Origin of the sequence: Bacillus sp. ATD (assembly GCF_050585765.1) — a bacterium.
In the GTDB taxonomy this organism is placed as follows: domain Bacteria; phylum Bacillota; class Bacilli; order Bacillales; family Bacillaceae; genus Bacillus; species Bacillus stercoris.
In genome coordinates this window covers 747,535-805,205 of record NZ_JBOBQH010000001.1, presented here as the reverse complement: position 1 = coordinate 805,205, position 57,671 = coordinate 747,535, and the positions used below count along the sequence as shown (strand labels likewise).

Genomic DNA, 57,671 nt, shown 5'->3' with positions numbered 1-57,671 from the left:
ATCATTTACGGACTTGTCGGAATCGCCGGCTTAATCAACCTCGGTCTGCTATTTAAGCCAAACGAGGAAAGATCACGTGAAGAAGCAGCAAATCCTGAAATGCGATAGGATATCAATCACGCTGAAATAGGATTTTGCATGAAATCAAAAGCACCGAACATTCCTGTCCGGTGCTTTTTTTCATGCTTATTTTTTGATAAGGTCTTTGCGGTTGGACATTTCGATCCACTCTTCAAGCTTATCTTTTAATGTGTTGAAACCTTGTGGTGTAGAAGCTTCTTCGCTTACTTGAGCAGCTTTAGGTTTTCTTGGTTTGCTTTCTTTTTTCTCAGGCGCAGCTTGTGTCGCACGAATTGAAAGGCTGATTTTGCCTTTTTCTTCATCAACAGCAAGTACCTTTACTTGTACTTCGTCGCCAACTGAAAGGTGCTCGTTGATATCTTTTACGAAACCGTGAGTCACTTCAGAAATGTGTACTAAACCTTGAGTTTCTTCATCTAATGCAACAAACGCACCATACGCTTGTAATCCTGTAACTTTACCAGTGTAAACACTGCCCACTTCAAATTTTGCTGCCATTCATAACAACTCCTAAGTTAAATTAAATATCTGTTTATACGCAATTTAAAATTATATCACACATGTCTTATTTTCGCAAAGAAATCTTTTTTATAAAAAATCAGGTTTGTGCACGGCAAAAAGGGGGTAAACTGAAAATACCAAAGGCTTTCTAGTATTCCCCCCTTTTATTGGATGCGAACAAAAGGTTCGTATCTTTTTTTTATGTTGTTTTGTGCAGGAAGCGTTTCATTCTGACTAACGCTTCTTGAAGCTGTTCAATCGAGGTTGCGTATGAACAGCGGATATATCCTTCACCGCTCGGGCCAAACACACTTCCCGGAACAACTGCCACTTTTTCCTGCGTCAGAAGCTCTTCTGCAAACTGTTCTGAACTCATTCCCGTGCTTTTAATGGATGGAAAAGCATAGAAAGCGCCGCCCGGGTGATGGCAGCTGAGACCGATTTCATTGAGAGATTCTACAAACAGATTCCGTCTTCTTCGATAGCTTTTTTTCATTTTTTCTACGTCTTCCATGCCGTTCTTCAGGCCTTCAAGGGCGGCAAACTGCGCCATTGCGGGCGCGCACATCATCGCATATTGATGAATTTTAAGCATTGCATCCCGAAGCATGGATGGTGCTGCAGCAAAACCAAGCCTCCAGCCCGTCATCGCAAATGCTTTTGAAAAGCCTGAAATGACTACCGTCCGTTCCTTCATTCCCGGTAATGCCGCTATACTTGTAAATTCCTCATCATATGTCAGCTCCGCGTAGATCTCGTCGGCTAAGACAATGACATCATGTTTTTTGGCAAACTCAGCAATCGCATTCAGCTCTTCCTTCGAATAAACCGAACCTGTCGGATTCGATGGTGAGCAGATGAGAATGGCCTTTGTTTTTTCAGTGACTGCCGCTTCAAAATCAGCGGCCGTTGCTTTAAACCCTTTGTCTGCTGTTGTATGAACATGAACCGGGATACCGCCTGCCAAAGAAACAAGCGCATCGTATGCCACAAAACATGGCTCAGGTATGATGACTTCCTCACCTGGATTCACAAGGGCACGGATCGCAATATCCAAAGCCTGACTTGCCCCTACTGTCACAATCAGCTCATTATCTGGCGAGTAGCTAAGGTCAAACCTGTTGCTCAAATAACGGCTGATTTCCTCTCGCAATGAGTATAAACCGGCATTGGCCGTGTATGACGTATATCCTTGTTCAAGAGAGAGAATGCTTGCTTCACGGACATTCCACGCGGTAACAAAATCAGGCTCTCCAACACCTAAAGAAATGACGCCTTCCATCGTTGCCGCCAAATCAAAGAATTTGCGGATGCCTGATGGTTTTATTTGTTGTACATAGTCTGATAAATACGAAGTCATTTACGGGGACACCACGATTCTTTTGTCGTCGTCTCCTGTTTCAAACACTTTGCCGTCATGCTTGTATTTTTTCAGGATAAAATGGGTTGTCGTAGATACAACGGAATCAAGCGTTGACAGTTTATCTGAAACAAAACGCGCTACGTCAGACATCGAATTGCCGCGAATTACGACAGACAAATCGTACACGCCTGACATCAGGTAAACTGATTCAACCTCTTGGAATCGGTAAATTCGTTCCGCCACTTCATCAAAACCGACTCCCCGCTTCGGCGTTACTTTGACGTCAATCATGGCCGTAACGCCCTCATGTCCGTCAACTTTTCGCCAGTCAATCATAGCGGAATAATCGATAATAACCTTTTCTTTCTCCAGTTTGTCAATAATCGTTTTTACTTCATTTACAGGGATGCCCGCCATCTTCGCAATGGTTTCTAAATCGGCGCGGCTGTTTTCGTCTAAAATTTCTAATATTTCTGTTTCTTTTTCTGTCAACTTCATTTGATTCACACCTTTGCAATGTCAAGAAATCTCATGACATTATATCACGTTTTTTGACGAATGCTAACAAAAAACGAGGAGAAACTTCCGCTAGAATTGACAATTTCAGGGCACAATACAAACATCAAAAAAAGGGAGTGACACAGAATGGAGGCGGTTTCACCAATAAGGCGGTTTACGGTCGATGGAGTCAATGTGTACTACGAACATTATCAAAATCCTGGCAGGCAAACGCTGGTCTGCGTACACGGTTTTTTATCGTCTGCTTTCAGCTTCAGAAAAGTAATCCCTCTCCTTCGGGACAAGTACGATATCATCGCGCTTGATTTGCCTCCTTTCGGCCAATCTGAAAAATCAAGAACGTTTATCTATACCTATCAAAACCTCGCAAAGCTTGTCATTGGGATTTTGGAGCACTTGCAAGTGAAGCAAGCTGTGCTTATAGGGCATTCTATGGGCGGACAAATATCATTGTCTGCTGCTCTCCAAAAACCGGAGCTTTTTTCAAAGGTTGTGCTGCTTTGCAGTTCAGGATATTTAAAACGCTCACACCCAACGATCATTTTCGGGACCCATATTCCGTATTTTCATCTATATATCAAGCGCTGGCTCTCGAAAGAAGGCGTGATGAAAAATTTATTAAATGTTGTGCATGACAAATCGCTGATTGATGAGGAGATGATTGACGGCTATGGCAGACCATTTCAGGACGAGCAGATTTTCAAAGCCATGACAAGGTTTATCCGCCACAGAGAAGGAGATTTAGAACCCGAACAATTGAAGAGAATGAACAAGCCTGCATTATTGATTTGGGGCGAGGAGGATCGAATTGTCCCAATGGAGATCGGTAAACGGCTGCACGCGGATTTGCCTAATTCCGTGCTATACTCATTTAGCCAAACCGGACATCTGGTGCCTGAAGAACGGCCTGAGCTTGTTTCCGAACACATTGCTGATTTTATCAAATAGAAAAAAACCGGTGCTGAACCGGTTTTTTAAAGTGTGCAGGAGCTGCTGTTTTTAATGTATAAAAGCTGGCCAGCCACTTCCCGGCAGCTGTCGATCGGCAGCGTTTGTTCAAAAGAAGTTTCAAATATATGCTGAATGCGTTTCGCCAGCAGGGCGGGGTCGTCTTCATCATAGACCGCCTGCACGACATCAACTGCCTCCGTTTCGTAAAACTCTTCACCATATTTAAACGGGTCCCATTTGGCAATGATCTTGATCATTTCCCCCACCGCTTGACTTTCTTCCATATTCATCACCGCTTATAATAAAATTTGCAGTTCTATCTTATCATAGTGAAGCTTAGAAAAATAAACTACATGAGGAGGTAACAGAATGAACTTTGATAAACGAGAAGAACGCCTTGGCACCCAATCGGTCAAATGGGACAAAACAGGCGAATTATTCGGCGTGACAGACGCACTCCCGATGTGGGTGGCGGATATGGATTTTCGCGCGCCGGAAGCGATAACTGAAGCATTAAAAGAGCGCCTTGAACACGGAATTTTCGGTTATACGGCTCCGGATCAAAAAACGAAGGATGCGGTGTGCGCATGGATGCAAAACAGGCACGGCTGGAAGGTGAATCCGGAAAGCATCACATTCAGCCCGGGCATTGTAACGGCTTTGAGCATGGCGGTACAAGCTTTCACGGAGCCTGGCGATCAAGTCGTTGTACAGCCTCCAGTTTATACGCCTTTTTACCATATGGTTGAGAAAAACGGCCGGCACATTTTACATAATCCTTTGCTAGAAAAAGACGGCTCATATGCAATGGATTTTGAAGATTTGGAAACGAAGCTTAGTGACCCAAGCGTTACATTGTTTATTTTATGCAATCCTCATAACCCTTCAGGTCGTTCATGGGGCCGTGAAGATTTGCTGAAGCTGGGCGAATTGTGTCTTAAGCATGGCGTCACAGTTGTATCCGATGAAATCCATTCCGATTTAATGCTGTACGGACACAAACACACGCCGTTCGCTTCGCTCTCTGACGATTTCGCTGATCTTTCCGTGACATGTGTTGCGCCAAGCAAAACATTCAATATCGCCGGATTGCAGGCTTCGGCAATCATGATTCCCGATCGCCTGAAGCGCGCCAAGTTTTCTGCAAGCCTGCAGCGCAATGGTTTAGGCGGATTAAACGCGTTTGCCGTCACTGCAATCGAAGCCGCATACTCAAAAGGCGGGCCGTGGCTTGATGAATTGATCTCTTACCTTGAGAAAAACATGACCGAAGCGGAAGCCTTTTTGAGCTCCGAGATGCCGAAGGTCAAAATGATGAAACCGGATGCATCATACCTGATCTGGCTCGACTTTAGCGCTTACGGCTTGTCCGACACAGACCTTCAGCAAAGAATGCTAAAAAAGGGAAAGGTTATTCTAGAGCCCGGGACGAAATACGGGCCTGGCGGAGAAGGATTTATGCGCCTAAACGCGGGATGTTCTCTCGCAACCCTGCAGGACGGCCTGCGCCGCATCAAAACCGCATTATCATAAATATAGCTCTGAAACGCCTTTACGTCTTCATTCGTAAAGGCGTTCTTAATAAAGGAATTTTATATTTTACTTCTAATATTTAGTGTTATAATAGATTCATATTTTATACGAAAGGATTTCACACGAATGGAAATTCTAAAAGACTATCTCCTGCATATCTGCTTTATTTTGTTTCCTATTCTTCTTTACCAAGTGTTTTGGCTTGGAAAACCTGCGATTCTTGTGCCAAAAATAAACAGCGGTTTGGTCACGCTCTTCGCCTGCGGCGCCTCCGTTTTATGCATTCTTTTCCCGATTCATGAAATGGACTACATACAATACGGCCTTCAGATGATTCCCGTTATCATTTGTTTATTTTACATTAGCACCGCTTCCGGACTCACAGTCGCCGCATCTGTCCTATGTTTTGAACTGCTTTTTTACGAACCTTCCGCAATATTTGTTTTCACTTTGCTGCCTTTTCTTATCATTATCCCAATCCTATTTCAGAAAAAATGGCCATTTATGTCCAAAGCGAAAAAACTACTGCTGTCTTTATTGATCAGCTGCTTGGAGGTTTTCCTATTTTTCGCCTCCAGCTGGATTCTTTCCGCCTTAAATATTTTAAATTTTCAAAAATCAGGAATTTTCGTTTACGAGGCGGTAGTCTCAGGGCTTTTCCGCTCCAGTGTTCTTCTATTAAGCATCTATATTATCGAAAGCATCGCCGAAAATATCGCCTTGCGCTCACAGCTTATCCATTCTGAAAAAATGACGATTGTGAGCGAACTGGCAGCGAGCGTCGCTCATGAGGTCAGGAATCCTTTGACAGTTGTCCGCGGGTTTATCCAGCTGCTTTTTAATGACGAAACCCTGCAAAACAAGTCGAGTGCGGATTACAAACAGCTTGTACTGTCAGAGCTTGACCGGGCACAAGGCATTATCACAAACTATCTCGATATGGCGAAACAGCAATTATATGAAAAAGAGGTTTTTGATTTATCTGCCCTTATTAAAGAGACAAGCAACCTTATGGTGTCGTATGCCAATTACAAGTCAGTAACCGTCGAGGCTGAAACAGAACCGGACCTTTTGATATACGGGGACGCAACAAAGCTAAAGCAAGCTGTCATCAACCTGATGAAAAACAGTATTGAAGCGGTTCCTCACGGGAAGGGGATGATCCGCATATCGGCCAAAAGAAACGGCCATACGATCATGATTAACATCACAGATAATGGGGTCGGGATGACAGACCATCAAATGCAAAAACTCGGCGAACCTTATTATTCCTTAAAAACAAACGGAACGGGACTCGGCCTTACCGTAACCTTTTCCATTATTGAACATCATCACGGGACCATTTCATTTAACAGCAGCTTTCAAAAAGGCACTACGGTGACAATTAAGCTTCCCGCTGATCTTCCTCACTAGCAAATCGCTTGGAACTTTAATAGAATAAATGCGAGGTGATGACAGATGAGCACGTTTGAGACAGGCTCTATTGTTAAAGGATTTTACAAAACAGGTGTATACATAGGAGAAATTACGGCTTGCAGGCCGCAGCATTATTTAGTGAAAGTAAAAGCGGTTCTTACCCACCCCGCCCAAGGAGACCTTCATCATCCAAAACAGGCGGATGTGCCGTTTTTTCATGAGAGAAAAGCGCTCGCAAATGGTGAACAGACCAATATCCCCCACCATATGGTGAAGCCATATGATGGTGAAGTGCCGGATTATACAAAATCTCTGCGGGAGGCGACAGCACAGCTGAGAGCCAAATTGAATGAGGATGGTTCGGAGTGGGCAAAGCGCTCCCTACATAATCTGGACACTTTAGAAAAAGAATATTTCAATCGGCCATAACCCAGTCTGACAAAAGATTGGGTTTTTTACGTCGCGCGCTTGAACAGTTCGGTTAAATCGATTCTTTCGCCAATTGTGGGCGGTTTTGGCTTTTCGAGATACTGCTTATCCTGCTCAACAAGCTTAAAAAGTTTATATGCTGTGAGAGCATCATCAAGCGCTTTATGATGGGTGCCGGTTCCGGAATCTCCATACTCTTCAGCAGCTTTCCATAAACCCGTCAATGTTCGGTCTCCAAAAAAGTTTTTGTATTCAAGCGATAAATCTCTCATTTCTCCCTTAAACGGGAATGGGATATGGTTAAACATACAGTTTTGCTTCAGCACTTTCATATCCATGTTTCCCCACGTAATAATTGTGCTGTTTTTCTCAGGATCAAGCTCGTTTAGTTTACGGATGAGATCCTCGAATCTTATTCCTTCGTCTACCTGTTTTTGGGTGATTTTTAAAAATGTCTTGCAGCGTTTCGTAAGCTTCGGGAACTTTTTCGGTCTCACATAGCTAGAAAACGTCTCAACTACTTCATCATCAATCGACTTTACAATTCCGGCTTCAATGATTTCCGGGAAGAAGTTTTGCGGACTGTACTTTCCGTCGGGCATTGTAAATTCGAAGTCAATAATGAGTAAGCTGTTTGTCGTCACCTTTTTGCACCTGCCTTTCCTCCGATCAGAAAATGCTATCTTTATAGTATATCAATTCCCCTTCTCGACATTTCTTCATTTTCTAAAAATAATGAATTTTCCCAGCCGCTTTGTTTCTTTTAAATTGTGAATCGTTTCTTTATAATTAGTAAGGAACCCGAAATAATAAGAAGGTGATGTTATTTCTACCCGCAAGAAAAACTTTGTCATTGTATGGCTGGCGAACTTTTTTGTTTCCGCTAGCACTACGATGATCGTTCCTTTTCTCTCCTTATACATTGAGTCGCTCAGCTCTTTTTCAAACGGCTTTGTGCAAAGATGGAGCGGCTATGTGTTCGGCATTACATTTCTCATGGCGTTTTTGGTATCCCCGTTTTGGGGACGGTTCGGAGACAAACGCGGATACAAGAAAATCCTTATGGCAACCGGAACAGGCATTGCCCTCAGCATTTTCTTAATGGGCTTTGTTACATCGGTGTACCAATTGTTTTTTCTGCGTATGGCAATGGGTCTTGTAACCGGATTCATCCCGACATCTCTTGCGATGATTTCGGCACAGACTCCGAAGAGCTCAGCCGGCAAAACACTTGGCACGCTGCAAATGGGGCAAGTGTCCGGAAGCTTGTTCGGCCCGCTTTTGGGAGGCATGCTTGCTGATCGTTTCGGCTTTACGTATACCTTTTTTATCACATCCTTTGTAATTTTCTCATCTGTTCTTCTCGTATTATTTGGCGTCAAAGAAAAACCTCTTGCAGAGAAAACAGCCAAACGTACGTCTTACTCGAGAAAAGAAGTGCTCTCCTATATTTTTCACCAGCCGGCGCTGTGGGTCATGATGCTGTTAACCATGCTGATCCAAACTGGCAATTTCAGTATCCAGCCGCTGCTCGCTTTATATGTAAATGAGCTGCACGGGCCTGTCAATCTTGCCTTTTTCTCCGGCATGGCATTTTCAGCAACGGGACTCGGAAGTTTGCTTCTGGCTAGAAAATGGGGTGATCTTGGCGACCGCTACGGCCACCGCCGCATTTTAATCGGACTTTTGCTCGCCGCTTCTTTCTTTTTTATTCCGCAGGCGCTCGCGTCCTCACTCAGCGTTCTCCTTGTTTTCAGATTTTTGTTCGGAATGGCGATGGGCGGTTTGCTGCCATGCATCACGGCAGCGATCCGCGTTCAGGCCCCCGGCAGCATTCAAGGAGAAGTACTCGGCTACAATGTCAGCTTTCGCTTTTTAGGAAACGTGCTCGGGCCTCTTCTCGGCGGAATCATATCGAGCCATTTTACGATTTCGGCCACCTTTTATGTCACAGCGTTTCTCTTTTTCGCCGGCGCCTGTATGCTTTGGATCATGCCGAAACTCCAGAAGGATTCCTACGCCAAAGCAAGCTGATTCCGATAAAAAACTGAGGAATCTTCTAAATTTAACCTTCTCGTAATCTCAAAAGAATGGTACGATATGGCTAGAATTTAGGAGAAAAGAGAGTGACCATGTTACGAAAAATAATCGGATGGATTTTGCTCCTTTGCATAATCCCATTGTTTGCATTTACAGTTATCGCTTCCGGAAAAGAAGTCAAACAAATGAAGTCCCTGGATCAGGTGCTTGATAAAAATATTAATCTGAAAGATATCAGCCTTGTTCAGAACAGCTACATGTATGACAGGGACGGCTCCCTTGTCTCGGAAATCGTCAGCGACCACGAAAACCGCGTGCTCGTTCCATTTGACAAGATTCCCGAGGAAGTCAAACAGATTTTCTTAACGTCTGAGGACAAACATTTTTACGAGCATAAAGGCTTTGACTTTATGGGAATGGTGCGGGCAACTGCTTCTAACGTAAAAGACAAGAAAATTGACCAGGGTGCCAGCACCATTACACAGCAGCTTTCAAGAAACTTGTATTTGAGCCACGAACGCTCCTTCAGCCGCAAGCTGACAGAGCTCGCGTATTCCTATCAGCTTGAGAAAAAGTATACGAAAAATGAAATTCTTGAAGCTTACTTAAATACTATTTATTTCAACAATGGTGTTTACGGCGTCGGTTCAGCGGCTCAATTCTATTTCAGCAAACCGTTGAAATCTCTCACAGTGGGAGAAATGGCTTTTATCTGTGCTATACCTAATAACCCTACATTATATGATCCTCTCAAGCATTTTGACTACACGAAAAGCCGTCAAGAACGTTTGCTTAAAGGGCTAAAAGATGCCGGGGTCATTACAGACAAAGAGCTGAAAAAAGCCGTCAAACAAAAAATCAAACTGGATGTTGAAAAAAGAGAAGACAAATATCCTGACTACGTTTCCTACGTTAACGATGAATTCACTCAGCTGGTGTCTGAATCAGAAGGCTTTGATAAACGCCTTCAAAAAGCGTCAGGAAAACAAAAAGAAAAAATCGAGAATGAGCTGTCCGCAAGAGTCAGCACTCTGATGAAAGACGGCGTGAAAATTTATACTGCACTTAATCCGTACATGCAAAATCAAGTTGTGGCACAAATGAATTCTAAGCTCCCGTATGCGGGCGTGCAGGGCGGAGCGGCTGTGATTAATCACCAGACGCATCAAATCATTGCTCTGTCCGGCGGGAAAAACTATCAAAAATATGATTTTAACCGTGCCTACCAGGCATACAGACAGCCGGGTTCATCCATTAAGCCGCTTCTTGATTACGGCCCTTATATTGAACAGACCGGAGCGACAGCAAGCAGCACCATTGATGCCAGCAAGTTTTGCAGCAAAGATTACTGTCCGCAAAACTACAATAACCGCACGTACGGCACAGTAACGCTTGATACGGCGTTTAAAAATTCTTATAATACACCGGCCATTAGAATGCTCGACCGCGTCGGCATCCAAAAGGCATTCAGTTATATTGAGCCGTATCATTTTGCCAAACTTGTCAACAGCGATTATCTTCTTCCGGCGGCGCTTGGCGGATTTACAAACGGCATGACGCCTCTTGAGATGACAAAGGCTTATACGACATTTGGCAACAGCGGAAGCTATACGCCGAGCCATGCGATTACAAAGGTGACAGACCTTAAAGGAAAAACGCTTTATAAATGGAATGATAAAGCGACTCAAATATTCAGCGTACGCACGAACATGCAGCTGAAAAAACTGATGTCTTCCGTTGTGAAAAGCGGAACAGGGAAAAAAGCATATTTCAATGCGCCTTACATCGGCGGTAAAACCGGTACGTCAAATGATTATCACGATATGTGGTTTGTCGGCCTGACAGATACGTATACAATGGGGGTTTGGGTCGGAAAGGATACACCGACCAGCGTTGAATATCTTCACAGCATCAGCCCTCAGCTTTCCATCTGGAAAGGAACGCTGCAAGCGGCATATTAAAGGATCGGAGGGGATCTCAGGTGACTTCAGAACAAATTCCAAATCGCGTTTTGCTGTTTGACGGCGTCTGCAATTTATGCAATGGCGCCGTGCAATTTATCATCAAACGCGATCCGGACGGATTGATTTCTTTCACATCGCTGCAGTCGGAAACAGGACAAAGCCTGCTGAAAAAAAGCGGGCTTCCGACTGATCGGTTTGACAGCTTTGTCTTTATTGAAGATGGCCAAGTGTACACAAAATCAACTGCAGCCATTAAGGTTTTCAGGCATCTGCGAGGCCCATGGCGGCTCTTCGTCCTGTTTTTCGCCGTGCCGAAGCCTGTCAGAGATATGGTCTATTCTTTCATTGCCAAAAACCGCTATAAGTGGTTTGGCAAAAAAAATGAATGTATGCTCCCCTCCCCTTCTATTAAAAAAAGATTTTTACCATAAAAAAATGGCTAGGAAGCTAGCCATCACAGAGTGTCGACAAAATCCTAAAACGGCTTCGTTTTAGGATTTTGTCATCTTATCAGCGTGAGCGGAGCAGATTGGATGTGATGATTGAGGATTCCAGACGCCGTTTCATTGCGTATAGAGTCTTGATGCTTAGGACTGACCGCGAATGCAAGGGTTTGCCGATACGCAAAAATGGCTAGCTTACACAGGTAAGCTAGCCATTATGCTATTATAAAGCTTGATAAATATGAACAGAATACCGATAACAAAGGTAAACCAAAACAGCAGTTCCAATAGAATGAATCCAACTAATGACATGAGAGAAAGCGTCGAATAAATCCGGTATACGGTAAACACAAAGTAAGCGAGCGTGACGACCGCAAACCAGATCACAATCCAAATGACATTTTGCAAGAGCACAAAGGATAAAATCCCGCCGCCCAAATAAATCATGGAACCCATTCTGAGTTTTTTCAGGTTGTTCCCTTCCGGATCATTAGCAAAAAACAGCAATGACAGCTCAGTCACGGTATTTGCTATCAATTTCAGAGCGGACAGAACCATAAAATATAAAAGTGCAAAGGCAGCAAATAACGCAAGCCTGATCCCTTTCTCTGAAAAATAATCGAGCATTCCATCGTACATTCCAAATGAAGACAGCATCTTCAACGCATAAAGTGAAGTTGAGATGGATAAGGACGAACTAAAAAGCAGGATCGCAATCAGCGGAAAATATCCTGTCAAATAAGTATTTTTCATATAAAAAAGTCCCTTTCTATAATCTACCTCATTTATTATGGAGGACTTAAAACACATTGACAAGATAAATTATTCCATTTTTTCTCCTTTTTACGAATTACGGTCCCAAATCTTCACAAAGCAGCATTTTGAGAGTAAAGTAGTACGCAGGAATCATAAAACGTAAGGAAGTTTTATATGAAAAAAACATTAAAACTGCAAACCAGACTCACCATATTTGTTTGTATCGTTGTATTAATCGCATTGCTCATTACATTTTTCACAGTCGGTGCCCAAACGACCAAACGGATTAGAGACCAGGAAAAGGCCACTGCGCTGCAGACTGCTGAAATGGTAGCAGAAGCGCCGATGACAGCCGCTGCTTTAGAAAGCGGAAAAAAACAAAAGGAACTGCAGAGCTACACAAAGCGGGTTCAGAAAATCACCGGCACGGAATTTGTTGTCGTCATGGATATGAACGGTATTCGCAAAACCCATCCTGACCCGAGCAAAATCGGAAAAAAATTCAGGGGCGGCGATGAATCCGAGGTTTTAAATGGGCATGTCCATATCAGCACAGCCTCTGGTACGCTCGGGAAATCGCAGAGAGCGTTCGTCCCTGTCTACGCGGAGAATGGAAAACAGGTCGGTGCAGTCGCGGTCGGCATCACCGTAAATGAAATTGATGAAGTGATCAGCCATAGCTTACGGCCGCTTTACTTCATTATCTGCGTCAGCATCTTCGTCGGTGTAATCGGAGCTGTTATCGTCGCCCGTACGGTAAAAAATATCATGTACGGACTTGAACCTTATGAAATTGCGACTCTCCTTGAAGAACGGAGCGCGATGCTGGAATCGACGAAGGAAGGAATACTCGCTGTCGATGAACACGGCAAAATCAAACTTGCCAACGCGGAAGCAAAGCGCCTATTCGTCAAAATGGGCATCAACACAAATCCCATTGATCAGGATGTAGATGACATATTGCCGAAAAGCCGCTTGAAAAAGGTTATTGAGACAAAAAAACCCCTTCAAGACAGAGACGTCCGCATTAACGGGTTGGAGCTTGTGTTTAATGAAGTTCCTATCCAGCTGAAAGGACAAACTGTCGGAGCGATTGCGACATTCCGAGACAAGACCGAGGTAAAACATTTAGCTGAACAGCTATCAGGTGTTAAAATGTATGCAAACGCACTGAGAGCGCAGTCTCACGAATTTATGAACAAACTGCATGTGATATTAGGTCTCGTCCAGCTGAAAGAGTATGATGATCTTGGAGATTATATTAAAGATATAGCCATACAGCAAAAATCAGAAACAAGTGAAATTATAAATGATGTCAAAAGCTCCGTACTGGCCGGTTTTCTGCTCGGAAAGCAAAGCTTCATACGTGAGCAGGGTGCAAATCTTGATATTGAATGCAACGGTGTCATCCCGAACGCGGCAGACCCATCTGTCATCCATGAACTCATTACAATTATCGGAAATCTCATCAACAATGGCCTGGACGCCGTTGCCGATATGCCGAAAAAACAAATCACCATGTCCATGCGCTTTCATAACAGCATACTGGACATTGAAATTACCGATACTGGAGCAGGCATGTCAGAAGAAGACCAAGCCAAAGTATTTGAACAAGGCTATTCAACAAAGGGCAAAAACCGGGGATTCGGCCTTTATTTCACACAGCAAAGCATCGAAAATTTAAAGGGCCAAATGATCCTCACAAGCGAAAAGAATGAAGGAACGACATTCAGTATTCGCATCCCGTACGAACCGAAGGAGGAAAATCATGATTAATGTACTAATAGTTGAAGATGACCCCATGGTGGGTGAATTAAATAAACGATACTTAAGCCAAATAGATGGCTTTCAGCTGAAAGGCATCGCTTCTTCCTTTCAAAGCGCGTTGCATATCTTAGGCGAGCATCATATCGACCTCATTTTGCTTGATATTTATATGCCGGGGAAAAACGGGCTGGAACTGCTGACGGAATTGAGAGCCCAAAATGAAGCGGTTGATGTGATTGTCATCTCAGCGGCCAGCGAGCTTGACGTGATCAAAAAAACACTTCGTTACGGAGCTGTCGATTATTTAATCAAACCGTTTGAATTTGAACGTTTCCAAACGGCTCTGTCTGATTACAGACGAAAACAAAAGGTGTATTCAACCCATCGCAACATGAGTCAAAAAGAACTGGACGCCGAGCTTTTTCAAAAGAAAGAAGCAACAGAAAAAGTACAGCTTCCTAAAGGCCTGACAAAAAGCACGCTGAAGCTGATCTGGTCCAGTATCCAGTCATTTGAAAATGAATCTTTTACGACAGAGGACTTAGCAAAGCACACAGAAATCTCTCAAGTATCCATACGAAAATACTTAAAATTTCTTGAAGATATACAGGTCCTGAATGTAGAAATGGCGTACGGAACGATTGGAAGACCAGTGTTTCAGTACAACGTAAACAACAGTAACCTTAACGGAATAAAACAATATCTATAAAAAAACGCACTGCTTGCTCCGAGCAGTGCGTTTTTTTGTCATATCTCTTGCCAAGACGCTTGATTGTATTGTTGGTAAGTTATACAAAAATAATAAAGGTTTTTCTATTTTTGAGCAAATAATTCTAAAAATATATACTTTTAAAAAAATTGTGCAAATTTCTATTTATTTCTTATAAGTTAAATGATAAATTATGATTGGTTAGTTGATCCCGAAAAACTAAGTCATAAGTCTTACTTCAGAAAAAGATGTCACGGTTTTCCGCCCGGAACGCCTTCCGCATCCTTCTCTTCCCCGCCTTTCGAAGGAAATACTCACACCACGCCTATTCAGGGAAGAATAGAACTGTCTCAGCGCATTCCATTTGTTATTATCAGAAAATTTTATCTATTCTAAGAAATTGTTCAGGACAGCCCATCACATGACTGGCCGGATCAGCTTTGAACCAAATTTTTCTGGGGGGTTATATCTTGAATAAACGAAAAATCGGATTGGCGATGTCCCTTGTGGTCGCAGCAGGCACCATATTAGGAGCATGCGGAAACAGTGAAAAAAGCAGCGGCTCCGGCGAAGGCAAAAACAAATTTAGTGTAGCGATGGTTACTGACGTAGGCGGAGTGGATGACAAATCCTTCAACCAATCGGCCTGGGAAGGCATCCAAGCCTTCGGGAAAGAAAACGGTCTGAAAAAAGGAAAAAACGGTTATGACTACCTTCAATCCAAATCTGATGCAGACTATACAACGAACTTAAATAAATTGGCACGTGAAAATTTTGACTTGATTTACGGCGTCGGCTACTTAATGGAGGATTCAATCAGTGAAATTGCTGATCAGCGCAAAAATACAAACTTTGCGATTATAGATGCTGTTGTCGATAAAGACAACGTCGCAAGTATTACGTTTAAAGAACAGGAAGGCTCCTTTCTCGTCGGAGTGGCCGCAGCCCTATCAAGCAAATCAGGAAAAATCGGCTTTGTAGGCGGCATGGAATCAGAGTTAATCAAAAAATTCGAGGTCGGCTTCCGTGCCGGTGTGAAGGCTGTAAGCCCTAAAGCCATTGTGGAAGTGAAATATGCAGGGGGTTTCGATAAAGCCGATGTCGGCAAAGCAACCGCCGAAAGCATGTATAAATCAGGTGTAGATGTTATTTATCACTCAGCAGGAGCCACCGGCACAGGTGTCTTTACTGAAGCGAAAAACCTGAAAAAAGAAGATCCAAAACGCAATGTCTGGGTCATCGGTGTTGATAAAGACCAATATGCAGAAGGCCAGGTAGAAGGAACTGATGATAATGTCACCCTCACTTCCATGGTTAAAAAAGTAGATACAGCGGTTGAAGATTTAACGAAAAAAGCGAGCGACGGAAAGTTCCCGGGTGGCAAAACACTTACCTACGGGCTTGATCAAGACGGAGTCGGCATTTCTCCATCTAAACAAAATCTATCGGATGATGTGATCAAAGAGGTCGATAAATGGAAGAAAAAAATCATCGATGGGTTGGAAGTCCCGGCAACTGAGAAAGAGCTGAAAACCTTCAAAGCTGAATAAGAATTGCAGGGATAAGGAGGTCGAGCCCTTATCCCTTGTTTTTCTTTTATTTTGAATAAAGGAGCGGTCAATCAATGGAATATGTCATTGAAATGCTCAATATCCGCAAAGAGTTTCCTGGTATCGTCGCCAATGACAATATCAATCTTCAAGTCAAAAAAGGTGAAATACACGCGCTGCTCGGTGAAAACGGAGCGGGGAAATCAACATTGATGAATGTCCTTTTCGGGCTATATCAGCCGGAGCGGGGTGACATTCGGGTGCGCGGCGAGAAGGTGCACATCAACAGTCCGAACAAAGCGAATGACCTTGGTATTGGAATGGTGCACCAGCACTTTATGCTTGTTGACACCTTTACAGTTGCTGAAAATATTATTCTCGGGAAAGAGCCAAAAAAGTTTGGCAGAATTGACCGGAAGCGTGCAGTCCAAGAGGTACAGGACATTTCCGATCGATACGGCCTGCAGATCCATCCAGAAGCAAAAGTAGCTGACATATCAGTCGGTATGCAGCAGCGCGCAGAAATATTAAAAACCCTCTACCGCGGTGCCGACATTCTCATTTTTGATGAACCGACGGCTGTTTTGACGCCTCATGAAATCAAGGAACTGATGCAAATTATGAAGAACCTGGTCAATGAAGGGAAGTCTATCATCTTAATCACCCATAAGCTGAAAGAGATTATGGAGATTTGTAACCGCGTTACGATTATCCGCAAAGGAAAAGGCATCAAAACCCTTGATGTCCGTGATACAAACCAAGACGAACTCGCCAGTCTAATGGTTGGCCGCGAGATATCGTTCAAAACCGAAAAGAAAGCTGCTCAGCCGGGAGTGGAAGTGCTTGCGATTGACGGCATCACTGTAAAGGATACCCGCGGATTTGAGATGGTCAGGAATTTGTCGCTTTCTGTCAAAGCTGGAGAAATACTCGGCATAGCCGGCGTCGACGGAAACGGGCAATCGGAGCTGATTGAAGCGATAACAGGACTCCGCAAAACAGATTCAGGAACCATCACCTTAAACGGAAAACAGATCCAAAACCTGACGCCAAGAAAAATCACTGAATCCGGAATCGGGCATATTCCTCAGGATCGCCATAAACACGGTCTCGTCCTTGATTTTCCAATCGGAGAGAATATCGTGCTGCAAAGCTATTACAAAAAGCCGTATTCAGCATTGGGCGTTTTACATAAAGGCGAAATGTACAAAAAAGCGCGCAGCCTGATCAGCGAGTACGATGTCAGAACGCCGGATGAATACACACACGCGCGGGCATTGTCAGGCGGAAACCAGCAGAAAGCGATTATCGGGCGGGAAGTAGACCGAAATCCTGATTTATTAATCGCCGCCCAGCCGACTCGAGGCCTTGATGTCGGAGCCATTGAATTTGTCCATAAAAAGCTCATTGAACAGCGTGATGCCGGGAAAGCCGTTCTTCTCCTCTCGTTTGAGCTTGAAGAAATTATGAATCTCAGTGACAGAATCGCCGTTATTTTTGAAGGACGCATTATCGCCAGTGTCAATCCGCAGGACACCACCGAACAGGAGCTAGGTCTCTTGATGGCAGGAAGCACGCAAAAGGAAGCGGGGAAAGCAAATGGTTAAACGACTCTCTCATTTACTCGTGCCGCTCATCGCAATCATTCTCGGTCTTGCAGCCGGAGCGCTGATTATGCTTGCGAGCGGCTACAGTGTGATCAGCGGATATTCAGCTTTGTGGAATGGGATATTCGGAGAAATCTATTATGTCGGTGAAACCATCCGGCAAATTACGCCTTATATCTTATCCGGATTGGCTGTCGCCTTTGCATTCAGAACCGGACTCTTTAATATCGGTGTGGAGGGCCAGCTGCTCGTCGGCTGGACAGCAGCTGTTTGGGTCGGTACGGCGTTTGACGGACCAGCATATATCCACTTGCCGCTCGCACTGCTTACAGCGGCAGCTGCAGGAGGATTATGGGGTTTTATTCCCGGCGTTTTGAAAGCGCGCTTCTATGTTCATGAAGTCATTGTCACCATTATGATGAATTATATCGCACTGCATATGACCAATTACATCATTTCAAACGTCTTGACAGATCATCAAGATAAGACGGGAAAAATTCAAGAATCCGCCTCCCTCCGCTCTCCGATTCTTGAACAGATCACCGATTACTCACGGCTGCATTTTGGAATCATCGTTGCCCTTCTCGCAGCAGTTATCATGTGGTTTATCATCAACAAAACAACAAAGGGATTTGAGCTCCGGGCCGTCGGGTTTAACCAGCACGCTTCCCAGTATGCCGGCATGAGCGTGCGAAAGAATATCATGACCTCCATGCTTATCTCCGGTGCTTTTGCAGGACTTGCCGGAGCTATGGAAGGCCTGGGAACATTCGAATACGCAGCAGTGAAAGGCGCATTTACCGGCGTAGGCTTTGATGGTATCGCGGTCGCTCTTCTCGGGGGAAACACAGCCATCGGCGTTGTACTGGCAGCATGCCTGCTTGGCGGGCTGAAAATCGGCGCGTTAAATATGCCGATTGAATCAGGCGTCCCATCAGAGGTTGTCGACATTGTGATTGCCATTATTATTCTGTTTGTGGCTTCAAGCTATGCGATTCGTTTTGTCATGGGCAAATTGAAGAAAAAGGGGGCGAATTAAGTGGACTTTGTGCAGATTTTATCTATCATTGTCCCAGCCACACTCGTTTATGCGGCCCCGCTTATTTTAACTGCTCTCGGCGGCGTGTTCTCCGAGAGATCAGGTGTTGTGAATATCGGTCTAGAAGGCCTCATGATTATCGGGGCGTTCACCAGCGTGTTATTTAATTTATTTTTAGGCCAGGAATTAGGTGCCTCCGCACCATGGCTTTCACTCCTCGCCGCCATGGCAGCAGGCGTACTGTTCTCACTGATTCACGCGGCAGCGGCGATTTCATTTCGCGCCGACCAGACAGTCAGCGGTGTCGCCATTAACATGCTGGCGCTTGGGGCAACTTTATTTATCGTCAAGCTGATCTACGGCAAAGCGCAGACAGACAAAATCCCAGAGCCTTTTTATAAGACAAAAATTCCTGGCTTGGGCGATATCCCTGTTTTGGGAAAGATCTTCTTTTCGGATGTTTATTATACGTCTATTCTTGCAATAGCACTTGCCTTTCTTTCTTGGTTTATCTTGTTTAAAACGCCGTTCGGCCTCCGTATCCGTTCTGTCGGAGAGCATCCGATGGCAGCCGATACGATGGGAATCAACGTATATAAAATGCGCTATATCGGCGTGATGATCAGCGGATTGTTTGGAGGTCTCGGCGGCGGCGTATATGCTTCTACGATTGCGCTTGATTTTACGCACTCTACCATCTCCGGACAAGGCTTTATCGCACTGGCAGCGCTTGTATTTGGAAAATGGCATCCGATTGGAGCGCTGGGGGCCGCCCTGTTTTTCGGATTCGCCCAAAGCTTAAGCATCATTGGATCGCTGCTCCCTCTTTTTAAAGACATACCAAATGTGTATATGCTGATGGCCCCTTATGTCTTAACAATCCTCGCTTTAACCGGCTTTATCGGGCGGGCAGATGCGCCAAAAGCCAATGGTGTGCCTTATATTAAAGGAAAAAGATAAAACATTCTCCCCTGGGAAGATGCTTCTCAGGGTTTTTTCTAATTCAAAAGACCCCCTTAATTTAATTGTTTATTGGTTTTTTAACTTAAAAAAATATGAAGTGTTAACGCTTTCTTGTAGACTGTAACAAACAATACATGGGGGTGTATGACATGGGAGCAATTCCAAAAACGGGGACAATTTCACCTGAGCAAAAAGACCCACAGGGGAAAAACCTGTTTCAAAAAATCTGGGCTTGGGAAATCGGTGTGATTCCTCTGCCATTATACACAGTATTAGCTGTTATTATTATTCTTGCAGCCTATTACAATGAGCTGCCGGCAAATATGCTTGGCGGGTTTGCCATCATCATGATTCTTGGTGTATTTCTTGGAGACATAGGCCAACGTATACCGATATTGAAGGATATTGGCGGCCCTGCTATCTTATCTTTATTTGTTCCTTCATTTTTAGTCTTTTACAATGTACTGAATTCAACATCTTTAGACGCTGTAACCAACTTGATGAAAACGTCTAATTTCCTTTATTTCTATATCGCTTGCCTTGTAGTGGGAAGTATCCTCGGTATGAATCGAATTGTTTTAATACAGGGGTTTATCAGAATGTTCGTTCCACTGGTTGCAGGAACGATCGCGGCCGTTGCAGCCGGCATTCTTGTCGGATTTATTTTTGGCTACAGTGCTTATGATTCCTTTTTCTTTGTGGTTGTCCCGATTATTGCCGGGGGAATAGGTGAAGGAATTTTGCCGCTTTCAATCGCCTATTCACAAATACTGGGCTCATCCGCTGATGTGTTTGTGTCTCAGCTGGTCCCAGCCGCTATTATAGGAAACGTTTTTGCTATCATATGTGCAGCCTTAATGAAAAAGCTTGGCGATAAGCGTCCAGATCTTAATGGGAACGGACGCCTCGTAAAATCTAAAAAAGCAAATGAGATTTTTAATCAAAAAGAAGCCGAAGCAAAAATTGATTTCAAACTCATGGGAGCTGGAGTTCTGCTCGCGTGTACATTCTTTATTTTCGGCGGGTTATTGGAGAAGTTCATCTTCATTCCAGGCGCGATCTTAATGATTATTTCAGCTGCGGCTGTCAAGTATGCGAATATTCTTCCGAAAAAAATGGAAGAAGGCGCTTACCAGCTTTATAAGTTTATTTCTTCAAGCTTTACATGGCCGCTCATGGTCGGTCTCGGCATCCTCTTTATTCCGTTGGATGACGTGGCGTCTGTGATTTCTATTCCGTTTGTCATCATTTGTATATCAGTTGTAATCGCGATGATTAGTTCTGGATATTTTGTGGGCAAGCTGATGAACATGTACCCGGTTGAATCCGCAATCGTTACCTGCTGCCACAGCGGTCTCGGCGGAACGGGTGATGTTGCCATTTTATCAGCATCAGGAAGAATGGGCCTTATGCCGTTTGCCCAAATTTCAACACGTCTCGGCGGTGCAGGCACAGTGATTTGCGCGACAGTGCTGCTTCGTTTTTTCACTTCATAAACAGAAAGAGTTCCGTTTTATACGGAACTCTTTTTTATCTATTTACAATCCGAATATACTCTCGCGGACCAAACGGCAGATCCTTTGATTCCGTCTCACTCATTCTGGCTGACAGGTGATGCTCCAGTAAATACAGCTCCCACTCATCACGAGCAGCCACACCGCTGCGCCCGTCATATTGATTCAACATGAATGCCCCTGTAAATACTGAGCAGAATAAACCTGAGCACATCACTATTTTTCTCTTCACATGACCAGCTCCTTACATTCAGCTTGATCAGGAATGATTTTAAATATACAAATAACCTCTTTTTTGTTAGACTTATTTTGAGGTCAAAAGAACTCATAAAAATCAATTTCAGCAGTTCGAAGCGTGGCAGCTTGCAGAAAAGTGCGATATAATTTGGACTAGGTCGTTTGACCGTATATTTCATACATAGCGCATTTTTCAATTGAGAACGAGAAAAAGGAGGTCTTACTTTGCAGCTCTTACATTTTGCTATTTTATCGCCTTTTTTATTTGCTTTTATCATTCCATTCTTGGCAAAATACGCAAAAAGAGTGCATACGGGCTGGTTTGTGTTAGTCCTGCCCGTCTTGCTGTTTATATACTTTCTCCCCATGATCAGGATGACACAATCTGGAGAAACACTTCGGTCGGTATTAGAGTGGATTCCTTCACTCGGCATTAATTTTACCGTTTATATAGACGGCCTCGGGTTATTATTCGCCTTGCTGATCACAGGCATCGGCTCTTTGGTCACTCTTTACAGTATTTTTTATTTATCGAAAGAAAAAGAACAGCTTGGGCCCTTTTATGTCTACTTATTGATGTTTATGGGCGCCATGCTCGGCGTTGTTCTTGTAGACAATGTCATGGTTCTCTACATGTTCTGGGAGCTTACAAGCCTTTCATCCTTTTTGCTGATCGGCTATTGGTATAAGCGAGAAAAGTCGCGCTACGGCGCCGCCAAATCACTTTTGATTACGGTCAGCGGCGGGCTGTGCATGCTTGGCGGATTTATTCTCCTTTATTTGATAACGGATTCCTTCAGTATTAGAGAGATGATTCATCAGGTTCAATTAATTGCCGGTCACGATTTGTTTATCCCGGCTATGATTCTCATTTTATTAGGTGCATTTACGAAATCCGCGCAATTTCCTTTTTACATCTGGCTCCCTGATGCGATGGAAGCTCCGACGCCTGTCAGCGCTTATCTCCATTCAGCCACTATGGTAAAAGCCGGCATTTATGTAATTGCGAGATTCAGTCCAATTTTCGCCTTTTCAGCCCAATGGTTTTGGATCGTATCCCTCGTCGGGCTCTTTACGATGGTTTGGGGCTCATTCCATGCCGTGAAACAAACTGATTTAAAATCGATTTTGGCATTTTCAACCGTCAGCCAGCTCGGTATGATCATCTCTATGCTCGGAGCCAGCGCTGCAGCCCTTCATTACGGCCATACAGAATATTATACAGTTGCCGCCATGGCTGCCATTTTCCATTTAATCAACCATGCTACCTTTAAAGGAAGCTTGTTTATGGCAGTCGGGATTATCGATCACGAAACAGGCACACGGGATATCCGAAAGCTAGGCGGCCTGATGGCGATTATGCCGATTACGTTTACCATTTCTTTAATCGGAACATTTTCAATGGCCGGACTTCCGCCGTTTAACGGATTCTTGAGTAAAGAAATGTTTTTCACAAGCATGCTTCGCGTAGCACATTTTGATCTGTTCAACGTGCAGACATGGGGCATTCTGTTCCCTGTTCTCGCCTGGATCGGAAGTGTATTTACGTTTATCTACAGCATGAAATTGCTGTTTAAAACATTCAGAGGAAATTACCAGCCTGAGCAGCTTGAAAAACCGGCTCACGAAGCGCCTGTCGGCATGCTCGTATCGCCGGTCATTCTTGTCGCTTTGGCTGTCAGTCTCTTCTTTTTCCCAAATATCTTGTCGTACAGCCTGATAGAGCCTGCGATGAACTCAATCTATCCGACACTGCTGGACGGCCATGAGAAATTCCACGTTCACATTTCACAGTGGCATGGGGTTACAACGGAATTGCTCATGACTGCGGGTATTGTTGTGATCGGAACAATCGGTTATTTATCGCTGAATAAGTGGAAGGGAATCTATAAACTGTTTCCTTCAAAACTCACACTCAACCGGTTATACGATAAGCTTTTGACTCTGATGGAGAAAGGCTCTTATCGGGTCACAAAACAATATATGACCGGGTTTTTAAGGGATTACTTGCTGTATATTTTCGCTGGTTTCATCATTCTGATGGGCGGAGCTTTTGTCATCAAAGGCGGATTTTCCTTTACAACAGAAGGCATGGCTAAAATCGGCGTATACGAAATCATTTTGACGCTTGTCATGATCAGCGCCACAGTGGCGACTGTTTTTGCCAGGTCAAGACTGACGGCGATCATTTCACTTGGTGTTGTCGGTTATGCGCTTGCATTGTTTTTTGTCATTTTCAGAGCGCCGGACTTGGCATTGACTCAGCTTGTCATTGAAACGATTTCTGTGGCACTGTTTCTGCTTTGCTTCTATCATTTGCCGAAACTGAGATTGAAAACAAAAACGAGAACGTTCCGGATGACGAATTTTATCATTTCTTTAGGAGTCGGGACGATCGTTACTCTGCTCGGCATCGCATCCTCAAGCCAGCGGACAAAAGACAGCATTGCATCCTTCTTTGTAAAACACAGCCACGATCTCGGCGGAGGGGACAATGTCGTCAATGTCATCCTCGTTGATTTCAGGGGATTTGATACAATGTTTGAAATTACGGTATTAACAATAGCCGCTCTCGGCATTTACAGCATGATTAAAACAAAAGTAAAAGAGGAGGGGAAAAGCGGTGAATGAACAAAAAACAAATGACTTAATTCTTCAGACTGCGACAAAACTTGTATCCTTTATCATTTTGCTTTTCTCTTTCTATTTATTTTTATCAGGGCATAACGCGCCCGGAGGAGGCTTTGTCGGCGGACTGATCACGTCCTCTTCCATCGTTCTATTGCTCCTGGCATATGATTTAAAAACCGTGCGCTCCCTTTTGCCGGTTAATTTCATTTATGTCGCGGGAGCCGGCCTTCTGCTCGCTGTATTAACAGGCGTTGGCTCCTTTGTCTTCGGGGCTCCTTTTTTAACCCACACATTCGGATACTTTCAGCTGCCGATCTTTGGGAAAACGGAGCTCGCCACGGCGACGATATTTGATTTAGGCGTTTATCTTGTTGTCGTAGGCATTACGATGACCATTATTCAAACGATTGGAGAGGAAGAATAATGGAAATCTTAATGGCTGTATTAGCCGGTATTATTTTTATGGCTGCTACGTATTTGCTGCTGTCTAAAAGCCTGCTTCGCGTCATTATCGGAACAGCACTGTTAAGCCATGGCGTTCATTTAATGCTTTTGACTATGGGAGGATTAAAGAAAGGCGCCGCTCCGATATTGAGCGAGCATGCCAAATCATTTGTCGATCCGCTTCCGCAAGCCCTGATTTTGACGGCAATTGTCATTTCATTTGGCGTTACATCATTCATCCTGGTCATGGCCTTTCGCGCTTATCAGGAATTGAAATCGGACGATATGGATCAAATGAGGGGAAATGATCAACATGAATAATTTTGTTATTTTGCCAATCCTGATCCCGCTTCTGTCGGCCATTCTGCTGATTTTCATGACAAAAAATCTTATGCTCATGCGGATCTTCAGCACTGCGGCATCGGCTATCGGGATTGTGATCAGCGGCATACTTGTACAGACTGTCTTCACAAAAGGTATCCAAACACTTAGCTTAGGCGGCTGGACAGCACCGTACGGCATTGTGCTCGTCGCAGACCAATTCGCCAGTCTGCTCGTTCTCACAACAGCGGTCATCGGTTTATTGGTTGGGCTTTATTCCTTCCGTTCCGTCGGTGAAAAACGTGAGCGTTCCTTTTATTACTCTGGCGTACAGTTCTTGCTTGCCGGCGTCAGCGGGGCGTTTTTAACAGGCGATTTATTTAATATGTACGTATTTTTTGAGCTTCTGCTTATTGCTTCCTATATGCTGATTGTATTAGGCGGCACAAAAATTCAGCTGCGGGAATCCCTTAAATATATTGTGTTTAATATCGTATCGTCTGCCCTGTTCGTCATAGGTGTCGGGTTTTTATACGCGGTAACAGGCACGTTAAACATGGCGGATCTTAGCGTAAAAATCACTGAATCTGGACAAACCGGGCTGATCACTGTGATTGGTGTCCTGCTGCTTTTGGTATTTGGCATGAAGGGCGGAATCTTCCCCCTCTACTTTTGGCTTCCAGGCTCTTATTACGCGCCTCCGGCGGCAATCTCCGCATTGTTCGGCGCTTTGCTGACAAAAGTCGGATTATATGCGATTACGAGGGTTTTCACATTGATTTTTATTCACGATACAGCCTTTACCCATCAGCTGATGATTTGGCTGGCGGCGCTGACTGTGATTTTTGGTGTAATCGGTTCACTCGCTTATTCAGATGTCATGAAAATTGTGATCTATAACATTATTACCGCTGTCGGCGTGATTTTGTTTGGTGTGGCAGTACACACCCCCGCATCCATTCAAGGCGCCATTTATTATCTGATTCACGATATGCTGATTAAGGGCGCTTTGTTTATGCTGGCGGGCACGCTGATCGCATTGACTGGAACTGCGAGCCTGCATAAAATGGGCGGACTGATCAAACGCTATCCTGTTCTTGGATGGATGTTTTTCATTTCCGCTATTTCTCTTGCTGGCATTCCGCCACTGAGCGGATTTGTCGGCAAATTTAAAATTGCGGAGGGCGGCTTCGCAGAAGGTGAATTTACGATATCCATGCTGATTCTGCTTTCGAGTCTGCTTGTCTTGTACTCTGTGCTGCGGATCTTTATACATGCGTTTTGGGGCGAAGAAAAAGAAACGCCAAAACCAAATCATCGAACAGCTAAAGGGCTTCTTTATCCGGCAGCTATTTTTCTCTTGCTGTCTCTTCTCTTCGGATTGGGTACAGAATGGGTGTCGCCTTACGTTGATCAAGCGGCCGAGACGCTGCTGAATCCGGAAAAATATATTGAAGCTGTTCTGAAGGAGTAGATCGCATGGCATTTCAAATTTTATTAAATGTGTTTCTCGCATTTTGCTGGATGTTCTTAAGCAACAGTCCAAGCGCCGCAGGATTCATTACAGGCTATATTCTGGGAATGCTCTCTCTCTTTTTCTTCCGGCGCTTTTTCACTCGCCAGTTTTATCTATGGAAAATGTTTTCTATCATCAAGCTCTGTTTCATTTTTATAAAGGAACTGTACCTTGCCAATGTCAGCGTGATGAAGTCCGTTTTATCACCAAAAATGAATATCAGACCGGGCATTTTTGCTTTTAAAACTGAACTGACGAAAGATTGGGAAATCACCCTGCTTTCCCTGCTCATTACATTAACGCCGGGAACCTTGGTGATGGATATTTCTGATGACAGAACAATACTTTATATTCATGCAATGGATATCGAGGATGCGGAAAAAGCGATTTTTGATATTCGGGAGTCTTTTGAAAAAGCCATACAGGAGGTGAGCCGCTGATGTTTACGCTGATCCTGCAAATCGCGCTCGGCATTATGGCAGTGTCTACCTTTTTGTATGTCATTCGTGTCATTAAAGGGCCGACTGTGCCCGACCGGGTCGTGGCTCTGGATGCTATCGGCATCAATCTGATCGCGATCACGGCGCTTGTCTCCATTTTGCTGAAAACAAGTGCGTTTTTGGATATTATTTTGCTGCTGGGGATTTTATCATTTATCGGAACAATTGCATTTTCCAAGTTCCTGGAGAAAGGAGAGATTATCGAAAATGATCGAAACCGCTAAGGTCGTTGTGGCTGTATTCATATTGCTTGGCGCTCTTGTATGCCTCATTGCATCATTCGGAGTGCTTCGCCTTCCAGATGTGTTTACACGCTCTCATGCTGCTTCTAAAGGCTCAACATTGGGGGTCAATATGATTCTGCTCGGTGTCTTCTTCTATTTGTGGTTTGTGTCAGGGGAACTCTCCGCAAAAATCCTGCTTGGGATTCTCTTTATCTTTATTACGTCGCCTATCGGCGGACACTTGATCTGCCGTGCTGCGTATAACTCCGGCGTCAAGCTTGATGAGAGAAGTGTACAGGATGACTATAACGGAATCAGAAACTTTGTGATAAAACGAAAAAAGGATTCTTATTTATAAAAATAAGCAGCCGGACAGGCAGAGTTCCGGCTGTTTTTTTATTTCTTGATGACAGCCAGCGTGCATCTGGATATACAGATTAACCTCTCTTGCTCGTCATATATGTTAATATGATAGACAATCGTCGTTCTGCCTACATGAACGGGCTCGGCTACCGCCTTTACCGTTCCTTCCTTAACAGATTTTAAATGGTTGGCGTTAATCTCCAAACCAACACAAGCTTGCGTTGTATGATCAATCAAGTTCTGTGCACCTGCGCTCGCCGCGGTTTCCGCCAGGGCCACTGAAGCGCCTCCATGCAAATATCCGAACGGCTGTACCGTCCGATGATCCACCGGCATGACCGCAACGCATCGTTCAGCAGTGTTTTCAACAATCTCAATACCAAGCGCTTCAAGCAATGTATGCTTCATATCCATCATCTACACCCCCAACATTTAAAGTACACCGTCTGATTTCGCAATCAAAACCGCTTCCGTCCGGGAACCGACATTCAGCTTATTAAAAATCGATGTCAGGCTGTATTCAATGGACCGCTTGCTCAAGTGAAGGGCATCTGCGATTTCTTGGTTTGTAAATCCTTTTTCAACTTCTTGCAGAATCAGGCATTCTCTAGGTGTGAGCACATCTTGTTCTTTTTGAGAGGAAGGAGCCGGCTTTGTTTTTTGCTGAGTCATCAGCTGTTTAAAGTAAGCAAAATCGACTAAAATTTCTCCGTTGAGTACGTGGTATATGTATTGGGTGATCTTTTCTTTAGATTCCGTTTTGCTGATGGCACCGTGCAGACCCGCACGAATCGCTTCCTCAAAATAATCCTCGACCTCATAACCGGTATACACGATAATTTTACAATGAGGATTCTCTTGTAAAATCTGTTTAGAAAGCTCCATCCCATTGACCTCGCCGCCTAAATTCAGATCCATTAAAATGAGATCATATGACGAGAAATCATGCTGCTTGATAAACTGTTCGCTCGGTTCAGGACTGAGACAATCAACAGACAAATTCGAATCCGTTTCCAAAATTGTCTTGGTGCCTTCCATGACAGCCGGATGGTCATCAATCACTAGTATCTTTTTCATGTTTTCCTCCCTTTTACTCACTCTTTTCCATTTTATAAAAAAGACTTGGCCTGTGCCAAGTCGTTTCCGTTATAAATCTATTACAATTCGATTTCAATATCAGCCTTAAAGCCCTTTCCTTCACTCGTTTCAATCCGAAGGCGCCCATCTAAAGCCCTGACTCTCTCCTTAATGCCAGAAAGCCCCATGCTCATGGAATGTTCAGTATTTTTTTCAAGGTCAAACCCTACGCCATCATCCTCATAATGAAGAACAATTTTGTTTTGTATACTGATGAGCATAATCAGCACATCCGTCGCCTGAGAGTGCTTGACCGCATTAGACAGAAACTCTTGAATGATCCGGTATAAATTCAGCTGCGAATCCAGATCAAGGGAAGCCGTAAATCTGCCGGTATTTAAACGGATATGAAACGGAACCCGCTCCTGCTGCTGCGCCACCAGCTTCGACAGCGCCTTCACCAATCCAAGATCATACAGAAGCTGCGGCCTCAGCTCATGACACGTCTCCCTCGTCATCGAAATCACATCTGACATCTGCTCATTCATCTGTACAAGCTTGTCCTGCACTTCTTCACGGCACGGATTGTCATCCTTTTTAAAATCACCCAAAAACAGCTCACACTGGCGTTTTAAGGAAATCAAGTCCTGAAGAACCGAATCGTGGAGATCGCGGGCGAGATCGGAGCGTTGTTTTTCCTCGATCGTGTACATGAGTTTTTTGAGCCATACGGGGTTGGATTCTTGTTGTTTTATTTCTTCTAAATGACTCATCAGTTCTTCAATTTTCATGACGTTTTCGATCGATACGTTTGTATAAAAAGCCAATGTTTTCAGCCAAGAAAGTTCTTCAAGTGTAAGACGGGGCGTATTCATTTTAGATAAACAAAGCATTACAAATGATTTCCCACCGCGTTCACCTATCTTCATGACAAAACCTTTATTAAATTCAACGATTTTCCCTATTTCGGATGTTACTTTTCTAAATTCTTTTTGATAGACTTTTTCAATTGAATTTACGTTCGCATCATCATATAGTTCAATACTTGCGTCAGCTGAAACTTCATATACATGTGCTCGGCTAACAAGAGAGACTTCAAGTATAGTATTTTTCAGTTCTTCAAATACTTGAGTCAAGGAAGTTGAGTCTCTAATCATCTGCGTGAATTTATATATACTGTCTTGATAATTGAATTTTTCCGAGACCCTTTTTAATCTAAATCTGAAATCAAGTACTTCTTTATAATAAAAAACAGCCACCATAATAATATATATCAGAATCGCCAGTCTAAAATAATAGAAATCTCCAGCTGGATTTCCTATTAACTCAAATACCGTAACTAAAATAATTGTGGGCGTTAATGCTAATATTCCATAATATTTTAACCTACTTAAAATAAAATCCACATTATAAATTTTATTTGTCATAAATTGATAAACCAAAGAAAATGGTATTAGGAACATAAATGAAGCAGCTATAAAAGAAGAAATCCCATCAGTGCTTAAGAATACATAAGGTATAATATATAAAAACAAAAACGGCGAAAAAGATAAGATATTAATTATGGTAAGAACTTTTATAATATGTGCTTGTTCAGTATCCTTACTTTTAATTAAAATAGATCCAAAATATACGCTCACGATTATAAATGAAATAAAGAACGAAAGTAAATTTATTTTAGGCACATAATGTCTAAAGAAAAGCTGAGTTCGCAACAATTCAAAAACTAGATTTAGTATTGGAATTGCATATAGTATAAAAACTTTTTTGTTAAATAACACAGTGCCTAGTTCTTTAAAATACTGATACAAGAAAAGAAGATAGTTAAACATTACAGATGTTAAAGTGAATACCATTATACATCTGCTTAACCAATCCCCCTTTGCAGATCCGCCCGCACTTAAGTATGCTAAAGAAGCTGATAACAAGAAAACGATTAAAATCAAAGCAGATAGTAGTTTTTTCGATTCATTTATTTTTAGAATGAAGAAACAACAAAATAGACAGGCTATATAAAATATTAGCGGGATAACAAAAGTAGTAAAATTCCCATCATTCATTAAATCAGGCTTAATTCTAACCTTTTCTCCATCTCTCTCGACGACTATTGAACTCACATGGTTTGAATTATATTTTTGAACTTCAAGAGGACGCTTAACTTTTTGATTATTGATACTTTTGATGACGTCCCCTTTTTGTATGCCTGAGTAATAAGCCGTAGAAAATTCCTCAATATTTGTTATTACGACTTCATTGTCTTGATTTTCGGCTACTGCTGCACCTACTAAAAGTTTACTCGAACTTATATACGTTAAATAAGTTACATAGACTAAACTGACTAAAATCAAAATAATTGAAACTTTGTTGTACCATGCCTTCATTTATTAAAGCCTCACGAAGGAACCCAATTACCGTTTGTATAAATTTGCAGCCCTCTAAAGGCATCAACTATACTTTTCAATTGTTCCTTATCTATATTTAATAAAGAGGCTCTGCCTTCCATGACCTCATCTAAAACTTCTGGATTTTTTACTAAGTATCCGACTATTTCCTGCATATAAATCCTCCTTTATTTTATGATTCCTGTTATTAATTTTTTTATTTTATTCTCTTGCAATTCTAATCTAGCAATTTCTTTCTTTAGTTTTTGTAATGACAAGTGTTTCATTACAAGTAAATATTGCACTACGCCTGCCTCAGTTAATTTTTCTTTTATTTGTTTGGGATTCAATGATAAGAACAACTCAGCATTTTCATACCAACTCAAGATTTCTGCAGAAGCTGCATTAAAACGTTTACTTAAATATAAGTATGCCAATGTGTTTTTCTTCTGAATAAAATCGTTATTTAAATAATATAAACCTTGGTAATCATTCTCAATTTGTGCAATAATCCCAAGTTCATAAGAATAAGAAGCCACGATGGGATGGTATTTGCCTGTTGCCAGCATTACACCCATTACACAAGGCAATGCCGTTAGCGCTCCTGATTTATTTTTGATCATGTCAATACAGGCTTCTTCAGTTTGCGGCGCATTCACAATATCATCATGCTGGCCTTGAATTGATTGTAACGCAAAATTCAATATCTCTTGTGAAAATTCTGGTTCATGACTAGCTTGACACATCACTTGTATACTAAGGGTGTAAAGAGCTGTAACTGCATTTAAAGCGATAGACGAGTCAATCTTCATCCAGACAGCATTTCCATTATCTTGATCCTCTAAGTCATCATAAATATCGAATGAGAGTATAAGCAATTCAATTCCGGCAGCAAGCCATTCGATTGCTTTTTGATCCTGACCGTTAAAAGCTAAATAATGATGAAGTGCCAAATCGGCAAACTCAAAAGTATCCTTAGACTCAATAAAATTCTGAAGATATCGTTCCAAGTCCTGATTCTTTATTTTTTGGCTTACAATCTCCTTCATTTTCTCCTTGATCCGGACAGAATCTAAACATATCTGCTCAATAACGACTTCCCCCCTCCCATTCCATTTTACTAAATGGAACATTTAAAGGACAGCAGGTTTTTCGTTTTTTAACAATCATATAATACTTTATCCATTAATTGTATGGATAGAACGAAAAAAAAGACTTGTTTCCAAGTCTTTTTCACGAAATTTTCATTGCATAATTGTATTTATCGAGTTGATCGATGCTTTTGTTAATGTTTCGTAATGAATCTGTCGTTTCTTTAATATCAAGTTCGAGTCGGAATAACAATTGTTTTACTTCTTCAAGTTTCTTTTCCATCGTTTCCACACTCCTTTTTTTGAAAGATCAATGAATTGTGTATGGTGAACGAGTCCTAGGTATTTGATCTGTTACTAATAGTGTATCTGCTTTCGGCTCATTTTTCACCGAAAAGTATGCAAAAAGATCCTGCGTGACACCGCAAATATCAATAGGTCCTTATACTCAAAGAGATCACAACAAGAACGGGACTATTTTTCTATGGGTAAGAGCGGATATTTCTGCTCAAATTGAGAAAGATTCTTAATTCCCTTGATTTTAACGTGTTTCACATTTTTATTAAGCAAGACTATAGTCCTTCATACCGTATTTTCAAAATTGAATATGCGATTCTTGGCGTTTCCTGACCGACAAACACCGAAAAAGACCGCAACGCTAAAGTTGTGGTCTTTTCGCTTTGTCATATTCAGCAAATGGGGATCTATACATATAGAAACACCACTTTTGTGTGAGGTGCTCCCATGAGATATCGTTATCCCTGGTTTTACGTGTATCCGTATGAGATACGCCGTCCGCCCGCTCCTGCCTCCAACATAGATACTTTTATCCGTTCAGCGAAGCAGGCCGCAGGGATTTTTGCGGATGCTCAGCTGGTGCTCAACCGCATTGCGGGCTCGCGGGAGCTCTCGCGCCGCATTCTGACCGCAGCCGAGCAGTCCGATAAACAAACCATAAAGCGCCTGATCAAACAAATGGGCGTCCGGCATGAAGTGGATACGGTCTTTAATCCAGACGGCATTTACATCAGCCTTATCGGCACGCAAAGCCGAATGATTCTTGCTTTGCGGTGGTCAGAGGACCGCAATCATTTTGCGTCCATAAGATTATGACACCATTCCAGAGCCTCAAGATAACATTCATACGCTTCTTCTTTGTCCAGTTGATTGCCTAATTCCGAACAAGTATCCCAGTTGTTGCTTTCAATTAATTTCACAAGCTCAAGCATTTGATAGTAGTCGTTTTGATGGCCTAATAACGCTTGCCCGACTTCATCTTTTAAAGGCAATTCTTGTACAATTTCCTCTATTTCTCTATGCAGGAGCGTGTCTATGAGAGAAAACATTCCGATCAGCATATAAGAAGCAGGCTGCGGCCGGGATGTCTTCCTCGCCAGCAGCTCGCAAAGCTTTGCTCTTATCAAAGAAATCTTAATGATTTCGTGCTTGCTGGAATGCCCTTTTCTGCTTAAATCCTTAAAGGAAAGAATATAGATCCACCGTTTGATTTCATTAAATCCAAGCAGCATAATGGCCTGTTGAATGCTTTCAATTTTCTGGCTCAAACGGCTGTGGGATGAGTTTAAAAATTTTAAAATTTGATAGGACAGTGATAAATCCCGCTCTATGTACTCTGTTACACGCTTTATGTTTGGCTGCTCTTTGCTCAGTTCGTTAAGCAGTTCATAGTAAGAATAAAAATGAGTCGACAGGTCATGCCCGCTGATGATGCGCGGCTCGCTGAAAAAGTAGCCTTGGAATAATTGAAAGCCATCTTGAACTGCCTGTTTATATTCTTTTCGGGTCTCTACCTTTTCTGCTAAAAAAATTAAGCCGCTGCAGCTGTAGGTTTGCAAAATTTTTCTGCGTTCCATTCGTGTTGTTTTGAGAAAATCAATTTTCAATATATCAATATAGCTCATGAGCTTTTCCAATAAGTCCTCATTTTGCGGGTTTATTGCATAAAAATCATCGAGCGCCAGCATATACCCCATTTTTTTCAATTCTTTGCATCTAGAAATGAGGGCCGGCGTGATCGGTATATCTTCAAGGATTTCAATGACAAGCTGTTTCGGATTGAAGGAGGTGGGAAGATTCGAAAACATCAGGCTTTCCGTAAAATTAACAAAACAGCGTTTTCCTTCCGTCAGCTTCTCAATTCCGATGTTTAAAAAGCTGTTGATCACCAAATCTGTTGTTGCCTGATCGCCGTCTTTAGCGCTATATACGTTCTCTTCGCTTTCTCTATACAGCAGTTCATAAGCAACAACCTGTTCTTTTCTATTAAAAATAGGCTGTCTTGCAACAAACACCCTCATTGATTAATCCCCCTTACAATACGCGCGGCTTTCACCCCTAAGTATATCAAATATTTTGACGAAAATTGTCTAAACATGAAAAATAATATATTCATAAAAAAACTGGCCCTTCGCGAACGAAAGGCCAGTTTTTATTTATTCTTCCTCAAGCTCTTCTTCAATTCTGCTTTTCACTTCGTGGATCCGCTGCATTTTATTGCTCCAGCAGTCCTCGCTTAAATCAACCGGGTATTCCTCCGGCTTGCTGATTCTTTTATATTCCTCCCAAAGCAGGCTGAGGTTATCCTGCACATACTGCTGTATGTCTGAAATCTCAGGGTTTTGGTAGCAAAGAATACCCTTTTCAAAAATCAGCTCATGAAGATCCTTCGCATAAAAATTCGTGACAAATTTGCTGATGAATGTATGAACCGGATGGAACATTCTGAGCCGCTTCTGATCATTCACCTGCTCATCATAAAGCGCGATATAATCGCCTTCAGAATGATGGTTGGACTGATTGATAATTCGGTAGACTTTCTTTCTGCCCGGTGTCGTCACTTTTTCAGGATTGGATGAAATTTTGATCGTGTCGACCATTTTCCCGTCTTCCTCAATGGCAACGAGTTTATAAACTGCGCCGAGAGCCGGCTGGTCATAGGCAGTGATCAGCTTCGTACCGACACCCCAGACATCAATGCGCGCTCCCTGAGCCTTTAAATTCATAATGGTGTGCTCATCCAAATCGCTTGAAGCAATCACCTTCGCATCTGTAAATCCTGCTTCATCAAGCATTTTACGGGCTTTTTTTGACAGGTACGCCAAATCGCCGCTGTCCAGGCGGATGCCAATGAAATTAATGCGGTCGCCAAATTCCTTGGCAACCCTAATCGCATTCGGCATGCCTGAACGAAGCGTGTCATACGTGTCGACTAAAAAGACGCAATCCTTATGCGTTTCCGCGTATTTTTTGAAGGCTGTATATTCATCGCGGTAAGCCTGCACAAGCGCATGCGCATGTGTGCCGGAAACCGGGATATTAAAGCGCTTTCCGGCTCTTACATTGCTTGTCGCGCTAAAGCCGCCGATTAACGCTGCTCTCGCTCCCCACATGGCCGCATCCATTTCATGTGCCCGCCTTGTTCCAAATTCAAGCGCAACTTCATCACCGATGACGCCTTTAATCCGGGCAGCCTTTGTTGCGATTAATGTTTGATAGTTCACAATGTTGAGCAGAGCCGTTTCAATCAGCTGCGCTTCAACCAGGGGCGCCTCCACCCTCATAATCGGCTCATTATTAAAAACAAGCTCTCCTTCTTTCATGGAGTAAAGTGAACCTGTAAAAGTCAAGCCGCGCAAATATTCGATAAAATCTTCTTGGTACCCCAGTTCATCTTGTAAATAACTCAAATCGCTATCCGTAAACTTGAAATTTTCCAGATACTCTATGGCTTTTTCCAAGCCCGCAAATACGGCATAGCCATTTTCAAACGGAAGCCTTCTGAAAAACAGCTCAAAAATCGCTTTCTTTTCATGAATGCCGTCTCTCCAGTACGTTTCCGCCATATTGATCTGATAAAGGTCTGTATGCAATGACAGGCTGTCATCTTTAAATCCGTACTCTAACACTGTTTTTCCCCTTCCTTACTCTGCCACTTGCGCTCCGATGCTATTTGCAAAATGGGAAAGAGCCCATGCGTGCCCCTCCTGATTAAAGCTGGCAACAGCCTGTTGATGCACAACAATCTGAAAACCTTTGTTGTATGCGTCAACGGCCGTATGTAACACACAAATATCTGTGCAGACACCGGCAAGATGCAGTTCGCCAATCTGCCGCTCTCTGAGTTTGAGCTCTAAATCAGTTCCCGCAAAAGCAGAATATCTCGTTTTTTCCATGTAGTAAACATTCGGTTTATGTTCATGTTTCTGATATAGAGGCAAAAGCTTTCCGTACAGATCTTTTCCTTCCGTGCCTTTTATATTATGCGGAGGAAAAAGACGGGTTTCGGGGTGATATTGATCCCCTTCATCATGAGAATCTACTGCTAATACGACGTAATCACCGTTTGTGATGAATTCTTCGGTTAAATTGACGATCGCCTCTTCAATCATTCTGCCGGGCTCCCCGCAGGTCAATTTTCCGTCACTCGCCACAAAATCATTCGTATAATCAATACAAATAAGTGCTTTTTTCATAGCCGGCCTCCCCGCCATCAGTATGAGAACATTATATCTTATCTCCAGTTGTAAGTGAATTGCCATGAATAAAAAGACAAACGGCCCGTTTGTCTCTTAAGATTTCAGCACTGACCGATTATAAATGTCGTCCTGAATATATATCAATTCACGATTCACAGCGATGTCAGCCGCAATGACGAGGCCTAAAGGCGTATGAAACTGAAGATCAGATACAATCTTGAAGGGCACTCTGTATCGATTCGCCATTTGGATATAAGGAGAATAAGACTGGTACTGAAGCTCTCCATTAATCAAAAGGGTAACGTTATGGCTGTTTTTCAGCTCGTGTTCCGCTTCTTTATACGGTTTGCTTCTAAGCACTTGTCCTTTCGTCAATGCCAAAACGACTCTTTCTCTTAAAGAGCCTAAAAACAAATGGCGCTCGTCAGGCTTTGTCTCCAAAGGCCCATACATTCCTTGCTGCAAATAGAGATCCATTTTATCTTCACCCAAAAGCCTGTCCTCCCGTCTTGTTTGTTTTCATTATCACCTGATCAGGCAGGAGCTAAACTTTCAAACGCGGTTTACATTTCTGTTACCCAATGAATGATTTTTTTGGCCAGCTCACCAGCAGGGGCTTCCTCTGTATGCCGGCGCAACGAAGCTTCCAGCCGTTCAGGCAGAGTTGCTTTATCTTCTTCATAGGAAATGATCGTGCTCCACTCCAGCTGCGGGACCGCTACAAGCGTGCGCAGTTCTTTTCTGTTTTCATGCAGATACACGTCCGTGATCATTCCGGTTTGCGTATTGATATTTGCTTTTCTGATTTTCATAACATGACCTCTCTATTCAAAGACTACCCATATTATACAATAAAAAAGCAACAGCCTCTTGTGAAAAGGCTGTTACCCGTTAAACGAAACTGTTTCATCAATGATATCGGCATCTTTGAAAAGAGTTTTACTCGTTTGGTTGTTAATCTTCACAAAGTCACCAAGCTGAAATGTGCCTGACCCCGCCCCTGAATGAGCGACGCTTTTGGGCGAAATCGCAAATACGTCTCCAAAGCTTGCCGCGGCATTACCCGTAACTGACATGATATAAATCGGCCCCACAATCGCAGGCATTTCCCCACCTCCGCATTGATTTACAGCATCATATGCAAAGAGCCGCAAATGGTGCCCGCCTATTCAGCGGGCTTTGCGTTTTCTTCGAGGCGTGACCGCTGGCGCAGTTTGATCAAGCGGACAATATTCAGGAAGAACGCCTTCACTACCGCATAAACCGGCACCGCTAAAATCATGCCGAGAATTCCGCCGAAGCTTCCCGCACCGATTAACAGCAAAATAATCGTAAGCGGATGCGTATTCAGCCGTTTTCCGATTACAAGAGGGGACAGCAGGTTTCCGTCCAGCTGCTGAACGATGACAACCACAATAATCGCAAACAGCGCTTTAGCCGGCGAGTCCATAAAACCGACAATAACAGCCGGCGCGGCACCGAGAAAAGGCCCGACATAAGGAATGATATTGGTAATCGCCATAACAATCCCAAGAATCAGGGCATACGGCAGTCCGGCAATTAAATAGCCGATAAAGCACGCTGTCCCGACAAATAGACAGATTAACAGCTGTCCCTGGAAATAAGCCGCAAGCGTATCTGATAAATCTTTAAAAATCTTTAAGCCTTCTGTCCGATAAGAAGCCGGAAGAATTTTTACCGCCAAATGCGGAAAGCGGTGTCCGTCTTTCAGCATGTAAAAAAGGATAAATGGAACAGTAATAATAACAAGCGTGATGTTTGTCACGACGCCAAACACCGCAGATAAACTGGACGTGATATTTTGCGGCAGGTTTTGGAGAAAGCTTGTCAATGACTGTTCAATTTTTGATATTGATACATAATCCTGATTCATCATCCAGGTAAACCATTGGGAATGAGACAAATCCTTTGTCAGCGCCTGAATCTGTTTTATGTAATCAGGAAGGTTGTTGAACAGCCCGGTTACCTGGGATGTGATGACAGGCCCGACTGACGCTGAAACGAAGGCAAGCAAACCGATAAACAGTAAATAGATCAATAGAATGGATAATGTCCGCGGAATTTTTTTCTCAAGCAGGCGGACGACCGGATTAAATATGAAATACAAAATTCCCGCAATCAGCATCGGGAAAAACAATGTCGAGATAAAAACAATGAACGGCTGAAATACAAATGAAACTTTTGTCGCTACATAAATAATCAGCAAAACAAATAAAATCTGCAATGTCCAAAAATGGACTTTTGATTTCAACAAGCTTTGTTCCTCCTAGTTTTTCTTTGTCTGTCAGATAAAAGAACTTATACCCCATCATTGTAACAAAAATGAACTCATATCAGAACTCTTAATATAATGAGAGGAGTGTTGGTGATGAAGGCCGTGACATACGATACAGATTCAGAACTGGCTTATATCTATGTTCTTCCTTTGAAAAAAGAACAGGAATGTACGGACTGCGGAGCTCAGAGTCAATGATTGTCTCCTGCTGGATATCAGCCAAGACGGCAAAATCGGCGGATTCGAATGTTTTGGTGAGGCAGCACGCCTCTGTGCCCCATTTGCCGGGAAATCCCGGCTGTATGTAAAAGATTCAGACGGTTATCATTTTCGGGTCTGCCAGCATGCTTCAGTCTGTTCCTGCTATACGGTGTACGGCGTCACTCTCTGTTTTTTAGATGGTGACTATCAGGAATTTGCCGGTTTTGACCTTGATGGAACAATGTATCCCAGTGCGTTTTTACAGCGCTTAACTGAAAAATAGGACGTCCCGGTGTACGCCTATTTTTCATGCGCAAGCACTGTTAGACCCGCTCACTGTAATCTGGCGTGACGGAAATCATGTGCTGGATTCTGATCAAACAAACAGAATTTCGGGCTCCTTCAATTGTGATATGGTCAGGTTTTACATCGATCAGTCTGCCTCTGACCGTATCTCCTACTGTCTGTATAACGAACCTTGAGCCGATGAGCTTTTTAATGGTCTGATAGACATAAGGATCGACTAAAGAGACCAGTTGCGGACTACCTTGGTTGACCATACTTTTATCCCCTTTGTGTGTTTTATCTCAGCTTATGCCGCGCTTATGGATAATGACACAGGCTTCCCTGATAAAACAAAGGGGTGCGGAGATTTTAGGAGAATACGTTTGGAAGCGGGTGTAAAGGAAGTGTCGATGAAGCGGAGACAGCGAAGAAAGCTGGCCGCTGTTCCGTACTTATACAGGCTTTATCACGGATGCCTGGGCTTGGTCGATTAATTGGTCCAGCTTTTCTATTTTTTTTCGTGCGGTTGAAGGATCAATTTGGCGGTAATGATGGTGGCCACCCGGCTCTTCATCCAGTTCGTCCGCTTTTTTGACAATCTGCTGCAGCGTGTTTTTATCTAATTCGCCTTCAGGCAAATAGGAATCTGTATGAAGCAAAATGGCCAGGGCAATCTCTTTTGCCGCTTTCGGTTCCTCGCCAAGCCGAATCAGAAGCTTATGCGCCCGTTCTGCCCCTTTAATGGCATGGATGTCATTTCTTTTGTATTTCTCATAATCCCACTTTCCGTCTGTATACCATTCATAATGGCCGATATCATGAAGCAGTGCTGCTTTTGCTGCTAAATCAGGATTGATGTCAGCCTTCACAGACAGCCTGTATGCATGATAAGCGCAGGCAATCGCATGTGCCACGCCGGAACGCTGAAGATATTTTTGTGCAATTGGATGGGTGAAAACATCCATTAATGTAACCTTTCTCATGGAAACCCCTCCTTTAGATATTTTTAGAATCCTAACATAATTTGCAGAGAAACTCAATTCTTATGTCACATCATTTTGATCTTCTTATCATCATTGTTATACCCTAAAAGCAGCGTTTCAGTCAGTATATGCCGCTGTTCAATAAATGCTCTGGCTGCAGCCTTTTTTTATAAAAAAAAGAGCAGAAAATATCTGCTCTACAAAAACTCTTTCATATCATAAATTCTTCCGTTTTCCGTCCCTTTTTCTAATAAAGAAAGCAGCGTGCCGGCAATAAAGTCCGGACTGCGAAGGCTTCCTGTTTCATTTAATTTCCGGAACCGTTCAATGTGGTGGAAATCCTTTTTCGATGAAGAACGGATGACGGCCTGCATCTCAGTGTCCATCACACCTGGTGAAAACGAAATCATGTGCACTGGCAGCTCTTCATCCTCCTGTTCAAATCCGAATGTTCTCGTAAACATGTCGAGTCCGGCTTTTGAACTGCAATACGCGCTCCATCCCTTATATGGATTTTTGGCGGCTCCTGAAGTAATGTTGACAACCGTCTTTTTGCCGCTGTATGAAGCAAACCGTTTTGTAAACAGCTGACTCAAAAGCACGGGCGCAGTCAGGTTCAGCTGATAATGGCGCTGAAGCTCGTCAAGAGACGCTTCGCCGGCACGTTTGATCGGCGTTACCATTCCGGCGTTATTGACCAGGGTAATACCAGAATAACGATCTGGATCGATGGATGAGAGCAATGTTTCAAATTGCTGTTCAGCTTCTTCGAGATTGATGAGGTCTATTTGATGCTGCGTTAGTTTTTCATGAGAGACATCCGTTTTCGTTCTGGATAAGGCATGGACTTCATGACCCTTTTCTAAAGCCTGTAATGCAATGGCTTGACCCAGCCCTTTTGACGCTCCGGTGATGATATAAAGTTCCATTGGAAACCTCCTTTTCCGTTATTATTGTACGGCACCGCTTTTACACAACACAAGCACGCGGCCTACGCCTTCTTGTTTTCCTGCGCTGTGACTTTTGGGATGAGGAACACGATGCCTGCAATTCCGAACAGGATCAGTACGACATAGATCATCGGCAGCAGCAATGATGATGTTTCTTGTTCATCTTCTGTTTCCGTTGATGATGTCTTTGTTATTGGTTTTTCTGCAAATGTAATTCCAAGCTGTTTCGACTGGGCCGCAATCGTGTTGGAATCCTCGGCATTTGTTGATGTAAACAAACCTTTTATCAGCTCGGCGTCCTTATCCTTCGGTTTATCAAAAGTGATATCCTTCTGTTCCTCAGGCAGTTCTGTTTTCTCTTCATAGTAGGTATCTTCATGTAAATAATTCGTATCAATTTCGATGTCTTTTTTCTGATACTGGTTTGGCGCGACATCTGTATTTTCTTCGGTTTGGGCAGCGGCGGCAGAGGGTATGAAAAGGGAAAAGGAGAGCATACAAATCATGATCCCCTTTTCCATGCTGCGATTACGCTTCATACGTTTCATCGCTTTCTGCTGTGTGTTCAGCCATCAGCCGGATAATCAGCGGCAGAGCCGCGGCAATCACCGTAATGATTAGCAGAACTGTTATTCCCATTGTAAACAAGTGCCCAGTACCGTACTGGATGTCGATATATACTTTCGAAACAGGATCTTCAAATGTAAAGTTCGGCATGATCAAATCAATAAGCGGTGCAACATAGAATAGAATCATTGCCGCTGAAGCAACCCATCCAGGGATCGATCCGAATCTGAACGCCGTCCGGATGAAGGCAGAGCTTGCGACCAGCAATAGAATCGTAAACACTGACCACTTAATCGTCTGATCGTCCGGCAGTGAATAAATATTCAAACCGAACAAGCTGATCATGAGTCCGACAAGGATATTCAGAATTCCGAATAGCGCTCCTTTGACGAGAAGCGGCGCGTTTTGGTAATACGAGCTAAAATAGCCGATTAACAGACTGCTGATCAACACAATGACAAGGATGACAACCGGCGGTACCGTCTGAGTTTTCTCTTCCGGAACTTCTCCGCTGATTTTAAGCGGATTCGCCAAGTAATCATACACATAGCCATTGTTTTGCCCGTCTACTAATGTATTTCCGAGTATGCCGTATACGTCATTGCGCACGAGTTTCGTGGAGGCGACATTTTTCCCCCAGTTGTTGTTTAAGGTGTCGGCTTTTGCTTGAACATCATTGACGCTTTGCTGCATATTGGTTGTGTAATCAATGATGCCTGACTGGCGATCAGACAATGAACCCATCATGTCTGACATTTGCAGCACTTCCTGGCCGACCGTATCTTGGACATTCAGTGCCATTGTGCCAGACAGTCCATCGTTGCTGAACGTCGCAGATTCCTGCGTTGCGCCCGTTACCAGCTGTTCTGTCGCTTTTGCGGCACTTTCAGAGATTTTCGTCAGTTCGTCGAGAACACCTGCTTGAGAGTCGCGGATATAGCCGCTGTAGTCGTCCGCAAATTTGGTCATTCCGTCGATGAAGCTGTTAATGTCTTCATCAGTTTGCATCGTGTTGTTTTTGAGAGCTTCCCAGCTGGCTGATTCTTCAGGTGAGAGAGCGAGTACGGAATTGACGTTGCCCTGCTGGCCGTTAATGGCGCCAGCTTTTGCAGTGCTGTCTATCGTACCTGATAATACAGAGTCATAAACAGATAGATATTTATAGTATTTCATTAAGGCGTTAATGTTCTCTGTATTTATTTCCCCTTGAAATTCTTTTTGATATTGTAGCTGATCTTTATTTTCTAGCTCCCGAATCATTTTATAAATGCCACTATTATACACCTGTTCATGCATATCTTTTAACTGATCTTCTAAATCATTTACTTGTTTCTTCAATTTAACAATTTCATCATCTAGGTTGTCTATTTTCTCTTGCAATTCTTTTAATTTCTTATCTAGCTCTTCATTATGGGCAGTTTCTTTTTCCTTGAGCTCTTCTTCAATTTGCTTGATTCGCTCAGACGCTTTGCTAAGCTGTTCTTTTGCTATGGCGATATCAGAAATGTCGCCGTTTCCTGGTTGATCTTGGTCCCCAGGCTCCGTCGTATCTCCGCCGCTACCGGTATCTCCTGAATCTCCGGTTCCGTCTTCATTTGCCAGCTTGACCAATTGAGGGGCTGAATCAGATGATGCAGTCTGTTCGGCAGATGTGCCTGTTTCAGTTTTTCCGCCGTCTGACGCATCGCCGGTCTGCTCCTGACCGTCTGTTTCCTGCTGCTCTTGATCCTGTGTACCGCCGTCCGTTTGTCCGACATCACCAGAGTCACTGCTGTTATCATCGTTTCCGGTGTCTCCCTTTGTATCATTAGGATTTGTGTTACTTCCGTCATCGGGATTGTTCGGATTGTCAGTCGATGGTTTGTCTGTTCCCGGGCCCTCTTTTTCAGGCTCCTTCAGATTGTCTGAAATATCCTGAATATCTGCAGCGATGTTTTTCAATTCTTCACGCTGTTTTTCAAGATCAATTTTGAGTTCTTCAGGGTCTACTTTCTTCGGGCCTTTACCTTCATCAGCTGAACCATTACCTCCATCAGGCTGCGGCTCACCTTTCGCAACAGTGAGCGCCTCGCGCGTTTCAACAAGCCGTCCGTATACTTGGTTTAATGCAGTCTGTCTCGATGCGGCCTGATATTGATCGATTAAATCACTTTGGATCTTCGCCATGCCAAGTTCTTGCTGAGGCACTTGGCCCTCCCTGATTTGCTGGGCGTTTGCCAGCACATTGCTGGTTTGTCCAAGCTGTGTCTTCGCTTGGCTGATCCCAGTTGCCAATCCGCTCATGCGTTCGCTGAACTGATTCGCCTTTTGCTGTGCCTGGATGGCGTCTAGGCCTGTCCGGATTTGCTGCTGTGTTGAATCCTGGGCTGCCAAAAGCAGCTTTTTCTGATTCTCTTGATATTCTTTGTATCTTTCAACTGTATCAATGAATTCTTTTAGCGTGTTTTTGGCTTCCTCCGCTGTAGAAGCTTTTTCTTTTGTCGTGCCTTGCGCTTCATTCATTGATTTCTTCAGCTCATCGATTAAGTCTTTTTGCTGTTTGATTTCACCTGCTAAATCATTAGAGCTTGGTTTGTAAAAGTTGTACATGACATTCTGGAATTCAGATTCTTTATTGACGATTTTGTCAAATTCTCCTCTGATGTTGTCCACTTTTTGCGACACAAAGTTCCAGTATAAGGCCGACATTTTTTTGTTCATTGTCTTTTGGGCATCCTCAAGCTCACGCTGAACTTTTTCTTTGTTGACCGCATTCAGATTATCTTGAATGCTGAATTCCAGCGTTGCTTTTTGTGGATGGTCTTTGTCATAGCTCAAAATGTTTTTTGAGAAGTCTGAGGGAATATAGACGATCGCATCGTATTTCTTTGAAGCGAGACCGGTCTCAGCCGCGCTTCGGTTTACGACCGTCCACGAATAATCAGGACGTTCCCCCAGAACAGCCGCTACTTCCTTGCCGAACTGGGCGGATTTGTCCTCTTCATCAGACTTTACCTCATCACTCAATACGCCAGTGTCTTCATTCACCACCGCGATTTGCCGGGTGGAATTGACTGCTTTTTTCGTCGGATCGTCTCCGATAAATCGGAAAAACAAAACCGGCAACAGCAAAATGATGATGACGGCGGATATTAACTTGATCAAGCTTTTTCGTTGTTCTGTCATCTAGCACTCTCCCTTTCAGCAGAACATAAAGGAATTTGAACTTTTTGCTCCTTCCCGTTTTCCACAACATATCCGAAGCCCGGCTGAATCTCAGGCTCCTGTCTTTGGTACGGGAGAGGAATGACATTTTGCTCAGATTTTTTCATCAGCAGAATCGCGTGGCGGATTTGCTTCATCTCAGTCGTCAAGGAGTCATAGCCTTTTGAGAATTCGCTGTGGTTACCACCCGGGATAAAACTGAAGCCAAGATGCGCGTATGATTTCATGAAGTTAGCGAGACGGTCTTGTATTCTCGTATCAATCGTCTGCTGGAATCTCGTTATCCCGTCAATCATCAGCACCACTTGTGAGAATCGCAGATTGTGCGCGTCTCCTTGGCGGACGGCTTCTACATACATGGCTTCTCTTGTTTTGAAAATATCTTCTGCTGTTTCAATCCACTGCTCAATATCTTCTTTCGTTTCCAAATATGAAACATCTGATTCCTTCGCATAATGAGATAAGCCGCGGTCAATCGAGTCAAACAGGCCGATCATTTCGGTCTCATCATCAATCAGATGTTCAAGCATGACTTTTAGGACGTTTGTTTTCCCGCGCTGAGTCTGGCCTAAAATCAGGCAGTGCTTATGCTTGCCCAAATCAAAATAGACTGGGCTGACTGTTTCTTCATGAAGCCCGATCGGTACAGATAAAGGCTTGCGTTCCAGCTTGAAGCGGAGAGAAAATTCTCTCGTCGACAAGCTCTCAGGCAGCATCGGAATCGGTGCCGGCTGCTCCATTGAAGCAAAGCGCTCTTGAAGTTTCTGAACGTCTGATTTCAGCCCATTGAACATGCCGATATCATCATCAGCGTCAACAGGCAGGAACATTTGCGCGAAATAAAGCTCTTCTTTTTGAATGATGACGCGCCCCGGGATCGGCTCAAGATTGAACTTCGGACGGCCATAAATGGAATATCCCTCAGATTGATCCATGAGATAATGGACAACCTTTGTTTTCAAGTTATTTAACAATGACTGGCGGACAGCATTAACACGCGTTGCCGTCAGCATGAAGTAGATCCCTAAGCTCTGTCCGTCTCTGGAAAGCTGGACAAATTCCGATTCAAGCTCATGCATCTCATCCTTGACGATGTCAAAGTTGTCAATGGTGATGAAAATGAATGGAAGTTCTTCTTCGCTAAGCGCATTGTACATTTTGATGTGGCTGATTTCTTTTTCCCTGAACAGACGTTTACGTCGGTCAATTTCTTCTTTGATTCGAATCATGAACTTTTCAATTTTTCTTGACTGGTCCATCAGGAAGTAATCCGCGGTATGCGGGAGCTTCGCTAATGGCAGCAGCGTTCCGTTTCCGAAATCAAAGATATAGACATGAAGCTCTTCAGGTGTGTACACGTCCGCAAAGCTCATCAGGAACGTCGCGGCTGCAATTGATTTTCCGTAGCCCGAAGAGCCGAATATGCCGATATTTCCGTCTTCCATCATCTTATAAGCAATCGGCGCCTGTCTTTGCAAATCAGGTTCATCGACATATGCAAAGCGGAAATGGTCTTTTTCGTCTGAAGGGAAAAGAGTGCGCGGAATACGCTCCGCAAGCGGCGGCAGCCAAGGGCTTGGCAGCTTCTCGATTCCCATTTCATCTTGGATGCGTTCAATTTCGTCAACGACAGCTTCAATTTCAGTATGAACGTCTTTTTTCGCAATATCTTCGGTATCAACCTCAGAAAGCGGAATCAGACCCGTATCTGTGACGATCGCGATTTCATCCTCAGTACCGTAGACTTCCTCTAAGTAAGGCGCCCCGCTCCAGGCAGATTGGAACAGCTCATACACTTCATTGTTTCCGACCTGCAAATAGCCGCGGCCTGTTACGGTAATGTTTGCAGCATCGCTGTTTTTCAAAATTTCTTTACTGTCGGTGGCATCCTGGACCTTGAGCGCTACTTTAAAGCGCGAGTTACTCCAGATCTGGTCGTCGATGATGCCGCCTGGCTTCTGTGTCGCCAAAATCAAGTGAACGCCGAGGCTTCGCCCGATACGTGCGGCGCTGACAAGCTCCCTGATAAAATCTGGCTCCTCGCTTTTCAGCTCGGCAAACTCATCAGAGATTAAGAACAAGTGAGGCATCGCCACTTCTGCTTTCCCCTGCTTGTACAGCTTTGTATAGTCATTGATGTGATTGACTTGATACTGGTCAAACAGACGCTGCCTTTTTTTCAGCTCGCTTTTAATGGAAGCAAGCGCACGCATACTGAAGTTTTTGCTTCCTTCAATATTAGTGATCGTGCCGAGGAGGTGGGGAATGTTGCGGAACGGCTGCGCCATTCCTCCGCCCTTATAGTCAATTAATAAGAAAGCCGCTTCGTGCGGATGAAAATGCACTGCAAGTGACAGAATGTAGGTCTGGAGAAATTCACTTTTCCCAGATCCCGTTGTCCCGGCAAGCAAGCCGTGCGGACCGTGTGCTTTTTCGTGAAGGTTCAGATACACAATGTCATCTTTCCCTTTATAGCCGATCGGCACTGACAGCGACTTCGACGATTCGCTCGTCAGCCATCTTTGCTGAATGCCGATTTCTTTTACTTCCTTCGCATGAAAAAGCTCCAGGAACGATACCGTTTCCGGAATGGAATTCGTGATGCCGACCTGGTGGTTCAGCGTCCGCAGCGTGCGTGAGAACCGTTCGTTGTCCTCACGCTGATGATGATCGAGACGGAACGGGATTCTTACCGCTTTTTTCTTTTGAATTAAAATGTCGCCTTCATGCTCATTGATGTAGCGGACAAGGGTCGTAATGTTTTCCGACAGGCTCTCCTTTGTTTCCGCAGCGACAATTGTCGAGATGCCCAGATGCTCATGCTGTCCTTCTAAATATTCGAGAATGACATGCTCAGAGATCAGCTGCTGATTCGTGATAACAAATACAAAATGCGGTTTGAACTGCAGTTTTTCTTTGTCATCTTCGAGATCGCGCTCTCTGATCAATTCGTAAAGCGAAGACAGAAGCTGATCTCGCGTTTGCTCATTATAAATAAATCCTTTTGCATAAATATGGGGCATTTGAAATTGCGGAAGCCACTTCATCCACTCCCAGTCTTTATACTCTTCTTCATGAAAAATAAAAACGAAACGCAAATCGTGATAGCTGTTAAAGAACGACAGCTGTCCGATCAGCTGGTGAATCTCATTTTTCACAATTTGAGATTTACCGACAAGCCCCATCGGACCTTCCGCCAAATCGACCGTAACCGGCGCATTGCGGATGTCCTTATAGACACGCTGCATGTGCTGCGACTTCTCCATAAGGTCATCGATATCACGATTCGCCAAGTCTCCGCCGCTCATATTGATTTCATAACTCGAGGGGACTGTTCCCGTCCCAAGCCGCAGCTGAAGATAATCCTTGCTTTCAAGTGATTTTTCCCAGATTCGGTCACTGATTTCACTTGTTAAGTATTTCATTTTTTCAAATGAAGGAAAGTGAAATTCAAGAACCTGCTTTTGCTTCTCAGCAAGTGCCTGAAGCTCTTTCCGTTTATTGTCTAAGTAAAGCTTATATACACGCTCCCGTTTTTCCTCGCGTTTTTTCCGCTGATTCTTATCCCGGAAATATTGCACTGTCGAGGTAATGAGAGTCATCATAAACATCGCCAAAGAAACAAGTATAAATATGCCGCGCGGCTGGATGATGGCGACTACGCCCATCACGATCAGCATCACAAGCGGAGGCAGGATGACGAGCCACAGCCCTCTGTTGGTTTGATCGCTCTCCTGAGAGGGAAAACTAAAGGAAACGCGGTCATCCGGCAGATCGTACACCATCCGTGGTGTTCTTCTGTACTGCGGATATTTTTTCTGCATCTCAGTACTCGGTTTGACTGTTTCTGTTAACGCTGTTTCAAACTGGGCAAAATGAACAATTTCTAAAAGGTCTTGTTCCGTCACACTCATTTGCGTGAAGTTCCAGAAGATTTCATCCCCCGGCATAAGCGGCGTATTGGCGTTGATCTTCTCTCCGTTCAAGAAGATCGTTCCGCTTTCAGGGCGAACCGACCAGTTGCCGCCGGCACGAAGCAAAGAAAACGTGCTTTGTTCTGCAAATGCAAAATCTTGCGGATTCAGATAAATATCTGCATTCGTTTTTTCCGAGGAGCATACAATTTCATCCCGGTTTCCCGTAAAATAAACGGATTTCTCAGGTTCACTGCCCAACAATATCAAGCGTATATCCTGCTGATCCGTTTGAAGAGTAAATGATGTATCCGTCTCAATCGTGCCAAGACAATCATTTCCCAGGAAAACTTCGTATTGGCCGCCGGATTCCTTTCTTTGAAGAGAAATGACTCCGCTATTAAATGGAATGGCGCTGATCGTAACGGAATCTTTCACATCAGGCCCAATGGTCACCGGATGAGACGACGGGAGGTTAGACAGATTTAATTTTTGAACGTTATTTTGGTAAAAAACCCATAATAGACTCAAATGGCGAACCCCCTAACGGCCGAATAGCAACATGCGATGACCTGCGCTTCATGTCTCACGTTATTTGTCATCTTTTTTCTCATCTTTCTTTTCTGTTTCTTTTTTCTCTTGTTCTTCTTTTTTCTTCTGTTCTTCTTTTTTCGCTTTTTCCTCTGCTGCGGCTTTTTCTTCCGCTTGTTGTTTTTCTTCGTCTGTTTGTGTCTGTTCTTCGCTAGTATCGACTAATGATGTATCAGAATTAGACTGTTTATTGTCTTGACGTTCTTTTTGCGCTTTTTCAAGTTCACTATTTACTGAATCAAGTTCTTTCTGTATGTCTTCATCATTTGTATCCTCAGATAAAAGCTGCTGCTTATATTTAGCAAGGGCAAAGTAAATATAATCATTGTATTCAAGCTTACGGCCGATACTGATCGCTTCTTTGTATTCTCCTCGACCATAATCAATCCAGTACAAGAAATGCTGAGGGTCCGATTGAAGGGTGACTAAATTATTTTCTATATTTTTAGTTTTTGCACTCCCCAGATTTTCGACCTCAACATAAGACGTCGCCAGCTGATACTGCACTGATTCAGGCAGGCTTTCCGCATCGTACTTGGACAATGTGCTGATGACTTCACTGTACTGCTTGTTTAAGAAAGCACGGTTGCTGTCCACTATTGCCTGGTGCTTTGGCTGCGCGAAAAATAAGGCGTACATCGAGTAAATAAGGGCCGGTACAAGCAAAACAATGAGCCCCAGGCCGATATATCGCTGGATGTTCCACTTCTTTCTCGGGATATGTATGTATGTTTTGGCTTTGGCTTCGAGCTCATCAATATGGGTTTGAATCAGCTCAAGCAGGCCATCATAGGATTCCGCATCCAATATCGCTTTAGCCTCTGGGGAGAACGTCATCGTTTCATTGAATTTCAGATAGTCTTCAAATGCAAAAGCGCCGTCAACCGCCAAAGCCGCTGCCGCTTTCAGCTCCCGCCACACTCTTTCCTCATCGTGCTCGTAAGGAGGAATGCTTTCCTTTACTCCATAATGGAGAAAATAAGGCGTCAGCCCTTTATCGAATACAATGTTTTCCGGAGCGACAATCACATTCAGCCTCGACAAATTGTGCTGCTGCACGGCTTGAACAAGCTGATAGGCAAACTGCCATTTGCTTTTTTTATCCTTAGCTTTCATGAAGCGGAATGCTTTATAGGAGGAGGGAGGTTGGATTGTGATGATGACCTCATCATCTGTCACGTCGATCTCTTTATGAAAAAATGGATTTACATCTTTGATCACATTAGCTTCAAGACCGTCCAGAAGCTTTATTTTTTCCCGCTGAAAGGTAAATGTATAGCCGGCATCTGTTTTCTCGGCAACGGCTTCTAATTGGTTTTCTAAATATGATTTTTGTTTACCTGACATTCAACCAGATCCTTTCATAATATTTCAAGCCGGTCTCCGTTTGTAATGCCGCAATCAGACAGCTTGCATTCTCCGGAAAACACCTTATCCTTGTTAACCACTCTGATCCAGTGCCCTTCGCGCGGAGGCATAGATACGCTTTGGGCCTGCCAAGCAATATCAATTACTTTTTTCACCGGGTGGAAATCTGACAATCTGAGATCAAAGACACTGCCGTTATAATGTTTCAAATCTATAGTAATATCAATATACATTTAGGATCACCCTTACATAGAAAGAGCGCCGTCTTCTTCTGAATCAGGCGCTCCTTCCCTTTCATACTGTTATCCGCGGATTTGATTTGCGATGTCTTGGTCAGTAGACTCAAGTGTATTAGCTGTTTGATCAAGCTGCTGATTCACATCTTGAAGCAAATCTGACATTTTGATAAATGAAGGTTTGAGCTGCTCGTATTGATCTGCGAACGCTTCGCTTGAAGCACCTTCCCACATGCTTTTCAAATCAGAGATCATTCGGTTTAAACGATCAACCTGATTTAATACTTCTTGGCTTTCAACGCCGTATTGCTTCGCCATCGCTCTTAGCTCTTCGGGTGTGACACGAATTAATCCTGCCATATTCCTCATTACCTCCTGTGCCATCAGCCTAAATATGGGCTAATTCACTTATTTTTAGAACGTCATTATTATAAAAACAGTTTTTCGGCATAGTCAAACAAATATGTTTTAATTTTACAAAATGAGTCCAATGGTTTACCTCGAACCACTTAAAAATAACATATATTGTAAAGTAAATAGGTTTATTTTCTTAATCTTCTTTTCATCCTTCGAATAATCCAAAAGACCCAAATGATTCTCCAACTCCCAAAAAAAACCTTTCAGAATATTTGATGCTACAGCACCATTTCTGAAAGGTTCAGTTTTTTCTTTCCTTAATCAGTCCCGCCTCCGATGACTCTCTTAGAAGATTAATAGGATAAGCTTTCGTATCATATAAGGCATACAACTGTACTTTAAAAAGGCGATTCACCGCCACATGTATATAGAACGTTTCTCTCATGTAAGTGTTTTTCTTTGTTGTTGATTTTCACAAACAACAACAATCATAATAAAAGGAAGGGGATGAGATGTCAAAGAGAAATCAAGCACGAAAAAGTAGGGAGATTTATGACCATGCCGAATGATCCGTTTAAATATAGTTTTGACAGACTTGAAGATGTGGCTGATCATATCAGCGACGTTCTGCGGTGCCCGATCACCATAGAGGATGTTAACCACAAGCTGCTTGCCTACAGTACACACAGCGACTGCACAGACCCTGCCCGGACGTCTACCATTATTGGCAGAAGGGTACCGGAGAAGGTGATTAACAAGCTGTGGAAAGACGGGACAATTCCTGCTCTCTTAAAAACGGACCAGCCGATCAGAGTCAAGCAAATCGATGAAGTAGGGCTGAGCAATCGTGTCGCTATTTCGATTTGGAAAAACAACCAAGTGCTTGGCTTCATATGGGCGCTTGAGATCCAAAAAACATTGTCTGATGATGACCTGATGACATTGCAAATGGCGGCAAAAGCAGTGAGAAACAAACTTCTTAAACTTCAAATCAGAAAAACAAAAAATGAAGAACGCAGCCAAGAATTTTTCTGGAAAATGTTGACTGGACACATCCATCAGGAGGCCGACATGGCGGATGGGTTCCATAAGCTTGGAATGGCCGCTCCTTCAGAATTTTCCGTTATGATCATCCGCATAAACGGTGAGCTGACTGAAAAAATCGAACAGCAGCTGCAATATTTACAGGAAACGACCCAGCAGGTTTACGTGTTGCTGGCGACCGTAGATTCTAATGAACTGATTATATTAACCGCACCCAAAACAGATCATCCTTTTCAAGATTTAAAACAGTTTGCTTTCAGTACGCAAAAACAGCTGAAGGAGCGGTATAAAATAGAAGACGTTTCTATCGCTTTTGGCGGAATATACAGCTCTATTTCTTTTGTCTCCCGCTCCTATCAGGAGGCATTGTCCGTCTTAAAAGCGAAGGAACGGTTCGCAGAAGAGACCAAACATCTTTTCAGCTTTTCTGAGTTAGGCATTTATCAATACTTAGATGTCTTATATGAAAAACGGAAACTGGCGGGCTATGATAATTACTCGCTTTCCAAACTGGAACAATATGACCGGGATCACCAGTCAAACCTGGTAGAGACGCTAGAGCGCTTTATTGAAGCAGACAGCAGCGTGAATACGGCTTCCAAGCTGTTAAATATACACGTTAATACGCTGAATTACCGTCTCAAGCGAATCAGCCAGATCGCTGAAATTGATTTAAAAAATGTGAATCAAAAATTCACCATCTATTTAGATATTAAACTTCGGCACATGGATTTGTGAAATTTCACAAATCCATGTTTTTTTATTTTCTTAATCAAACAAAGAATTTTCCAAAATATCGAGCTACACTAAAAATATCACAGATACAGGAGGAGACAGATATGATCATAGGGGTTCCTAAAGAGATAAAAAACAATGAAAACCGTGTCGCTTTAACACCTGGAGGCGTTTCACAGCTCATTTCAAACGGCCACCGGGTACTGGTTGAAACAGGCGCGGGCCTTGGAAGCGGATTTGAAAATGAAGCCTATGAGTCAGCAGGAGCGGAAATCATTGCTGATCCGAAACAGGTCTGGGACGCCGAAATGGTCATGAAGGTAAAAGAACCGCTGCCGGAAGAATATGTTTATTTCCGCAAAGGTCTTGTGCTGTTTACGTATCTTCATTTAGCAGCTGAGCCTGAGCTTGCACAGGCCTTGAAGGATAAAGGAGTAACTGCCATCGCATATGAAACGGTTAGTGAAGGCCGGACATTGCCTCTTCTCACGCCAATGTCCGAGGTTGCGGGCAGAATGGCAGCGCAAATCGGAGCTCAATTCTTAGAAAAACCTAAAGGCGGAAAAGGCATTTTGCTTGCCGGGGTGCCGGGCGTTTCTCGCGGAAAAGTAACGATTATCGGAGGAGGCGTGGTCGGGACAAACGCGGCGAAAATGGCTGTCGGACTCGGTGCAGATGTGACGATCATTGACTTAAACGCAGACCGCCTGCGCCAGCTTGATGACATCTTCGGCCATCAAATTAAAACGTTAATTTCTAATCCGGTCAATATTGCTGATGCTGTGGCGGAAGCGGATCTTCTCATTTGCGCAGTATTAATTCCGGGTGCTAAAGCTCCGACTCTTGTGACTGAGGAAATGGTAAAACAAATGAAATCTGGTTCAGTCATTGTTGATGTAGCAATCGACCAAGGCGGCATCGTCGAAACGGTCGACCATATCACTACACATGACCAGCCGACATATGAAAAACACGGTGTTGTGCACTATGCTGTAGCGAACATGCCGGGCGCTGTTCCTCGCACATCAACAATCGCTCTGACTAATGTTACAGTTCCATACGCGCTGCAAATCGCGAACAAAGGGGCAGCAAAAGCGCTCGCAGACAATGCGGCACTGAGAGCGGGTTTAAACACCGCAAACGGACACGTAACTTATGAAGCTGTAGCGAGGGATCTAGGCTATGAATATGTTCCTGCCGAGAAAGCTTTACAGGATGAATCATCTGTGGCGGGCGCTTAATTCACATTGAGCTTGCAGAAAGATTTCTGCAGGCTTTTTTTATCTTTTAAAAGGAAAAAGAGATCATTTCACGAATTATGATTATGAAGTTGATCATAAAGGAGGATTCATATGGCTGTTCAGCAATATGGCGTGTTAAAAGGCATTGTCTTAGACATGAAGCGTGAAACCGATGATGACAGTCCTCATTTCCAAGTCAAAGTGCTCGGTGAAGAGAATACGTATTACAGGTGCGCCATCAATGTGATGTCCAGTTCTGAGGAATCTGAAGTATTGTATTTGGCTGACGATCAGTTTGATTCGAGCTCGATTACCATCCTTCCGAACATGCCGTATGGATATACAAGGATCAATGAGGCAAACCGTGAAGTGGCGCTTGATTACGTGCGGGGCAATTTGTTCGACCCGGGAGAAATGAAGCCTTTGCCGCATGAAATCACTGGGCCTGATAATGATTTAAATGATTTTATTGAAACGTATATGAAGAAAGCGCAAGATGAGAAAGCGCCGGTTTATATATTCGGTTCCAAATTCGGACCTGAACAGGCTGCAGATAAAATATTCGGCTTTACCCCGACCAACGGCATGCACAATATCCATATGAATCAAGGGAATGCAATGGATACCCGCTGGAAAAAAGACAACAGTTCTTGGCATGACGGGGGCATTCTGATTCAGTTTGCCGATCAGTGGGCCGCTGTGTTTTTAGCGTTTTTATCCCAATCTTGGTGTACAGATGAAAACGGAAACCCGGTCAGAGATTGTGATCATACCCAAACGTCTGCGTAAAATAGAAAAAGAGACTGCTTGCTGCAGTCTCTTTTTATGCGATTACACATTTTCAACAGTCTTTAGGCTGTTTGGCCTCATGTCTCTCCAATGTGATTGGATATAGTCCAGACAAGCTTCACGCCCTTTTTGTTCATGAACGACTGTCCAGCCGCTCGGCACATCTATAAAACCGGGCCATAGGGAATATTGGCCTTCTTCATTGATCAGCACCAAATAGGTGCCATCCGCATTTTCAAAAGGATTTGCCATCTATTTCTCCTCCCTTATTGATGTAACTCTTTCAGTTTGACAGCGAGAACCTTGCCGATTTGAGCCAGCGGTTCCGGCTGACATAAATCTTTATGACGGCAGTTGATGTCGATTTGTTCAATCTGTCCGTTAATATAAGAATTCCACGAATCAGGTTCAATCGGATCAAACCAGTCAGGAATGATTGTTGATCTGAAAAATAAAACATTTCCACGGAAGGTTTTCGGCTTATAGGAGCCTAAAATGCCGACAGAATTGACATACGTATTTTTCAGATTTAAAATGACCGTTTCATCCAAGCTCGCAAGCGCACTGCCGTCACTGCGAAGAATCTCAATTGCTGCTTCAAAATCTAGCGGTTTGTCCCCTAAGCTGTCTGGATCGTACCCGCCTAACGCCAGAAGGGCAATAAGCGCTTCCTCATCATCCGGCGCCTCTTTTATAGGAAGGAAGTGGTTTGGATAGGCATCCAGCATCACCAATAGGGAAACTTCTTCTCCTTGATTTTGCAGCTGGGTGGCCATCGCTTGAACGACATTCCCGCCCAGGGACCAGCCCAGCAGATGGTACGGGCCTTTCGGCTGAACCGTTCGTATTTGTTCAATGTAATCGGCCGCCATGTCATCAAGTGTTTTCGGAAGCTCCTCGCACTGCCCGATTCCCCGTGCCTGCAAGCCATAGATCGGATAATCCGTTCCTATATTCGTCATCAAACCGGCATAGCACCAGCTGAGCCCCCCTGCCGGATGAACACAGAATAAAGGAAGCTTGTCTCCGCTTGTTCGGAGCGGCAGCAGAACATCAAGAGCGCTTTGGCTTGATCCCATTTCAAGTCTTTCAGCAAGACCGGCAACAGTCGGCGCTTCGAATAGGTTGCCGATGCTGAGTTCAACGCCGAGGGATTCGCGGATGCGGCTCATGAGCTGTACAGCAAGCAAGGAATGTCCGCCTAAATCAAAGAAACGATCATCAATGCCGACACGCGGCAAGTGAAGCACCTCCATAAACAAGTCACAGAGAATTTCTTCCTGCGGCGTTCTCGGTCCGCGCCCTGTCACTGCCCCTGCGAAATCCGGAGCGGGCAGCGCTTTACGATCTAGCTTTCCATTCGGTGTCAGCGGCAATTCTTTCATCGTCACAAAGGCAGCAGGCACCATGTAATCCGGCAATCTCTCAGCAGCATATCTGCGCAGTTCCGCCGTATCAAATGTTTCTTCCGAAGGGATGACATAAGCTGCCAACCGTTTATCTCCCGGCTGATCCTCACGAACGATCACTGCCGCATCTTCAAGCTGCGGATGCTGAATGAGCGCGGCTTCAATTTCTCCCAGTTCAATCCGGAATCCCCGAATTTTCACCTGATGATCGGCGCGGCCGACATAGTCAAGAGAACCATCAGCGCGGAGGCGGGCCACATCCCCAGTGCGGTACATCCTAGTGCCTGGAGGACCGAACGGATCAGCTATGAAGCGTTCCGCTGTTAATCCAGCCCGGCCTAGATAACCTCGTGCTAACCCTGCTCCTGATACATACAGCTCTCCGGCAACACCCGGCGGCACCGGCTGCAGGCGCTCATCCAGCACATATACACCAAGATCGGGAATGCCGCAGCCGATCAAGCTGTTTGCCCGTAAAGCCGCCATGCTTCGGTCTAATTCGATATAGCTCACATGCACGGTTGTTTCTGTAATACCATACATATTGATAAGCTGCGGTCTATTTTCAGGGTGGCGGTTATACCAATCCTCTAAACGGCTGAGTTCAAGCGCTTCTCCGCCAAAAATGACATAGCGCAGGCTGAGCGCTTGTCCGAGATCCGGCTGTTCCCGTTCAGCCTGCATAAACTGATAGAAAGCGGACGGTGTCTGATTCAGAACGGTCACACCCTCTTTGACAAGCAGGCGCAGAAATGCTTCTGGCGATCTGCTGACGTGATGAGGTACGATGACGAGACGCCCGCCATGCAGCAGAGGACCCCAAATCTCCCACACTGAAAAGTCAAAAGCGTAGGAATGGAACATGGTCCAGATATCGTCTGAGCTGAAATGGAACCAGTGCTCGGTCGCTGCAAATAAACGCGTTACGTTTTGGTGAGGAATCATCACACCTTTTGGAACACCTGTAGAGCCGGATGTATAAATGACATACGCCGTATTCAAAGGCGTAAGCGGCTGGGTCCGATCCGTATTATCCGGATTATCAGCTGGGTATGTGTTTAGTTTCTTTTCCAGT

Annotated in this window: 58 protein-coding genes and 2 pseudogenes (2 of these 60 only partly in view); 28 read left to right on the top strand and 32 right to left on the bottom strand. The window is 43.8% G+C overall.

Annotation, left to right across the window (positions count from 1 at the left end):
* Window positions 1–108, top strand: partial view of a DUF378 domain-containing protein gene (locus ACQXR1_RS04070; RefSeq protein ID WP_003220771.1) — the 3' portion only. 129 nt of this gene lie to the left of the window's left edge; 108 of the gene's 237 nt are visible here — the last part of the coding sequence; its start codon lies off the left edge, out of view; the stop codon is at window positions 106–108.
* Window positions 109–186: 78 nt separating this feature from the next.
* On the opposite strand, the gene yugI is transcribed toward ACQXR1_RS04070, so the two are convergent.
* The 3 genes from yugI to ACQXR1_RS04055 all read right to left on the bottom strand — a co-directional run bounded on the left by yugI (window position 187) and on the right by ACQXR1_RS04055 (window position 2,443).
* Window positions 187–579 (bottom strand): S1 domain-containing post-transcriptional regulator GSP13, encoded by a 393-nt coding sequence (gene yugI / locus ACQXR1_RS04065; RefSeq protein WP_003228864.1) that lies wholly within the window; start codon window positions 577–579, stop codon window positions 187–189.
* A gap of 202 nt (window positions 580–781) precedes the next feature.
* Window positions 782–1,942, bottom strand: coding sequence for an aminotransferase (locus ACQXR1_RS04060; RefSeq protein ID WP_014665165.1), 1,161 nt, complete (start codon window positions 1,940–1,942; stop codon window positions 782–784).
* Complete coding sequence (locus ACQXR1_RS04055; protein ID WP_009968070.1) at window positions 1,943–2,443, bottom strand: Lrp/AsnC family transcriptional regulator; 501 nt, start codon at window positions 2,441–2,443, stop codon at window positions 1,943–1,945.
* 147 nt (window positions 2,444–2,590) lie between these two features.
* Here ACQXR1_RS04055 and ACQXR1_RS04050 point away from each other — a divergent pair, with 147 nt between their 5' ends.
* Entirely contained in the window at window positions 2,591–3,412 is an 822-nt protein-coding gene (locus ACQXR1_RS04050) for an alpha/beta fold hydrolase (RefSeq protein ID WP_040081982.1), read from the top strand.
* Between the two features lie 26 nt (window positions 3,413–3,438).
* On the opposite strand, the gene ACQXR1_RS04045 is transcribed toward ACQXR1_RS04050, so the two are convergent.
* A complete protein-coding gene (locus ACQXR1_RS04045) occupies window positions 3,439–3,699 on the bottom strand; it encodes a YugE family protein (RefSeq protein WP_014665167.1) in 261 nt (86 codons plus the stop codon).
* A gap of 85 nt (window positions 3,700–3,784) precedes the next feature.
* On the opposite strand from ACQXR1_RS04045, the gene patB reads away from it, so the two are divergent.
* From patB to kapB, 3 genes are all read left to right on the top strand, one after another.
* The gene (gene patB, locus ACQXR1_RS04040) at window positions 3,785–4,948 is read left to right on the top strand and encodes a cystathionine beta-lyase PatB (protein ID WP_286313945.1); all 1,164 of its coding nucleotides are present in this window, start codon (window positions 3,785–3,787) and stop codon (window positions 4,946–4,948) included.
* 126 nt (window positions 4,949–5,074) lie between these two features.
* Window positions 5,075–6,361 (top strand): sporulation sensor histidine kinase KinB, encoded by a 1,287-nt coding sequence (kinB, locus tag ACQXR1_RS04035; RefSeq protein ID WP_430771762.1) that lies wholly within the window; start codon window positions 5,075–5,077, stop codon window positions 6,359–6,361.
* A gap of 45 nt (window positions 6,362–6,406) precedes the next feature.
* Complete coding sequence (gene kapB / locus ACQXR1_RS04030; RefSeq protein ID WP_069840232.1) at window positions 6,407–6,793, top strand: kinase-associated lipoprotein KapB; 387 nt, start codon at window positions 6,407–6,409, stop codon at window positions 6,791–6,793.
* 26 nt (window positions 6,794–6,819) lie between these two features.
* Here the strand turns inward: kapB and kapD are convergent, their stop codons facing one another.
* Complete coding sequence (gene kapD / locus ACQXR1_RS04025; protein WP_014665171.1) at window positions 6,820–7,437, bottom strand: 3'-5' exonuclease KapD; 618 nt, start codon at window positions 7,435–7,437, stop codon at window positions 6,820–6,822.
* A 75-nt stretch (window positions 7,438–7,512) separates the two neighbouring features.
* Window positions 7,513–7,716, bottom strand: a complete 204-nt coding sequence (locus ACQXR1_RS04020; protein WP_014665172.1) for a hypothetical protein — start codon at window positions 7,714–7,716, stop codon at window positions 7,513–7,515.
* Between ACQXR1_RS04020 and ACQXR1_RS04015 the strand changes: the two genes are divergently transcribed.
* The 3 genes from ACQXR1_RS04015 (at window position 7,619) to ACQXR1_RS04005 (ending at window position 11,228) form a co-directional block, all read left to right on the top strand.
* Window positions 7,619–8,827, top strand: coding sequence for a multidrug efflux MFS transporter (locus ACQXR1_RS04015; protein WP_080488053.1), 1,209 nt, complete (start codon window positions 7,619–7,621; stop codon window positions 8,825–8,827). The two genes, ACQXR1_RS04020 and ACQXR1_RS04015, sit on opposite strands and share 98 nt — an antisense overlap.
* Window positions 8,828–8,919: 92 nt before the next feature.
* Window positions 8,920–10,794, top strand: coding sequence for a transglycosylase domain-containing protein (locus ACQXR1_RS04010; protein ID WP_080478269.1), 1,875 nt, complete (start codon window positions 8,920–8,922; stop codon window positions 10,792–10,794).
* A 20-nt stretch (window positions 10,795–10,814) separates the two neighbouring features.
* Entirely contained in the window at window positions 10,815–11,228 is a 414-nt protein-coding gene (locus ACQXR1_RS04005; RefSeq protein ID WP_003228839.1) for a thiol-disulfide oxidoreductase DCC family protein, read from the top strand.
* Window positions 11,229–11,435: 207 nt separating this feature from the next.
* Here ACQXR1_RS04005 and ACQXR1_RS04000 read toward each other — a convergent pair whose 3' ends face one another.
* Window positions 11,436–11,993, bottom strand: coding sequence for a YufK family protein (locus ACQXR1_RS04000; RefSeq protein ID WP_003228837.1), 558 nt, complete (start codon window positions 11,991–11,993; stop codon window positions 11,436–11,438).
* 177 nt (window positions 11,994–12,170) lie between these two features.
* On the opposite strand from ACQXR1_RS04000, the gene maeL reads away from it, so the two are divergent.
* The 7 genes from maeL (at window position 12,171) to maeN (ending at window position 21,127) form a co-directional block, all read left to right on the top strand.
* On the top strand, window positions 12,171–13,772 hold the full coding sequence (gene maeL, locus ACQXR1_RS03995; protein ID WP_103750151.1) for a two-component system sensor histidine kinase MaeL: 1,602 nt from the start codon (window positions 12,171–12,173) through the stop codon (window positions 13,770–13,772).
* Entirely contained in the window at window positions 13,765–14,472 is a 708-nt protein-coding gene (gene maeM, locus ACQXR1_RS03990) for a two-component system response regulator MaeM (protein WP_014477821.1), read from the top strand. The genes maeL and maeM overlap by 8 nt, the downstream gene beginning before the upstream one ends.
* Before the next feature lie 470 nt (window positions 14,473–14,942).
* Complete coding sequence (nupN, locus tag ACQXR1_RS03985) at window positions 14,943–16,022, top strand: guanosine ABC transporter substrate-binding protein NupN (RefSeq protein WP_430771761.1); 1,080 nt, start codon at window positions 14,943–14,945, stop codon at window positions 16,020–16,022.
* A 74-nt stretch (window positions 16,023–16,096) separates the two neighbouring features.
* The gene (gene nupO, locus ACQXR1_RS03980; protein ID WP_430771760.1) at window positions 16,097–17,629 is read left to right on the top strand and encodes a guanosine ABC transporter ATP-binding protein NupO; all 1,533 of its coding nucleotides are present in this window, start codon (window positions 16,097–16,099) and stop codon (window positions 17,627–17,629) included.
* The gene (gene nupP / locus ACQXR1_RS03975) at window positions 17,622–18,668 is read left to right on the top strand and encodes a guanosine ABC transporter permease NupP (protein ID WP_014665180.1); all 1,047 of its coding nucleotides are present in this window, start codon (window positions 17,622–17,624) and stop codon (window positions 18,666–18,668) included. Before nupO ends, nupP begins: the two co-directional genes overlap by 8 nt.
* Window positions 18,669–19,628 carry a guanosine ABC transporter permease NupQ gene (gene nupQ / locus ACQXR1_RS03970; RefSeq protein ID WP_069840238.1) on the top strand — a complete coding sequence of 320 codons (960 nt, stop codon included), beginning with the start codon at window positions 18,669–18,671 and terminating at the stop codon, window positions 19,626–19,628.
* A 152-nt stretch (window positions 19,629–19,780) separates the two neighbouring features.
* Window positions 19,781–21,127: a sodium/malate symporter MaeN gene (gene maeN / locus ACQXR1_RS03965; protein WP_069840239.1), complete on the top strand. Its 1,347-nt coding sequence runs from the start codon at window positions 19,781–19,783 to the stop codon at window positions 21,125–21,127.
* A gap of 34 nt (window positions 21,128–21,161) precedes the next feature.
* On the opposite strand, the gene ACQXR1_RS03960 is transcribed toward maeN, so the two are convergent.
* Window positions 21,162–21,377: a hypothetical protein gene (locus ACQXR1_RS03960; RefSeq protein WP_040081973.1), complete on the bottom strand. Its 216-nt coding sequence runs from the start codon at window positions 21,375–21,377 to the stop codon at window positions 21,162–21,164.
* 230 nt (window positions 21,378–21,607) lie between these two features.
* Between ACQXR1_RS03960 and ACQXR1_RS03955 the strand changes: the two genes are divergently transcribed.
* From ACQXR1_RS03955 to mnhG, 7 genes are read left to right on the top strand one after another with little or no spacing between them, the layout of a single operon-like run.
* A complete protein-coding gene (locus tag ACQXR1_RS03955; RefSeq protein ID WP_014665184.1) occupies window positions 21,608–24,013 on the top strand; it encodes a Na+/H+ antiporter subunit A in 2,406 nt (801 codons plus the stop codon).
* Window positions 24,006–24,437 (top strand): Na(+)/H(+) antiporter subunit B, encoded by a 432-nt coding sequence (locus ACQXR1_RS03950; protein ID WP_014665185.1) that lies wholly within the window; start codon window positions 24,006–24,008, stop codon window positions 24,435–24,437. Before ACQXR1_RS03955 ends, ACQXR1_RS03950 begins: the two co-directional genes overlap by 8 nt.
* A complete protein-coding gene (locus ACQXR1_RS03945; RefSeq protein ID WP_003220730.1) occupies window positions 24,437–24,778 on the top strand; it encodes a Na(+)/H(+) antiporter subunit C in 342 nt (113 codons plus the stop codon). The genes ACQXR1_RS03950 and ACQXR1_RS03945 overlap by 1 nt, the downstream gene beginning before the upstream one ends.
* Complete coding sequence (locus ACQXR1_RS03940) at window positions 24,771–26,252, top strand: Na+/H+ antiporter subunit D (RefSeq protein WP_095431803.1); 1,482 nt, start codon at window positions 24,771–24,773, stop codon at window positions 26,250–26,252. Before ACQXR1_RS03945 ends, ACQXR1_RS03940 begins: the two co-directional genes overlap by 8 nt.
* Before the next feature lie 5 nt (window positions 26,253–26,257).
* Window positions 26,258–26,734 carry a Na+/H+ antiporter subunit E gene (locus ACQXR1_RS03935; protein ID WP_014665187.1) on the top strand — a complete coding sequence of 159 codons (477 nt, stop codon included), beginning with the start codon at window positions 26,258–26,260 and terminating at the stop codon, window positions 26,732–26,734.
* The gene (locus tag ACQXR1_RS03930) at window positions 26,734–27,018 is read left to right on the top strand and encodes a Na(+)/H(+) antiporter subunit F1 (RefSeq protein WP_003228814.1); all 285 of its coding nucleotides are present in this window, start codon (window positions 26,734–26,736) and stop codon (window positions 27,016–27,018) included. The genes ACQXR1_RS03935 and ACQXR1_RS03930 overlap by 1 nt, the downstream gene beginning before the upstream one ends.
* Window positions 27,002–27,376 (top strand): monovalent cation/H(+) antiporter subunit G, encoded by a 375-nt coding sequence (mnhG, locus tag ACQXR1_RS03925; RefSeq protein WP_014665188.1) that lies wholly within the window; start codon window positions 27,002–27,004, stop codon window positions 27,374–27,376. The genes ACQXR1_RS03930 and mnhG overlap by 17 nt, the downstream gene beginning before the upstream one ends.
* 38 nt (window positions 27,377–27,414) lie before the next feature.
* On the opposite strand, the gene ACQXR1_RS03920 is transcribed toward mnhG, so the two are convergent.
* From ACQXR1_RS03920 to degQ, 6 genes are all read right to left on the bottom strand, one after another.
* Window positions 27,415–27,795: a hotdog fold thioesterase gene (locus ACQXR1_RS03920; protein WP_103030926.1), complete on the bottom strand. Its 381-nt coding sequence runs from the start codon at window positions 27,793–27,795 to the stop codon at window positions 27,415–27,417.
* An 18-nt stretch (window positions 27,796–27,813) separates the two neighbouring features.
* Complete coding sequence (comA, locus tag ACQXR1_RS03915) at window positions 27,814–28,458, bottom strand: two-component system response regulator ComA (protein ID WP_003220716.1); 645 nt, start codon at window positions 28,456–28,458, stop codon at window positions 27,814–27,816.
* A gap of 80 nt (window positions 28,459–28,538) precedes the next feature.
* The gene (locus tag ACQXR1_RS03910) at window positions 28,539–30,839 is read right to left on the bottom strand and encodes a histidine kinase (RefSeq protein WP_014665190.1); all 2,301 of its coding nucleotides are present in this window, start codon (window positions 30,837–30,839) and stop codon (window positions 28,539–28,541) included.
* An 11-nt stretch (window positions 30,840–30,850) separates the two neighbouring features.
* On the bottom strand, window positions 30,851–31,015 hold the full coding sequence (comX, locus tag ACQXR1_RS03905) for a competence pheromone ComX (protein ID WP_014665191.1): 165 nt from the start codon (window positions 31,013–31,015) through the stop codon (window positions 30,851–30,853).
* A gap of 12 nt (window positions 31,016–31,027) precedes the next feature.
* On the bottom strand, window positions 31,028–31,888 hold the full coding sequence (locus ACQXR1_RS03900; protein WP_014665192.1) for a polyprenyl synthetase family protein: 861 nt from the start codon (window positions 31,886–31,888) through the stop codon (window positions 31,028–31,030).
* Window positions 31,889–32,072: 184 nt separating this feature from the next.
* The gene (gene degQ / locus ACQXR1_RS03895; protein WP_003220708.1) at window positions 32,073–32,213 is read right to left on the bottom strand and encodes a degradation enzyme regulation protein DegQ; all 141 of its coding nucleotides are present in this window, start codon (window positions 32,211–32,213) and stop codon (window positions 32,073–32,075) included.
* Window positions 32,214–32,434: 221 nt separating this feature from the next.
* On the opposite strand from degQ, the gene ACQXR1_RS03890 reads away from it, so the two are divergent.
* Entirely contained in the window at window positions 32,435–32,560 is a 126-nt protein-coding gene (locus ACQXR1_RS03890) for a hypothetical protein (protein WP_128422565.1), read from the top strand.
* Between the two features lie 114 nt (window positions 32,561–32,674).
* Complete coding sequence (locus tag ACQXR1_RS03885; RefSeq protein ID WP_416722724.1) at window positions 32,675–33,043, top strand: hypothetical protein; 369 nt, start codon at window positions 32,675–32,677, stop codon at window positions 33,041–33,043.
* On the opposite strand, the gene pdeH is transcribed toward ACQXR1_RS03885, so the two are convergent.
* The 7 genes from pdeH to ACQXR1_RS03850 form a co-directional block, all read right to left on the bottom strand.
* The gene (gene pdeH / locus ACQXR1_RS03880; RefSeq protein WP_071577562.1) at window positions 33,019–34,248 is read right to left on the bottom strand and encodes a cyclic di-GMP phosphodiesterase; all 1,230 of its coding nucleotides are present in this window, start codon (window positions 34,246–34,248) and stop codon (window positions 33,019–33,021) included. The genes ACQXR1_RS03885 and pdeH overlap by 25 nt on opposite strands.
* Before the next feature lie 135 nt (window positions 34,249–34,383).
* Entirely contained in the window at window positions 34,384–35,856 is a 1,473-nt protein-coding gene (locus tag ACQXR1_RS03875) for a nicotinate phosphoribosyltransferase (protein WP_014665195.1), read from the bottom strand.
* Between the two features lie 15 nt (window positions 35,857–35,871).
* A complete protein-coding gene (locus ACQXR1_RS03870) occupies window positions 35,872–36,423 on the bottom strand; it encodes a cysteine hydrolase family protein (protein WP_014665196.1) in 552 nt (183 codons plus the stop codon).
* A gap of 96 nt (window positions 36,424–36,519) precedes the next feature.
* Entirely contained in the window at window positions 36,520–36,918 is a 399-nt protein-coding gene (locus ACQXR1_RS03865; protein WP_071580796.1) for a YueI family protein, read from the bottom strand.
* 71 nt (window positions 36,919–36,989) lie between these two features.
* The gene (locus ACQXR1_RS03860) at window positions 36,990–37,238 is read right to left on the bottom strand and encodes a YueH family protein (RefSeq protein WP_071577559.1); all 249 of its coding nucleotides are present in this window, start codon (window positions 37,236–37,238) and stop codon (window positions 36,990–36,992) included.
* A gap of 72 nt (window positions 37,239–37,310) precedes the next feature.
* The gene (locus tag ACQXR1_RS03855) at window positions 37,311–37,532 is read right to left on the bottom strand and encodes a spore germination protein (RefSeq protein WP_040082522.1); all 222 of its coding nucleotides are present in this window, start codon (window positions 37,530–37,532) and stop codon (window positions 37,311–37,313) included.
* Between the two features lie 59 nt (window positions 37,533–37,591).
* Complete coding sequence (locus tag ACQXR1_RS03850) at window positions 37,592–38,701, bottom strand: AI-2E family transporter (RefSeq protein ID WP_014665200.1); 1,110 nt, start codon at window positions 38,699–38,701, stop codon at window positions 37,592–37,594.
* Window positions 38,702–38,815: 114 nt separating this feature from the next.
* Between ACQXR1_RS03850 and ACQXR1_RS03845 the strand changes: the two are divergent.
* A pseudogene (locus ACQXR1_RS03845) lies at window positions 38,816–39,206 on the top strand (DUF2283 domain-containing protein).
* 40 nt (window positions 39,207–39,246) lie between these two features.
* Here the strand turns inward: ACQXR1_RS03845 and ACQXR1_RS03840 are convergent.
* The 9 genes from ACQXR1_RS03840 to ACQXR1_RS03800 form a co-directional block, all read right to left on the bottom strand.
* Window positions 39,247–39,483 (bottom strand): YuzF family protein, encoded by a 237-nt coding sequence (locus ACQXR1_RS03840; RefSeq protein WP_014665203.1) that lies wholly within the window; start codon window positions 39,481–39,483, stop codon window positions 39,247–39,249.
* Window positions 39,484–39,660: 177 nt separating this feature from the next.
* Window positions 39,661–40,191, bottom strand: coding sequence for an HD domain-containing protein (locus ACQXR1_RS03835; protein ID WP_003244444.1), 531 nt, complete (start codon window positions 40,189–40,191; stop codon window positions 39,661–39,663).
* Window positions 40,192–40,388: 197 nt separating this feature from the next.
* Window positions 40,389–41,120 (bottom strand): (S)-benzoin forming benzil reductase, encoded by a 732-nt coding sequence (locus ACQXR1_RS03830; protein ID WP_430771759.1) that lies wholly within the window; start codon window positions 41,118–41,120, stop codon window positions 40,389–40,391.
* Between the two features lie 62 nt (window positions 41,121–41,182).
* Window positions 41,183–41,638 carry a type VII secretion protein EssA gene (essA, locus tag ACQXR1_RS03825; protein WP_430771781.1) on the bottom strand — a complete coding sequence of 152 codons (456 nt, stop codon included), beginning with the start codon at window positions 41,636–41,638 and terminating at the stop codon, window positions 41,183–41,185.
* A 31-nt stretch (window positions 41,639–41,669) separates the two neighbouring features.
* Complete coding sequence (esaA, locus tag ACQXR1_RS03820) at window positions 41,670–44,873, bottom strand: type VII secretion protein EsaA (RefSeq protein ID WP_430771758.1); 3,204 nt, start codon at window positions 44,871–44,873, stop codon at window positions 41,670–41,672.
* Window positions 44,870–49,357, bottom strand: a complete 4,488-nt coding sequence (essC, locus tag ACQXR1_RS03815) for a type VII secretion protein EssC (protein ID WP_430771757.1) — start codon at window positions 49,355–49,357, stop codon at window positions 44,870–44,872. Before essC ends, esaA begins: the two co-directional genes overlap by 4 nt.
* Window positions 49,358–49,417: 60 nt before the next feature.
* Complete coding sequence (gene essB / locus ACQXR1_RS03810) at window positions 49,418–50,764, bottom strand: type VII secretion protein EssB (protein WP_168781738.1); 1,347 nt, start codon at window positions 50,762–50,764, stop codon at window positions 49,418–49,420.
* 14 nt (window positions 50,765–50,778) lie between these two features.
* Window positions 50,779–51,018: an ESX secretion system protein YukD gene (gene yukD, locus ACQXR1_RS03805; RefSeq protein WP_014665210.1), complete on the bottom strand. Its 240-nt coding sequence runs from the start codon at window positions 51,016–51,018 to the stop codon at window positions 50,779–50,781.
* A gap of 69 nt (window positions 51,019–51,087) precedes the next feature.
* On the bottom strand, window positions 51,088–51,381 hold the full coding sequence (locus ACQXR1_RS03800; RefSeq protein ID WP_003220661.1) for a WXG100 family type VII secretion target: 294 nt from the start codon (window positions 51,379–51,381) through the stop codon (window positions 51,088–51,090).
* A 509-nt stretch (window positions 51,382–51,890) separates the two neighbouring features.
* Between ACQXR1_RS03800 and adeR the strand changes: the two are divergent.
* From adeR to ACQXR1_RS03785, 3 genes and pseudogenes are all read left to right on the top strand, one after another.
* A pseudogene (adeR, locus tag ACQXR1_RS03795) lies at window positions 51,891–53,160 on the top strand (sporulation transcriptional activator AdeR).
* A gap of 101 nt (window positions 53,161–53,261) precedes the next feature.
* Window positions 53,262–54,398: an alanine dehydrogenase gene (gene ald / locus ACQXR1_RS03790; protein ID WP_243571430.1), complete on the top strand. Its 1,137-nt coding sequence runs from the start codon at window positions 53,262–53,264 to the stop codon at window positions 54,396–54,398.
* 111 nt (window positions 54,399–54,509) lie between these two features.
* A complete protein-coding gene (locus ACQXR1_RS03785; protein WP_430771756.1) occupies window positions 54,510–55,187 on the top strand; it encodes a DUF2278 family protein in 678 nt (225 codons plus the stop codon).
* Window positions 55,188–55,229: 42 nt separating this feature from the next.
* Here ACQXR1_RS03785 and ACQXR1_RS03780 read toward each other — a convergent pair whose 3' ends face one another.
* Both ACQXR1_RS03780 and dhbF read right to left on the bottom strand, forming a co-directional pair.
* Complete coding sequence (locus ACQXR1_RS03780) at window positions 55,230–55,439, bottom strand: MbtH family protein (RefSeq protein WP_014665214.1); 210 nt, start codon at window positions 55,437–55,439, stop codon at window positions 55,230–55,232.
* A 14-nt stretch (window positions 55,440–55,453) separates the two neighbouring features.
* Window positions 55,454–57,671, bottom strand: partial view of a non-ribosomal peptide synthetase DhbF gene (gene dhbF, locus ACQXR1_RS03775; RefSeq protein ID WP_430771755.1) — the 3' portion only. 4,919 nt of this gene lie beyond the right edge of the window; 2,218 of the gene's 7,137 nt are visible here — the last part of the coding sequence; its start codon lies beyond the right edge, outside the window — the gene reads right to left on this strand; it ends in the stop codon at window positions 55,454–55,456.

Excerpts from the sequence above, each read along its gene's own strand:
- ACQXR1_RS04060 (WP_014665165.1), bottom strand. The coding sequence starts at position 1,942 with ATGACTTCGTATTTATCAGACTATGTACAACAAATAAAACCATCAGGC.
- ACQXR1_RS03785 (WP_430771756.1), top strand. The coding sequence starts at position 54,510 with ATGGCTGTTCAGCAATATGGCGTGTTAAAAGGCATTGTCTTAGACATG.
- ACQXR1_RS03830 (WP_430771759.1), bottom strand. The coding sequence starts at position 41,120 with ATGGAACTTTATATCATCACCGGAGCGTCAAAAGGGCTGGGTCAAGCC.
- nupO (WP_430771760.1), top strand. The coding sequence starts at position 16,097 with ATGGAATATGTCATTGAAATGCTCAATATCCGCAAAGAGTTTCCTGGT.
- ACQXR1_RS03840 (WP_014665203.1), bottom strand. The coding sequence starts at position 39,483 with ATGGTCAACCAAGGTAGTCCGCAACTGGTCTCTTTAGTCGATCCTTAT.
- comA (WP_003220716.1), bottom strand. The coding sequence starts at position 28,458 with ATGAAAAAGATACTAGTGATTGATGACCATCCGGCTGTCATGGAAGGC.
- degQ (WP_003220708.1), bottom strand. The coding sequence starts at position 32,213 with ATGGAAAAGAAACTTGAAGAAGTAAAACAATTGTTATTCCGACTCGAA.
- yukD (WP_014665210.1), bottom strand. The coding sequence starts at position 51,018 with ATGTATATTGATATTACTATAGATTTGAAACATTATAACGGCAGTGTC.
- comX (WP_014665191.1), bottom strand. The coding sequence starts at position 31,015 with ATGCAGGAAATAGTCGGATACTTAGTAAAAAATCCAGAAGTTTTAGAT.
- ACQXR1_RS03860 (WP_071577559.1), bottom strand. The coding sequence starts at position 37,238 with ATGAAAATCAGAAAAGCAAATATCAATACGCAAACCGGAATGATCACG.
- ACQXR1_RS03885 (WP_416722724.1), top strand. The coding sequence starts at position 32,675 with ATGAGATATCGTTATCCCTGGTTTTACGTGTATCCGTATGAGATACGC.
- esaA (WP_430771758.1), bottom strand. The coding sequence starts at position 44,873 with ATGACAGAACAACGAAAAAGCTTGATCAAGTTAATATCCGCCGTCATC.
- ACQXR1_RS03910 (WP_014665190.1), bottom strand. The coding sequence starts at position 30,839 with ATGAAGGCATGGTACAACAAAGTTTCAATTATTTTGATTTTAGTCAGT.
- maeM (WP_014477821.1), top strand. The coding sequence starts at position 13,765 with ATGATTAATGTACTAATAGTTGAAGATGACCCCATGGTGGGTGAATTA.
- pdeH (WP_071577562.1), bottom strand. The coding sequence starts at position 34,248 with ATGAGGGTGTTTGTTGCAAGACAGCCTATTTTTAATAGAAAAGAACAG.
- ACQXR1_RS03945 (WP_003220730.1), top strand. The coding sequence starts at position 24,437 with ATGGAAATCTTAATGGCTGTATTAGCCGGTATTATTTTTATGGCTGCT.
- maeL (WP_103750151.1), top strand. The coding sequence starts at position 12,171 with ATGAAAAAAACATTAAAACTGCAAACCAGACTCACCATATTTGTTTGT.
- ACQXR1_RS03780 (WP_014665214.1), bottom strand. The coding sequence starts at position 55,439 with ATGGCAAATCCTTTTGAAAATGCGGATGGCACCTATTTGGTGCTGATC.
- nupP (WP_014665180.1), top strand. The coding sequence starts at position 17,622 with ATGGTTAAACGACTCTCTCATTTACTCGTGCCGCTCATCGCAATCATT.
- ald (WP_243571430.1), top strand. The coding sequence starts at position 53,262 with ATGATCATAGGGGTTCCTAAAGAGATAAAAAACAATGAAAACCGTGTC.
- essA (WP_430771781.1), bottom strand. The coding sequence starts at position 41,638 with ATGCTCTCCTTTTCCCTTTTCATACCCTCTGCCGCCGCTGCCCAAACC.
- ACQXR1_RS03940 (WP_095431803.1), top strand. The coding sequence starts at position 24,771 with ATGAATAATTTTGTTATTTTGCCAATCCTGATCCCGCTTCTGTCGGCC.
- ACQXR1_RS03920 (WP_103030926.1), bottom strand. The coding sequence starts at position 27,795 with ATGGATATGAAGCATACATTGCTTGAAGCGCTTGGTATTGAGATTGTT.
- ACQXR1_RS03870 (WP_014665196.1), bottom strand. The coding sequence starts at position 36,423 with ATGAAAAAAGCACTTATTTGTATTGATTATACGAATGATTTTGTGGCG.
- maeN (WP_069840239.1), top strand. The coding sequence starts at position 19,781 with ATGGGAGCAATTCCAAAAACGGGGACAATTTCACCTGAGCAAAAAGAC.
- ACQXR1_RS03935 (WP_014665187.1), top strand. The coding sequence starts at position 26,258 with ATGGCATTTCAAATTTTATTAAATGTGTTTCTCGCATTTTGCTGGATG.
- ACQXR1_RS04055 (WP_009968070.1), bottom strand. The coding sequence starts at position 2,443 with ATGAAGTTGACAGAAAAAGAAACAGAAATATTAGAAATTTTAGACGAA.
- ACQXR1_RS04045 (WP_014665167.1), bottom strand. The coding sequence starts at position 3,699 with ATGGAAGAAAGTCAAGCGGTGGGGGAAATGATCAAGATCATTGCCAAA.
- ACQXR1_RS04050 (WP_040081982.1), top strand. The coding sequence starts at position 2,591 with ATGGAGGCGGTTTCACCAATAAGGCGGTTTACGGTCGATGGAGTCAAT.
- ACQXR1_RS04000 (WP_003228837.1), bottom strand. The coding sequence starts at position 11,993 with ATGAAAAATACTTATTTGACAGGATATTTTCCGCTGATTGCGATCCTG.
- patB (WP_286313945.1), top strand. The coding sequence starts at position 3,785 with ATGAACTTTGATAAACGAGAAGAACGCCTTGGCACCCAATCGGTCAAA.
- mnhG (WP_014665188.1), top strand. The coding sequence starts at position 27,002 with ATGATCGAAACCGCTAAGGTCGTTGTGGCTGTATTCATATTGCTTGGC.
- ACQXR1_RS04020 (WP_014665172.1), bottom strand. The coding sequence starts at position 7,716 with ATGTATAAGGAGAGAAAAGGAACGATCATCGTAGTGCTAGCGGAAACA.
- ACQXR1_RS03900 (WP_014665192.1), bottom strand. The coding sequence starts at position 31,888 with ATGAAGGAGATTGTAAGCCAAAAAATAAAGAATCAGGACTTGGAACGA.
- ACQXR1_RS03835 (WP_003244444.1), bottom strand. The coding sequence starts at position 40,191 with ATGAGAAAGGTTACATTAATGGATGTTTTCACCCATCCAATTGCACAA.
- kinB (WP_430771762.1), top strand. The coding sequence starts at position 5,075 with ATGGAAATTCTAAAAGACTATCTCCTGCATATCTGCTTTATTTTGTTT.
- ACQXR1_RS03800 (WP_003220661.1), bottom strand. The coding sequence starts at position 51,381 with ATGGCAGGATTAATTCGTGTCACACCCGAAGAGCTAAGAGCGATGGCG.
- ACQXR1_RS03855 (WP_040082522.1), bottom strand. The coding sequence starts at position 37,532 with ATGCCTGCGATTGTGGGGCCGATTTATATCATGTCAGTTACGGGTAAT.
- kapB (WP_069840232.1), top strand. The coding sequence starts at position 6,407 with ATGAGCACGTTTGAGACAGGCTCTATTGTTAAAGGATTTTACAAAACA.
- yugI (WP_003228864.1), bottom strand. The coding sequence starts at position 579 with ATGGCAGCAAAATTTGAAGTGGGCAGTGTTTACACTGGTAAAGTTACA.
- ACQXR1_RS03930 (WP_003228814.1), top strand. The coding sequence starts at position 26,734 with ATGTTTACGCTGATCCTGCAAATCGCGCTCGGCATTATGGCAGTGTCT.
- essB (WP_168781738.1), bottom strand. The coding sequence starts at position 50,764 with ATGTCAGGTAAACAAAAATCATATTTAGAAAACCAATTAGAAGCCGTT.